We start from the raw sequence: 46,116 nt of genomic DNA, 5'->3' as shown, positions 1-46,116 counted from the left end.
CCCCACCTTTACCTCCCACTCGAACACGCACTGCGACTTCGTCAGCGTCTGAGTCTGCGTCTGGCTCTGGCTCTGGCTCTGGCTCTGGCTCTGGCTCTGGCTCTTCAGATGATAAGTCCGTCTCGCCACTGTCAACGCTTTCATCAGAAATTGTATCAATATCTTCACTTTGAGCTTGGCTTACATCAGATTCCAGCTCTGGTTCTATGGTCGATTCGTCAATCGAAAGTTCTTCATTTGAAGAATCTTCTGTATCTAGAGAAGATTCTTCTAACGACGGTTCTTCTGGCTCAATCTCTTCTTCAGAAGCATCTGAAACGTTATCTTCAGATGCACTTTCGTTCTGAGGGAGTTCGCCAATATCAGGTAAATCTGGTGCATCTTCGTCAGTACTGACTTCGCCTGAGAATGCTTCTTCTTGCCAATCTTCAACAGGTTCACCGTCTTCAGATATTGAATCGACATCTGATTTCAGTGCACTTTCATCGAGTTCACCAATATTTGCATCAGTGAAATCAGGCTCTTCACGTGTTTCACCCATTAAAACATCAAGGGGCTCGTCATCATGACCTTTCAATGAAAACGCTGTTTCTGCGTCTTGTATTGGCTGAGCAGGAAATTCTTCAGGAGTTGCTGATTCTGAGTTCGACTCCGTTTCGTCAACAGAAGTTGTGTCATTGGCTTCGACTTCTTGAACAACTGACTCTTGGTCATCAATATCAAGCTCGTTCTGTTCTAGAGCAGCCTTTGACTTGTCCTCTTCCGATACATCATCAATAGTATCCGCGGTCGCTATTTCATCAGAATCTGGGGTGGTGGCTGACGAATCTTCCAATTCATTGGCTTCGGTCAACTCATCTTTATTATTTAACTCACCGTCTTCCTCTAGCCCATCTGCACCAGCAATCGCGTCAGGTGCTTCCTCAGAGCTCGTATGTTCTGAGGATTCCTGTTCTAACGGTTCTTGTTCGAACGCATTTTCAAGTTCCTGCTCAAATGCATTCTCTGTTGGTGTTTCTGTTGCCGGCTCTTCGTCTTCAGCCTGCTCAGTATCGTCATCATCTAGATGACTTTCAGATTCGAAATCAAAATCAAAGTCGCCACCCTGAGTTTCAGATGTAGCAATTGTGTCATCTGGTGTATCAGAACCTAGGTCGAAATCATCCGCATCAAACTCGCTTTCTACGGATGAATCTTCTCCAACTAATTCGTCGAGTAGATCGGTACTTTCGGGATCAACGCTTGCTTTTGATTCCTCTAAAACATCGTCTAACAGGTCTGTACTGTCTTCATCCAACGACTCAGGAATATCGAGATCAAATTCTTCTTCATTTGATTCTTCAAGCACGCTATCAAGCAGATCTGTGCTATCCGCATCAATAGAGGTTTTAGAGTCGTCATCGATAAAATCATCTAGAAGGTCTGTACTATTTTCATCTAGCGATTCGGGGGTGTCACTTGAATCCGACTCGTCCAACAAACTGTCTAATAGATCTGTTGACTCAGGATCCAATTGCTCTGCGCCTTCTGACGGACCATCAATAACGTCATCTAATAAGTCAGTGCTGTCTGCGCTTAAATCGAACTCGGCAAGGATATCGTCAGCAGCATCATTGCCTATTTCATCTTGTTCTAGTACTTCATCGAGAAGTGCATCAGGCTCTAAATTCAGTTCAGAATCATCGGCATCTAAAACGTCATCTAGTAAATCTGTGCTACTTGAATCTAAGTCGGTCCCAGCTTCCAACATATCATCGAGAAGGTCAGAGCCTCCATCGCCTATATCGTCAGTTCCTTCACTCAATAATTCGTTAAATGCATCTTCACCCAACTCCGATTCAAGATCGATTCCATCGGCCGCTGCATCGCCTGAATCTTCGCTGCTTTCACTAGTAGATAGTAGAGTTCCAAAATCCAAATCATCGTCGGTTTCGGTGTCATCTATACCGGAAAATAAATCATCTAACGTGGACTGATCAAGCTCGTCAGCGCCTAAGTCCTCTTCTGGTCCATCGGAACTAAACAGCGCATCAATATCATCATTGGATAACTCGTCATCACCCGCTAAGTCGAACTCTTCAGTCTCATCCCCTGAGGTATCTTCTTCGATTTCAGGTTCGATCTCATCAAGAGCTCGTTCCATTTCCTCAAGGCCGAGTGCTTGTTCGTCAGCATCAACGCTGATTCCTGTAGCACTGGATTCAATATCCGTTAAGTCGGTATCGAGCTCACCATCTTCTCCGATACTCGCGAATGGATCGTCACCTTCATCATCAAGATTAAAATCAAGGTCTTCATCATTCAGGTCGCCAAAGACATCATCGGACTCTTTGGCTTTGTCGCCTTCTTCCAATGATTCGTCGGAGAACGCGACATCAGACTCATCCCCAAACAACTCATCGTCTAGCGACAGCTCTTCGTCTTCAATATCCCCAATGAGGTCATCATCTAGATTTATCTCATCAATTTCTTCGTCTTCATTAGCAGGAACTGGTGGTACTTCTGTCTGAGTTTGTTCTTGAGCTTCTTCCTCAGCTTCAGGTTCTTTGCGCCTGCTAAGTAGCATAACGACCAGCAAGCCGATTAACAGGCCTGGGACCAACGCCAGTGCGCCTAGCAATAATGGGTTACCGACAATTCTTTCCATCAACGTCGGTGCATTTTGCTGGCTTTCTAGCTGTTTCATTTTTTCAGCATCAAGCAGCTTTTGAACTTCATCTCTAATGCGATTTTCATCGCCCAGTTCATCTTTGAGCGTATCCACCTCATTTTGAACTTCAGAAAGCATTAAACGAAGCTGATGGTTTTTTTCTTCGAGTGACGAAAGTTCACTTTCGGACATGTCGAGCTGTTCTTTCAGCTCATTCATCTGACCGTTATCTTTCATCGCTGGTTTTGGATCGACCATCGGCTCAGATTTTGGCTTTTCCTTAACCATTTCAGGTTTAGGCTGAATCGATACGGTTTCTTTCGGCACTTCTATTTTCGGCTCAGCAGGTTTTGGCTGAACCAACGCTGGTCGAGGCCTTACAACAGGCTGTGCTGTTTGATTATTACTTGACCCATCAAGTCGAGCTTGGTGAGCAGACATAATTCTTACTGCATTGGCAGTACTTTCTGATTGGACTTGTTGTAACGAGGGTATACGAAGAGTACTACCTGGAATCAGGCTATGAATATTTTGGTCTTCAAACGCTTGGGGATTAAGGCGATAAATCGCAAGCAAAGTTTGTTGAACCGTAAGGCTATTTGCTGGTCTTAATGCCGTAGCAATACCCCACAGGGTTTCGTTCCCCCGTGTTGGACCATAAAACAAAGAGGGTTGCCCCTGAGCGGCAGGTTGTCGGATCTGCTCAGCGAAGCGTGGGGAGTCTGAAACCTCTCCGTTGGAACCAATAACTCTGATGGTATCAGCGGTAGCCACTGGAATTTGAGTCGAGACCATCAGAAGCAAGGGCGTTAACAAACGCTTGAAAAAATGATGCATATAAGGCTCAGCTTTCTTGCTTTCTTATCTTGAATAATAATGTGATCTGCTAAATATATCGGATAAATGTCGTAAAACTATAGCGGCCGCACGAAAAAATGTGTGTCCGAGTTGATATTCGTACCATTCTTACTCAATTTTGCATTTTTTGAACAAAATAAAAGCAAGAAAAAAGCCTCACAATGTGAGGCTTTTAAAATAGTTATACTTAGAAATAGTCCCGAATTAGCACTTCGGCGATTTGAACGGCGTTTGTAGCCGCACCTTTTCGTACATTGTCTGCCACAACCCAAAGGTTTACACCGCTGTGATGGCTAATGTCGTTACGAATCCGACCAACCATTACGTGGTCTTTACCACCAGCATCACGAACCTGTGTTGGGAATTCTTCACCATAAAATACTTCGATGCCATCTGTTTGCCCTAAAAGCTGAGCAACTTGATCTGCATCGATAGGTGTTCTGGTCTCGACGTGAACAGCTTCTGCATGACCATAAAACACAGGTACTCGAACGCAAGTTGGGTTCACCATGATAGAAGCATCGTTGAAGATTTTTTGAGTTTCCCAAACCATCTTCATTTCTTCTTTGGTATAACCGTTATCCATAAACTTGTCGATTTGTGGAATACAGTTAAAAGCAATCTGTTGACTGAATGCTTTCTCTTCCACAGGCTTCCCATTCAACAAATGCGCAGTTTGACCCGCCAATTCATCTACCCCCGACTTACCCGCGCCGGATACGGACTGGTAAGTTGATACGTTAATGCGCTCAATACCGGCTTGATCGTGGATTGGCTTAAGCGCAACAAGCATTTGAATTGTTGAGCAGTTTGGATTCGCGATGATATTGCGATTACGAAACTCTGCAATGGCTTCTGGGTTCACTTCTGGTATGACTAGAGGCACATCGTAGTCGTAGCGGAATTGGGACGTGTTATCGATAACAACAACACCTTCATCTGCCGCAATTGGTGCCCATTTTTCAGAAAGACTGCCACCTGCAGAAAATAACGCGATGTGTACTTGTGACCAGTCAAACTCTTCCACATTTTGTACACGAATGGTTTTCCCATTGAAGCGATACGTCTTACCTTCACTGCGTTCACTTGCCAATAAGTGTAACTCTCCAACTGGAAATTCACGCTCTTTTAGCACTTCAAGAATGGTTTCACCCACGGCACCTGTTGCACCTAATATTGCAACATTAAATTCTTGGCTCATTTGTTACCTCAATTTGAAAACCTAGTTTAGCGAGTGGTTCGAGATTGCACTCGTGATTCCCCACTAAAGTGACGGCACTGTATTCTCGTCTATCCCAATAATTTTTGCGCATTTCATCAAACGCACCTGCTCGGGCGATATTACGACGGAATATGGCGTCATCGTGACGGACATCATAAATCAATTGAGTAAGATTGTGCAGTGTTGCGTTGTCCCACGCTCTGTCCAGCTGAACACGCGGCACAGGTGCTATTGGCAGTAACTCAGATGCGTAAACCCGATTTTCCTTGCCGAGAAACTCGCAAAAAGAGTTAAAGATCATGGTAGTACCGCGAGCTTTACCCTCTAAACCATAGCCAGCCACATGAGGGGTAGCAAATGCGAGTAATGGAAGTAGCTCCATGTCGACTTCTGGTTCAAATTCAAAGACATCCAATGCAGCCGTGAAGCCGTCATTGCGTTGCAAACGCTTCTTCAGCGCTGAATTATCAACGACGGGACCACGCGCAGCATTAATGAGAATTTGATTCGATCTTAATGCTTCTAGACGCGTTTCATTGAGGATATGGTGAGTTGGGTGCTCTCCATCACGCGTGATTGGGGTGTGTAGAGTGATGATATCTGACTGTTCAAGCAATGTTTCAAGCGCGGTAAAAGTACGCTCATCCCCTTCAGCTTGTTTAATGGGGTCACTCAATAGAACCTTAATGCCCATTCCTTGAAGGCATTTAGCGAGATAAGAACCTACCTGACCTGCTCCAATAATACCGACGGTTTTATCGAATACGGAGAAACCTTGCTGCTGCCCTAGAATCATCATCACGCTAAACGCGTATTCAGCAACACCGACTTTGTTACAGCCAGGTGCAGCCGTAAAGAAAATGCCTTTCTCTTTTAACAGTGCTTGATCAACATGATCCATTCCTGCCGTTGCTGTCCCAACAAACTTTAGTTTGTTGGCTTTGGAAATCAGTTCTTTATTCACTTTTGTTACTGAGCGAATCATCAAGCCATCCACATCGACCAAATCTTCGGCAGTCATTGTACGTCCTGGTTTCAAAACCACTTCACCTAGCTGGCTAAAAAGCGTTTCAGCATAAGGCATATTTTCATCAATAAGGATTTTCATTTCAATTGAGCAAGGTTACGTTAGAAAAGATGCACCGATTTTGCCCCAATCAGCGCTGAGTTAAAAGTTTGTTTTGATTTTAAATTCCGCAGAGAAGTTCGGCTAAATTATATTTAACTGAAGATAGGAGTTATTTACCTATAAAGCATCAAATTCCTGCCCACCGTTCAGGTGCTTTGGATATCACGTTTCTTAATATAGGTGAAATGGTCATGGAAGATCTCAAGCTTCTCGACCAGAGCTTACCCCCACAAAGATGCAAACGCGCCGAACGCGAAACCGTTTCAAGAATGCGTTCTAAACCCGTGACGACAAATTAATTAGGCACATTCGTGACTGGTCTTGATGAGACCAGTCAATCTATCGGACACTTAACAACTCATTTTGCTGACGTAGGCTACAATCTTGCGCCTGGTGGAATAAATGTTCAGCTTTTTTGTAACTCGGGTAGTACTTAAGCAATCCACCTAATGTTTGAACAGCTTTCGCGCAGTCTTTGTTGTAGACAAGTAACATGCCGTAGAAATGACGACCGTATATATGATTGGGGTTGAGAGAAAGAAAACTCTCCGAAGCAGCTATAGCTGAATCCAAATCCTTCGGTCCGTAAAAGTACGCCATAGACAACTCAAGCCATGCTGCTTCATTTCCCGGATAAATGGAAACTGACTTCACCAGTTTTTCTATGTTTTGGTTTGAGGCCCCTTGGTAGTGGTAAAAATGAGAAACTGTGGTCATGAAGCTCAATGCGGGAACAATCAGTGCAAATATTGCCACAGAGGATAAAACGGTCTTGTTACTCGGTTTGGCTATAGTTACTTCTTTCTTGTCTCTGATAAGTGCAGCAAACAGCAATATCGCAAATATGTAGCTCATCGGAGACAAAAACACTTGGCTCAAAAGTGAATGGGTTAAAAAGGCGAACAATGCAATAAATATCCACCAACGGTTGGGTTCTGCTATCACTAATTGGAAAGCTTTAACGATAAGCCATAGGTAGAGTAGCAAGAATAAGATTCCACCGATCCAGCCGAGTTCGGTAAATACCTTGGCTAGAAAGTTATGTGGTGTTTTTAATATTTGTTTCTCACTGACAAATTCGGAGGCCTGATGAGTGCCAACTTTCGCGAACTCTGGATGCTGGAACTCAAAGTTGTTTGCCCCGACTCCAAATGGATTTTCCTTTAGCATATCCCAACTATTGAGAACCATATTTAGCCTAGGGCGATAGCTATCTAAGGGCTCTTCAATAGCGCTAAATGAAGCAGAAAGTGTATGAGGAAGAGCAAATGATAATTGTGAAGTGGAATATCCTACTAAAGAAGCTATTCCAATAATCACCAACGGGATTCTAAGAGATAGTTTTCCCCGCTTTAACAAGCGTCTCGACTGCAAGAATAGAAAAACAAGCCCCCCCAAAGCCAGAGCAATAACGGTAGTTCTGATATGAGAGATATTCAGGACGTGCAGCACGCTTAATAAGACGAAAGAAACTCCCAGTAAGCATAAAAACCTAAATCTGTTACACCATGCGATATAGCATAGAGCCGGAATCCAGATGTTGAAAATATGTCCTGCATTGTTAGTAAATCCAATTGGTGTGAACGCACCATTATTCACAGGAATATTCATCCAGCGTTCGATAAAAAAAGTAATAGAGAAAAGAGTGGCAGAAAGCACCGAAGAACTGAGCAGTAAATTTTTTCGCTGTTCTCTGTTATAAATCGTTACCAGTAGTGAAAAGGAAAGACCAAACAGTGCAAAGCGAAATAGAAACTCAATACCAGCGTAAACATGACTAGACCATACAAAGCTGGTCACCATCCAATACGCCGTAGCGCCAAATAAGAAGCTTATATAGGAGAACTTACAAGCCAATTTTCGTAGATTTAAAAAAACGAACACCGACAAAAGTACATCAATGAATAGCCATTTAGGTACATCGTGGCTATAGAAAAAGCCGCTCCAATGAACACAAGTTGTAATGGAGATAACGATAGGTAGTAACACTAACCAAACATCGTCAATTCGATGGGTAATTTGTTTAATGAATAGAGACATAATCATAGAAGAAGGGAGCATAGTGCTCCCTTGTAGTTAGGTTGAGTTTAGTAACCGAATTCAATAACCAGTTTTAAATCTTGGAACCTGAAATACTGATACCCAGTTTCATCAGCAATGGATGCTGAAATTTTCAAGATTTCTCCGCTGTTTATAGCATCGCGAATTTCTTCAATACCACGTTCACCGAAGTTCAATTTCACTGGCGAGTTACCAGTTGCTAACTGACCGAGAGGGCAGTCTTCAGGTGCAATACCTACATCACATCTAAATTCGAAGTCCTTTTTTGCAGATTCGTTGTTCGGGTATTCTGATTGTGTACCTTCATACAAATTAACTGCATTGCCTACATTTCGATTGTTCTCCAATCTCGCACTCAAGATTCTCGCATTTGTTGGAATAGCAGTTAAATCAAATGCAAATAGCGCACGGTACTCATACGGACCGTAAGAGCTTGAACCCCTCTGAGCAGTGGAAGAGTAGCTGGAACTATACCCATAGAACGATTGAATCGTCTTCGGCTCGGCATAAGGGTCGGCTGGTGCATATGGATTTGATGGTGCGTATGGGTTTGTAGGGGCATAAGGGTTAGACGGTGCGTACGGATTGCTAGGAGCATACGGATCTAACATTGTGCTATAACCTACACGGCCACTAAATGTCGACATGGTAGAAAGCGTTTTGTTTTCAATGACAATGGCTCTGTGACCTGGAATTGGAGTAGGCACAGCAACTAAAGGAATAAGAGCATTCCCTGTTGGGTCATCACTTACAATCTCCAATGTCGCTCGAGCTAGATCCCAATCGGTACCTTGATACTTAACATTGAAAATATGTGTATTTTCTGGATCCAGTTTTGGAGGCAAGTTGCTAATACTCAGCGACCAGTCGGAAGGTAAACTCTTTCCATCTGTGGTTCGGAAGTTGAAACCAGAAATAGTAAGCTCAGACTTACCTGAGTTTTTAATTTCTATACCCGTTTCAGAGCTAGTCGCAGACCCAGTTGGCTGAATGACTTTGATTGGCGCGCTATCATTCTCGATAGCTCTCCATACATCTTGGTTCTCAATATCACGGTACTTTGACTTTACGGTTAGGTAAGGGGCATCTTCTCCTAAAACGATTTTTTTGGTGTAACGCTTATTTCGACCTGCAGCATGATCTAGGTAAAACTCCATTGAAGTCGGTTTACTGCTCAGAAGTGTTCCATTCACATTCGGTCGACTTTGTTGTGCAGAAATGGAGTATGAAATTGATTCCCATTTATCCTCAATCGCTTGCGGTGAAAACATTAGGCTTGCATACGCTTTGCCTAAACTATTTGTGGTCACCGTTTTCTGAGATGCAAAAGTACCCGATCCAGACACTTTAACCTTTGCATATGGAACAGGGTTTCCGTGAACGTCAACTACATCAAAGCTTACACTTATATAGGGACAACGTAATGCACCTTCGGGACCACATGAGTAATCAAAGTTCCACCAACTGAAGTGTTCAACTGTGCCCACATAGTAATCGCCATCGAGGTTTGCGACGCCCTTTTGTGTCCATTTACCAGTAGTTTCACTTAAGTGCCACAATGGTAGTGATGTAGGTGCGGTTGCAGGGTTTGCTACTTTAATCTTAATTGTTGCAGGTGATGCTAATGTCACTTCATTCCCTGAAGTGTCTCTTATATCTGCACCGATAACACCAAACGAGATTATTTCAGCTTCCCCAGTTGGAACACCATTGGCGTCTGTTTCAATACCGGTAAAACCGCCAGGAAAAGCTTCTAGGAAAGCAGAATCTGAAGGGTTAACTGAACGATGAGAAACCGTCACATTACCGCTTGTTACACCCGTGAAGGCGTTCGCAGGAAACGAGATAGATGCACCATTACCGAGTGAGATACTTGATTCTGCTGTTGCCGATACAGAAGAGGTAGACCCTGGTAATAACTGAATAACATCCAGATCCGTTAATACCCCAGGTTCAATCTTAACTGGTGCATGATAAGGAAGGTAAGATGCTCCCAATTTTATCTCTAACGCATAATCGCCAGCCGGAATGTCTTGACCGCCAAATTTTCCGTTAGAGTCCAAGAGTTCAATTGCACCTTGAATAGCTACACCCGTGTCATTTTTAAGGTTCACTTCAAGATTGCTGACAGAGCTTGAATGTGGTTTAGAACTGGCAAGGTTTAGGAAGACTTGACCAACAATTGCTCCTTTCTGACCAATGGAAATTTGATCTCCCGTTACAGAAAATTCATAGCTCGCCGAGCCACTTCTCTCACCAGTTGGCGTAACACCTATCACATCTAAACGATAGTGACCTTTAAGGTAATGACCAAAGTAGTTGTTCACCAGAGGAGTATTGGCAGGATCGATCGTAAATGTTGGTCCTATCCCTACCAACTGACCGTTTAGGTACCAAGTTTTTACAATGTTGCCATGGCTAGAATCTGAGCTAGGCACATCGGCTTCAACGGTGTAACTCGTCAGTGTATCAAACGCAAATGAACTTGGTAACACATTAGCATTCGCAATTTCAATAGGAAGCGAGTTGTTTACCTTAAGCTCAATATTCAGGTCAATTTCGCCAACACCTTTCACTCCTTTCAACGTTTGTTTTACCGACGTTGACTGCCCTTTAATAATACGAACCGTCTCAGCAAAACCTGTAGCTAAATGCGCTTTAGCATTGGTAGAGTTACCGTCGTAAATAGTAAACACCAACGCATAATAACCTGAATCTACCTGATTGCTTAATGAAGCACTTACCACCCAATTATTTGCGTCTTTCGAAGTTACATTCGTATCCAGTACAGAAACCACGTTACCACTAGTTGAACGCAGCTCTGCTGTAACTTTAGGCGTCAATGCAATGTTTTTTGGCCACTCAATCTCAAAGTCAAAACTGCCTTTACCTTGAGCCATAACTACCTCGATAAATGAAGGTGTTACTTCCGATGGTCGTACTGTCACAGCTTGGCTACCACGCGCGAACTCTAAGCCACTGACATCTTGAGCAATAACTGTGATAGTCCAGTTCCCAGCAGCCAGTCCTTCAATTTGACGAGCACCACGACCTCTGACAACAGTATTAAATGATTCACCAGCAGGTCCTTCTCCTGAAATTCTGAATGTATCCAGGTTTAGGTCGAGGGCTGGTTCATTTGTCGTCACCGAGCCTGGAGACAAAGAACCATTTTCTTCGCCTGCTACAGACGAAAATGCTTTCGCATCTGATGATTGGGATTTAAAGCTAAGAGCACGAGATGCCCCTTGAATGTTCTCAACTGATACGGTTTCAAATTGACTGGAATTCGTCTCGTCTTTTAGCACCAGCTGTAAGCTACCTTTTCTTGAAGTGTCACTGACAGATTGATTGCTACTGTCACCTCCACCTCCTCCACATGCAGTGACGACGATAGAAATCATCAATGCATAAATAAATTGCAATATTCCTTTGCGCTTCATGTTAATTTTCTCAATTATGTTAAAAGATAAGTCAAATATATGAATGACTTTATTAAAAACAGCAAAGGGAAATATATACGCATAAACAATGAAAGTTATTTTCTATTTACAATGTGTTACTGACACCATTTACAATATGTTACTTAGAACTATTTACTTTCATGAAAAAAACACAACAAATTGGAATGTAATTAGATATCGCTCAGTTTTTTAGCATTATCCTTACATGTTACATTCGGTTACTTTAGAACATGCAAAAAATTACCGTAGGATAAGAAAAACACCTAAAAATATTAGTAATGATTGCTAAAACCACTTTGGGGACAAATACATGAATAAAAGCACAAATACGGTACAATATAATGTGGCTTATATCACCGACAGACACGTTTATAAGGAACCCATTTCACGTTTCTTTAAAGATATAAAGGTCAATATATTCTTTTATTCAGACAGCTGTGGCCTCTCACATAATAATTCATACTTATCATTGGATAAAAATATTAACTTTAGTGCTATTGTCATAGACAGGAATATAACGTCTGACACGGATTTTTATAGAACAAGGAATTTCATAAGAAATTCAGAGTTAAGTTCAATTATTATTTGTAGAGATAAAAATCGTGCTTTCTCAATTATTAATTCAGGTGCCGATGATTTTCTAGTACCTCCATATACCGCAGAAGAGCTGACTCTCCGAATTATTAACGTATCCCAACGAAAGCACATGCCTCACTTTCATTCAGAAAGCCATGTCAGCTTCGGAAAATACTCCCTTCACTTGGAAACACGTGAGCTCAAAACTCAAGACATCAATAAAAGCCTAACCGACGGAGAGCATATGCTGCTTCTTCATTTAATCGGTAATAAGGGTAAATATTCTTCTAGAGAAGAGCTTTCTTTGGCATTAGGAAAGAAGCGCCACCCAATGTCTAGCCGGTCTGTAGACATGTTAATTGGGCGATTGAGAAGAAAGATTGATGACAACCCCAAGATGCCTCAATACATCGTTACGTCAAGAGGGAAAGGTTACATGCTGGTCAGAGAACCAGAATAAAAAAACCGGTCTCAAACGAGACCGGTAAACCCAGAACAAAAGGACTGAACCCCGCTCTCCTTGGGGAACTTTCCGCGTCTGTGTGATCAGCTAGGCTGATCAGCTCTGGAAACTTTCAATAATATTGCCGCTGCTTAGCCTTGGTATTTTTTCATTACCAAAGTCGCGTTGGTACCGCCGAAGCCGAAGCTGTTAGACATCACTGTTGTCAGCTCTTGCTCACGTGTCTCAGTCACAATGTCTAGACCTTCTGCAGCTTCATCTAAGTTGTCAACGTTAATGCTAGGTGCAACAAAGTTGTGGTGAAGCATTAGCGTAGAGTAGATCGCTTCGTGTACACCTGCTGCACCCAAAGCGTGACCAGTCATCGCTTTAGTCGCTGAAATCGCTGGGCTGTTGCCACCAAATACTTCTTGGATAGCACCTAGCTCTTTCACGTCGCCTACTGGCGTTGAAGTACCGTGTGTGTTGATGTAATCAACGCCATCGACATCTTGCATTGCCATCTTCATACAGCGGATTGCGCCTTCACCAGACGGAGCGACCATGTCGAAGCCGTCTGACGTTGCACCGTAACCGACAACTTCACCGTAGATTGTTGCGCCACGAGCAAGTGCATGTTCTAGCTCTTCGATAACCAACATACCGCCACCACCTGAGATGATGAAACCATCACGGTCCGCATCGTAAGTACGTGATGCTTTTTCAGGTGTGTCGTTGTATTTTGTTGAAAGTGCGCCCATCGCATCGAACATCATGGTCAGAGTCCAATCAAGCTCTTCACCACCGCCTGCGAATACGACGTCTTGTTTGCCAAGTTGAATCAACTCAACAGCGTGCCCAATACAGTGTGCAGAAGTTGCACAAGCTGAGCTCATAGAGTAGTTCACACCGCGAATCTTGAATGGCGTAGCCAAACAAGCAGACACAGTTGAAGACATAGTACGAGGTACCATGTAAGGGCCAATACGCTTCACGCCTTTTTCACGTAGCGTATCCACTGCCACAGCTTGGTTCAGAGAGGAAGCACCACCTGAACCTGCAACGATACCTGTGCGATCGTTAGAAACCTGCTCTTCAGTTAAACCTGCATCAGCAATAGCCTGTTCCATCGAAAGGTATGCGTAAGCAGCAGCATCACCCATAAAACGCATTTTTTTGCGGTCGATGTGCTCAGCAGGGTTAATTTTCAGATCACCCCACACCTGTGAACGCAGCCCTTTTTCTTTGAACTGCTCAGATGCGTTGATGCCTGATTTACCCGCCTTCAATGACGCTAATACTTCTTCGACGTTGTTACCGATACTGGAAACAATACCCATACCGGTGATTACGGCTCGTTTCATGAGACATTCCTATAATTCAAAAATCCGTAGAATAATAACCAAGTTGCCACACAAAAGTGGTCAGCTTTCCCAGAAATACGTACAATCCGCGATAGTCTCGCACATTTACCCAAGATCATACCACTATGACGACCATTAAGAACGCAGTTCTAGGCTGGAATGAAGCCGGAACCCCTGTGTCTGATCAATTTGATGATGTTTATTTTTCTAATGTAAACGGGCTGGAAGAAACTCGTTATGTCTTCTTGTCACAAAATCGATTGCCTGAACGTTGGAACGAATACTCCGATAGACGATTTGTTGTCGCTGAAACGGGCTTTGGCACTGGCTTAAACTTTTTGGCTCTGTGGCAATGGTTTGATGCTTTCAGAAAAACCAATCCGAATGCGCCACTAAAAGAGCTGCATTTTGTCAGCTTCGAAAAGTTTCCAGTGACGAAAGACGACCTCAAAAAAGCGCATCAATCTTGGCCAGAACTTGCTGAATACGCCGAGCAGCTTCAAAGGCACTACCCAATAGCCGTACCAGACTGCCACAGAATTGTGCTTGCAGATGGTGCTGTAACGCTGGATTTGTGGTTTGGCGATATTAAAGACTGCATGCCTAGTGTACCCACACCTAAAACAGGCTTGGTCGATGCATGGTTTCTTGATGGATTTGCACCCAGTAAAAACCCCGAGATGTGGAATCAAGACCTGTTTAACGGCATGGCCAAGCTAGCGAAACAAGATTGTACCTGTGCCACCTTCACGGCTGCAGGGTTTGTGCGTCGTGGGCTGATTGAGGCCGGATTTTCTATGAAGAAGGTCAAAGGCTTTGGAACCAAGCGTGACATGATTGTGGGCACCATTGAGCAAAAGGTGCCAACAACCAACATTAAGCCATGGTTTCATCGTTCGGGGACCTGCAATGTGCAAGACGTCGCCATTATTGGCGGTGGTATTGCCAGCGCTACTTTGGCAAAAAGCTTGGCGCGCCGTGGTATCAAAACCACACTGTATTGCAAAGATTCGTCACCTGCACAGCAAGCGTCTGGAAACCGCCAAGGAGCGGTCTACCCGTTGCTCAATGGCACACACTCAGGCGTTTCCCGTGTTTTTGCTCCTGCCTTTTTGTACGCCAGGCAATTTGTGGAGCAAATGAGTGCAACGCTTCAGTTTGATCATGAATGGTGCGGCGTTACCCAACTGGCATGGAACGAAAAAGCAGAAGCTAAACTCAGCAAAATGCTGCAGGGTGATTTTGCAGAGCAGTTGGTTCAAAAATTAGATCAAAACCAGACATGCGAAAAAACGGGGCTGACTTTTGATACGGGAAGTGTTCACTACCCGTTAGGCGGTTGGTTATGCCCTCAACAGCTGACAAATGAAATCCTTAGAGAACTGGAAGAAAGCGGTCACCTAACCTGTATGTATGACACAGAAATCCAAAGTGTCGAGGAAGTCGAGGGGGGTTGGAGCCTACTATCCGAGCAAGGGACATTCACTCATCAAGTTACCGTTATTGCAAATGGGCACTTATTCAGCCAGTTCGAGCAATCAAAAACAATCCCAGCCTCACCTGTAAAAGGGCAAGTTAGCCACATACCGACAACGGAAAACCTTCAGAAGCTCAAAACGGTTCTTTGCTACGACGGATATATGACACCGCATAACCCAAACAATATGCAGCACTGCATTGGTGCGAGTTATGACCGAGACAACATAGACAAGGAATTTGATCAAGTTGCACAGAATGAGAATGCGGAAAAGCTGCGCAACTGCGTACCGAATCAAGCTTGGACTCAAGATGTCGACGTCTCCAAGGGTGATTCACGCCAAGGCATTCGCTGCGTTTCACGAGACCACTTACCCTTTGTCGGTCCCGTTGGTCGCTACGATAGAATCGTGACCGAATATGCAAACCTGCGCGATCAAACCGAAGCAGATGTCATTGACCTCCCCGTGTATTCCGACCTCTATTGTATGGTTGGTTTAGGCTCCAGAGGGTTAAGCTCCGCCCCGTTATTAGGTGAACTATTGGCTTCTCAAATTTGCCAAGATCCCATGCCATTCGCTGTGGATACGTTAAATGAACTGCATCCCTCTCGAATGTGGGTTAGAAGGCTGCGTAAGGGTAAAACCATTACGGGATTGTAATCCTCCAATCATCAAAAATAAGGCGCTTAAAGCGCCTTATTTTATTGCCCATCAATATCACACATAAGTTAACATTTCTTTTACAATTAACCACCTACCCCCTATATTAGACGTCAAACAGGCGAAATTTTAGAGTTTACCCATGCTAAGTCAGCAACAAGTTTTGCAGTATCACGAGCAGGGCTATTTGGTTCTTGATCAAATGATTCCCGTAGAAACGTTGAACGAATTGAAGCAGCGAGCGGCGAAGATTGTTGACGAATGGAAACCAGATATCACCACTTCTATATTCACTACCAATGACAATGATCGAACGGGGGACAGCTATTTTCTCGATTCGGCGGAAAAAGTTCGTTGCTTCTTTGAAGAGGAAGCATTCGATAAGAACGGTCAACTGATTGAGCAAAAAGCTTTGTGCATCAATAAAATCGGTCATGCCTTACATGAACTCGACCCTGTATTTCGTGAGTTCAGCCATCTACCAGTTCTTGGAGACATAGCCAATGATATCGGTGTAGATGAACCTGAAATACGTCAATCCATGTACATTTTCAAGCAACCCAAAATTGGTGGTGTCGTGAATTGGCACCAAGACGCGACGTTTTTCTTCACCACACCGCAAAGCGTTGTTACCTATTGGTTTGCCATAGAGGATTCCACCTTGGAAAACGGCTGTTTGTGGGTAGAGCCAATAGGTCATACAGGACCTCTTCGAGAGCGGTTTAATCGAGATGGGGATAACATCGAAATGGTTAAGCTTGACGAAACGCCATGGCCAACTGAAAAAAGCGGTATTCCTGTGGAAGTCAAAGCGGGTAGCCTAGTTATTTTTCAAGGGCTGCTTCCTCATTACAGTGCGCCCAACCGCTCTGCAAAATCGAGGCAGGCGTTTACTTTACACGTCACTGATGGGAGTACGCGCTACGCCAAAGAGAACTGGCTGCAAACCATCCTGCTACCTCTGCGCGGATTCGACTAATATTTTGTGGAAACAGTAAAGCTTCACTCAGATAAGGAAAAATCATTGCTCACGATACGAGAAGCAAAAGCGAATGATGTTGATGCCATCATGCCACTTTCTAAATATCTACAATACAAAGATTCCAGCCAAAGCGAAGCACGTTTACGGCTTAACAAACTCATTGAAAGCAGTGACCATTGGCTATACTCAAACCACCTCAAGGTGCAGGATTCAGAGCTCTATCTTCTGTTTCAGTTCAAGGAGAAGAACGCAGTGGAATGACGAGTCCTTTCCTAGTTCTTTGACGATGAAATGGGACAGAAGATAAGCTCCCAAGGGCGAGTTTGCTTGGTTTTCATGCCGCGTTACCGATTCTTGATTTAGAACCACTAGATCTTCAAATCGGTGCCTTGCCTGAAAACCAAGCAATTCTCGCTGAACCTAACACCTTGAGGTGGTTTGAGTATATACATAGCAGAATCAGTAAACTCAGAGCAAGAGAAGGGCATCGTTTGGTTGGCTTCATTGTTTTCATGCTTTGAGGCTGGCGTCCGAGAGCTTTTATGAAATCGGAGGAATGGTAGTATGTCCGTCAGCGAGGCGATTAGGCATTGGAAAGTTACTCGTTGATCATGCGATGTCTAGCCATTCTGGAAAGTGGCGAGTAAGGTGCAGTGAAACGAGAAAGGAAACGCACCAGTTTTACGAAAATGTCGGATTTACGATCTGTAAAACTCAATGCGTTTTTGAAAAATATTCTGAATAACGCGAGGTCTAATTCAGCAGTAACTTATGTAGCTGATGCCAAAGCTCACTGACAATAATGCGATCTGCAGGAGTCAGTTCAGATTTTGCTCCCTCTAAGCTTTCTTCGATTCGGACTTTAAGATCCGTAATTTCCGTTTCCCCTGCAGCTTCACATGCTGCTGCAGACAATGAAATATGACCTCTTAAGTAGCCACCAGCAAATAGCTCATCGTCTGATGCGGTTTCTACTTTGGAATCAATCAATTCCAGCATTTTTTCTTCGTACTCTAGGATCATTCTGGTCTCTTATTTCACTGTTACTTCACTTGAAACTGGTCAGGGTGAAGAGAATCGGTTTTATAGAAGTGGCGCAGTGCTTCAGATAGGCTTCTCATTCGGGGTGATAGCCCACTTTCGAGGATCTCTAAAACCTCTTTATGCACTGTGCTCATAAAGCTCAGTCTATCTGGCTCAAAATCGCCGTGTAGATTGTCACAACTGACCGTAAAAGGAAAGCCTGCGCTTTTCGACAAAATCCACTCATACGCTTGAGGGCGAAGCTCGACTCGTTCAAACTCTGCTTGTACTGCTTCAGTTCGACCATCGGGCTCATACCAATAGCCAAAATCTTCTTTAAGACGACGTTCCGGTCCCGCCACCATCCAATGAGAGATTTCATGCATTGCGGAGGCGTAAAAGCCACGTGCAAATACAATTCGGTGGTAGTCTTTTTCTTGATCCGCAGGCAGGTAAATAGGTTCATCTCCTCCTAATTCCAACTTGGTATTAAAGTCTTCATAGAAGGTGCGATTAAATATATCGATAAGATCTGTGTATTGATGAGACATAGGGCTTTGATGTTGTCACTTTCTAGCGCATATTTTCCTTGGATTTTCTCATTTGTAAACCCAATTTACGTCCTACCCTCATATCATGCCTCCAACATTAGGTTTTCTAATCCAAATAACCACATGCCATACTAATTTTTACTCGCCAGCTCCGTCATTTCGCACTAGAATTGCCGCTCTTTTTTTCCCCTACTTGCTGGATCTGGAACCATGCTTTTAAGCACGCTCTATGTTTTAGGTATCACAGCGGAAGCGATGACTGGCGCACTCAGTGCTGGTCGAAAGAACATGGATTGGTTCGGTGTTATGTTTGTTGCGAGTGCAACCGCTATTGGCGGTGGGACTGTGCGCGATATTTTGCTTGGACATTACCCCCTTACTTGGGTTGAAAACCCTCAGTTCCTGGTGATTACATGCGTTGCTGGTGTTGTTACAACAGGCATTGCAAAGTGGGTAATCAAACTAAAAGGGCTGTTCATAAGATTAGATGCTCTTGGCTTGATCGTTTTCAGTATCATCGGGACAAAAGTTGCGCTGAATATGGGATTGCACCCCATTATTTGTATCGTATCTGCGGTAGTGACAGGGGTATTTGGTGGCTTACTTCGGGATTTGATCTGCCGCCAATCTCCTCTCGTTTTGCATGAGGAACTTTACGCATCTGTCGCCCTGCTTGCCTCAGTGCTCTATTTAACTCTGATGTATTTTGGTATCAACGAAGTCACAAGCACCATTGCAACATTAATCGCGGGTTATTTGTTAAGAATGGCTGCCGTAAGGTTCAAATGGAAACTGCCCTCCTTCCAATTGGAAACTGAAGAGCCCCTGCACTAAAGCATTGTGATATCAATCAATTATCTCTGGCGTATGGCACGCCAGAGAAATCACGTTATAGTGCATGCCCCGCATCCACATCCAAACTCCCACCTCGCATGCCTTCAGATACGGGAGAGAGCAAATACTCAATGGCAGGAACAATGTCACTGGTTTCAAGAATACGCCCAAGAGGCGTTGTATTCATAAGCGATTTAAGCCCTTCGAATGCTTCATCATTCATACCCGCTTTTCCTTGAATCTCTGTTGCGGTTACACCCGGTCTAACACTGTTAATACGAATCCCCTTCTCCGCGAGATCCACATTCAAACACCCAACAACGCCTTCTAACGCGGCTTTGCTCGCCGAATACAAAGACGAACTGGGAAATGCCTTTTTCACCACAAGGCTCGACACCATTACAACACTTGTGGGGTTATTTAAAACAGGCAACAATGCCTGAAGAGTAAAGTATGGTGCTTTGAAATTAACATCCATAGTTAGCTCAAAGGCTTCTAGCGTTGTTGTCTCCAATTCATTTGGGAAATACACCCCAGCATTTAGCACCACACCATCTAAGCGTATGTTATCCATCCTTAGCTTCTCCCCTAGAGTGTGAATATCCGACATACTCTCGCTGTCACATAAAACTGGAATTACTTCTCCTTGTAAGCATTTCACTATTGCTTCCAGTTTTTCTGAATTTCTCCCTGTCACGACCAAGCGATGACCCTGTTCACTTAACGATTTTGCCGTTGCTAAACCGATGCCAGCCGTTGCACCTGTAATCAAAATTGTGTTTGAGCTCATGATTTTCTTTCCTTGCGGTTGAACACAAACTCAGACTACCTCATGGTAATCAGCATGATTAGATACCAATTACTCATCATTTTGTTTCCATTTGGATACCAATAAATGAATACACACAAACTGCTTCCCTATCTTCCCATTTTTCGCTTGGTCGCCAAAAAAGGCAGCTTTCAAGGTGCCGCCAATGATCTTAATCTGCCGAGATCGTCAGTCAGTAAAAAGATCTCGCAGCTAGAGTCGTTAGTTGAACAACGGTTAATTCAAAGAACCACCCGCAAACTCGTGCTGACCGAAAGTGGAAACAAACTACTGAAGTTGTCTGAAGGGTTACCAAATATTCTCAATGACATAGAAGAGTTTGTGTCTGATTTTCAAGAAGCGCCTGTCGGGAAAGTAAAAGTAAGTTGCTCAACCTTAATTGGTCATCAATACCTGCTTCCGCACATAAAATTGCTCAGAGAGAAATACCCCAAAATAACGCTTGAGCTGAGCTTTAACGACAGCTATGTCGATTTGGTTGAGGAACGAGTAGACATTGCAATTCGTGTTGGCAACCTGCCAGACTCTCCTATGCTGGCAAGGAAAATAGGTGATAAGAGTTTGGTTTGCGTAGCCAGTCCAGACTATTTACTTGCTCATGGAACACCTTCTTCCCCTGAAGATCTGGATGTGCACCAATGCTTAGTGTTTAAGAGCAAAAGTAGCAACCAAAGCTACTGGCACTTTCAGAATTCGGAGGGAAGTACACACCCTATTCCGATTCGCGAAACTCTGATTTGTGATGACGCCCGAGCGCTGATTGATATGGTGAAATCGGGATTAGGTATCACGATGGTTGACCCCAATCTAATTCGAAATGAAATGAGTACGGGAGAACTGATCCAAATTCTAGAGCCATTCAACGTTACCTGCACTCAACCCGTTCAATTATTGTGTTTGGGCAGAGCCACTCGTTCTAAAGCCGCCAAAGTTATCTGGGAAGAACTGGCGAATATACTGCCGTCGTATTTTCAGTAAAATTCAGACAATAAAAAAGCGCTCATCAGAGCGCTTTAACTAATCAAATATCAACCTATATAGACTAGGTCACTACTAGGGTCTGTTGACCTTTCGCGGTTAAATCTGAGGCGTTTCCGTTGTCACCCCGTGGTTTTGTCCACGATGACGAAGCAAATGATCCAGCAAAACGATGGCTAGCATAGCTTCTGCAATAGGTACGGCACGGATACCAACACAAGGGTCATGACGTCCCTTAGTAATCAGTTGAGTAGGCTCACCTTTCCGAGTAATGGTTTCGCCCGGAACGGTAATGCTTGATGTCGGCTTAAGTGCAATATTCGCAACCACATCTTGCCCTGTCGAAATCCCACCTAAAATGCCACCAGCATGATTACTGGAGAACCCTTCCGGTGTGAGTGGATCACGGTGTTCGCTGCCTTTCTGGTTTACTACATCGAACCCATCACCAATTTCAACACCCTTCACGGCGTTAATGCTCATCAATGCATGAGCGATATCGGCGTCTAAGCGGTCAAATATTGGCTCACCTAACCCAACAGGCACTTGCGTTGCAACCACTTGGATCTTAGCACCAATTGAGTCGCCCTCTTTCTTAAGGTCACGGATCAATTGATCAAATTCTTCAATCTTATCGATGTCAGGGCAGAAGAAAGGATTGTTTTCAATTTCGTTCCAATCAACCTTATCGATCTTCACATCACCCATTTGAGAAAGGTACGCACGGACTTCAACACCAAACTCTTTCTTAAGGTACTTTTTAGCCACAGCACCCGCCGCAACGCGCATTGCAGTTTCACGAGCGGAGGAACGACCTCCGCCTCTGTAATCGCGAACACCGTACTTTTGGTGGTAAGTATAGTCGGCGTGGCCCGGACGGAACTTGTCTTTGATTTCGGAGTAATCTTTTGAGCGCTGGTCAGTATTTTCAATCAACAAGCCAATGGATGTGCCCGTTGTTTGACCTTCAAATACGCCCGACAAAATTTTCACTTCATCCGGTTCACGTCTTTGCGTGGTATAGCGAGACGTACCAGGACGGCGACGATCTAAATCCACCTGCAGGTCGGCTTCACTTAGCTCTAGACCCGGAGGGCATCCGTCAATGACACAACCCAGTGCCAAACCATGGCTTTCACCGAATGTCGTTACACGAAAATGTTGTCCAATGCTGTTTCCTGCCATTTACTTCCTCTGTTTTGAAAGACATTTCACCTCTTTTTAAAGGCTTCATCCCTGTCTTTCGTTCAAACCTGTCATTTTTCGTGATTTCATAGTCGCTTTATAGGCAGGCGTTGTAAACCCCTTGTTAGAAAAAATAAAAAAAACGCCAGTATCAAACTGGCGTTTTTCACATTAAGTCAATATGTTAACCGCTGCGACTAATCTTTATAGATAGCGAACTCTTGTGCATGCTCTAGCATTTGCGCTCGGGTGATCATAAATACGCCATGACCACCATTTTCAAAATCAATCCATGTGAATGGCATATCTGGGTACTGGTTTATCATGTGAATCATGGAATTACCAACTTCACAAATCAGAATGCCGTCGTCGGTTAGGTAATCTGGTGCATTCGCTAGAATCCGGCGAACCAACTTCAACCCATCCGTTCCTGCTGCCAAGCCAAGCTCCGGTTCGTGGGTAAACTCTTCAGGCAAGCTATTCATGTCTTCTTCATCCACATAAGGAGGATTCGAAACAATGAGGTTGTATTTGTCTTTTGGCAGGTCACGGAACAAGTCAGAGCGGATTGGGAAAACCTGCTGCTCCATTCCATGGTCTTGAACATTTTGCTCTGCGACTTCTAACGCATCAGAAGAGATATCAATCGCATCCACTTCCGCATCAGGGAATGCATGAGCACAAGCAATCGCAATGCACCCGCTACCCGTGCACAAATCCATAATGCGTGTTGGCTCTTCCACCAACCATGGTTGGAACTGAGCTTCAACCAACTCACCAATAGGAGAACGAGGCACCAATACACGCTCATCAACAAAGAACTCCAACCCGCAGAACCAAGCTTTATTGGTTAAATAAGCAGTTGGTGTTCGATCATTAATGCGTTTTACCACTCGCTCAACAATACGCAATCGTTCGCTGCTGGTTAAACGGGAATTCAGTACATGAGAAGGCACATCGATTGGTAAGTAGAGTGTCGGTAATATCAGTTGAACCGCTTCATCCCAAGCGTTATCAGTGCCGTGACCATAAAAAAGACCGGCGGCGTTAAAGCGACTGACTGTCCAACGAATCATATCTTGAAGCGAATGAAGTTCAGAAACCGCTTCATCTACAAAAATCTTATCCAAATTTGCCTCCGAAAAGCGCTACAATACTGCATATTTCAAATTTTTAAGAATCTCATGAGCCAGAACGACAACGATAAGGATGACGGCTTTGACCTGTTTCGAGACGCAGTAAAGGGCGTAAAAAAGTTGCAACAGGATACCATAGTCCAGCAGCCAAACAGAAACTCAAAACAGAAAGAAGCCGTAAGAATAAAGCGAGAAGCATCCGACAATGAATTTTTCTTCTCGGATGAGTTTATCCCTCACCTAGACGAAGACGGACCGACTCGTTACGCACGTTCTGATGTATCAAAATTTGAGGTAAAGAGATTGCGACGCGGTGTCTATGTACCTGATGTGTATTTGGATATGCATGGTATGACGCAACAAGAAGCCAAACGCGAATTGGGGGCGATGATTTCTCATTGCATAAAAGAAAGCGTACATTGTGCTTGCGTGATGCACGGAATCGGTAAGCATATATTGAAACAAAAAGTGCCTGTCTGGCTGGCACAACACCCAGACGTTATGGCCTACCACCAAGCTCCATTAGAGTTTGGCGGCGACGGCGCACTGTTAGTCTTACTCAGTATTCCGGATAAATAATCGCTTATCCCGAGCTCAAGTTAAATCGCTTCAACAAAATGATTTTAAGGGTGAATATGCCAAAGCATTTCACCCTTTCTCTTTTCTAGATCAAAATCGATGCACACCAAACCTGATGTTGGGAACATAGGTGGTGCCAAGTCAGACACAAACTCCGACGTCAGGTAACCCACGAGCGGTAAATGTGACACTAACAAAACGGATTCAAGATTTTGCACTTGTGCGGCAGCGCAAATGTACTCGAAGACGTCATCTGACTTGCCATAAGGCGTAATGTCGTCGCTCGTTTCTTGATCGGATGTGGTTAGATATTGTTTGATGGCGCTCCATGTTTGCTGAGCACGCAAATAAGGGCTAACCAAGACTTTACTAAATTCTGCTTCACCCTGCTCGGCACAAGCCTTGGCGACCAAAACAGATTGATTGACTCCACGAGAAGTCAGGGCTCTTTCAGCATCACTGTTGGCAAACGTTTCTGCCTCTCCGTGACGCATAATAAATATTTTCATTCGGTTGTACCCGTTTGTATGCCGAACCACTTTTATCGGCTTCTTTGTTTTTGTTTCGATCTACGGGGCAGCACGCATCAATGAATTGAACCGGACTGCTCTTTAATTATATCAAGTCAATGCCCAAAGACTCTGACTTCGTTAACAATCTATTAAAAAATGACAGCTTTTGGTTTGCAGCACGCATTTAGGCAGTCATAATTAAATCAATAGCTATAACGGAGACACACTTGTGTACCTGAGCCCCAACGACAGTAACCAATATCGTTATATTAAATTAAACAACGGCTTAAGAGTTCTCATTGTCCGCGATGAACATGCTCAAAAATCGGCAGCTGCTCTAGCTGTCAATATAGGGCATTTCGACGATCCTTCAGACAGAGAAGGTCTGGCTCATTATCTTGAGCATATGCTGTTTTTGGGCACAGAAAAATACCCGAAGACAGGCGAATTTCAAGCTTTTATTAGCCAGCATGGCGGAAATAATAACGCATGGACGGGAACTGAACACACTTGTTACTTTTTCGATGTGTCACCGAATGCATTTGAGCGCAGTTTAAAACGATTCAGCCAGTTCTTCATTGCTCCTCTATTTAACCCTGATGCGCTAGAAAAAGAGCGTCAGGCAGTGGAGTCTGAATATCGTTTAAAGCTAAAAGACGATATGCGTCGGCTATTTCAAGTACACAAAGAAGTGATCAACCCGGAACATCCTTTTTCCAAATTTTCGGTAGGTAATGTTGAAACCTTGTCAGATAGAGAAGGAAGCTCTATTCGCGAAGAAATCATCGCATTTTATGGCACGCACTACTCTGCCGATTTGATGACGCTTGCCATAGTCGGTCCGCAAGAGCTAGATGAATTAGAACATTGGGTCGAGGACTTGTTCTCCCCTATTCAAAACCGCCATTTATTTGGCAAGAAGGTGGCGGTTCCTCTTACGAATCCTGAATTACCTTCGTGTTATGTCCAAGTCGAGCCTGAAAAGGATTCTCGTAAGTTAGTGCTCGCTTTCACTTTACCTTGTATGGACGAGCATTACGCATCTAAGCCTCTTTCCTATTTTGCCCACCTGTTGGGTTATGAAGGAGAAGGCAGCTTAATGCTCTATCTCAAAGAGCTTGACTGGGTCAATGGATTGGCTGCGGGCGGCGGAATGAGCGGCAGCAATTTCCGCGAGTTCTCCGTAAGTTGTACGTTAACTCAAGAAGGCTTAGATCACGTCGATGATATTGTTGAAGCCACATTTGCCTACATAAAGTTAATCACTGATTCTGGTTTTGATGAATGGCGTTATAAAGAAAAACAAGCCGTATTAGAATCGGCATTTCAGTTTCAAGAAGCGGCTAGACCACTCGATTTAGTCAGTCATCTGGTCATGAACCTTCACCACTACCCAGAAGAGGATGTGGTTTATGGTGATTACAAGATGGCACACTTTGATGCGCCATTGCTTGGCAAGGTCGCTGAATATTTCACCGTTGATAATATGCGATTAACATTAATCGCCAAAGGCGTGGAATGTGATCAAGTCGCAAAATGGTACGACACGCCTTATTCTGTGAAGCGCTTTACAGACGAGCAAGTTAGTCGCTGGAAAGAGGTGGCTCTTAACCCTGAACTAACGCTGCCTGAAGTCAACCCATACATTTGCTATGACCTGACGCCACAAGCTTTGGAAGGTAATGAAACCAAACCCAAGTTGATACAAGATCTCCCCGGTTTTCGTTTGTGGCACCTTCAAGAGAAAGATTTTAGAGTTCCTAAAGGGGTGCTCTATCTTGCCATTGATAGCCCTCATGCCGTTTCTACCCCAAGAAAAATTGTTCAAACGCGGCTATGTGTGGAGCTGTTTCTCGACGCTTTAGTAAAGGAAACGTACCAAGCTGAAATAGCAGGCATGGGATACAATATGTACGCACATCAAGGCGGCGTAACATTAACGCTCAGTGGCTTTAGCCAGAAGCAGCCTCAATTACTCAATGTTATTTTAACCCGTTTCGCAAACCGAGATTTCCGCTCTAGCCGTTTCGATACCATCAAACAACAAATGCTACGCAATTGGAAAAACACCACAAAAGATCGCCCAGTTTCTCAGTTGTTTAATGCGATGACGGGGCTTCTTCAACCGAATAACCCTCCTTATCCGGAGCTAATTGAAGCGTTAGAATCCATTGAAATGGACGAGTTGCCAGAATTTGTCGACACCATTTTGAACGAATTACATGTGGAGTTGTTTGTCTATGGCGACTGGAATCAATCTCAGTCGATTGAACTTGCCGAGACCATCAAGAATGCACTGCGAGTAAAAGACCAACGCTACGAAGAGTCACTACGCCCCCTTGTCATGCTAGGAAGCAATGGCACATTTCAACGTGAAATACAGTGTAATCAAGCGGATTCTGCGATCGTTATTTACTACCAATCACCAGAAATTGATCCAAGAAGTATTGCATTGTATTCCTTAGCCAACCATTTGATGTCGGCGACTTTCTTTCATGAAATTCGGACGAAGCAACAGCTTGGTTATATGGTGGGAACTGGGAATTTACCTCTAAACCGTCATCCCGGTTTAGTGCTGTACGTACAATCGCCCAATGCTGCACCGATTGATTTGCTTTCTGCAATAGATGAATTCTTAAATGCGTTTTACATGGTGCTGCTCGAGCTCAACGAATACCAATGGCAAAGCAGCAAGAAAGGGCTTTGGAGCCAAATCGCGACACCTGATAACAATTTAAGAGGTCGGGCACAGCGTTTATGGGTGGCGATTGGTAACAAAGATCACCAATTCAATCAAAGAGACAAAGTACTCGAAGAGCTAAAAACCCTGACTCGCAGCGAAATGATTCGCTTCGTCGTCAGTGTATTGAAACCTCGTACCGCAAATCGTTTGATCATGCATAGTAAAGGTAATGAACACCAAGACGATCCTTGCTTGGATGAAGGATTAGAAATTGGCTCTGTGGAAGAATTCCAGTTAAGACCAAAAGATGTGGAGCTCGGTTAGCTCGCACAACAAAAACTAGTTCGCACAATAAAGTAAGTTAGTTCGCATAACAAAAAGGGGACCGCGCCCTTGCGGTCCCAAAATCGTCTAATTACCAAAATTCACCTACCAAGCGTGTAAATCAGACGAGTACTCCGGTTGTATTACTCCTATCTTTACTGCGCATGACGGAATTTCGCATCGGCCCAATCCGCCCAATCATAACCAATACCATCACCTCCCGAACCGGAAACTAAACGGATAACAGTGTTTTCTGGGCTGATAGGGATATCGACGTTCTCAGGTGTACTTACTCCAGTAAGAAGTGCACTTTGGTAACGTAACTCATCATCGACAAACACTTGGAAAATGACAGAACCTCCCGAGCCTGTACCATCATCCACGCCAACGACCGCACTGAACCTATCAAAGTTTGCACCCGTCAGACTGTAAACCACTTCCGATTCTGCATGTAAGCCAAGCCCTTTGGGGTATTGTTTCCCTCCGACGGATATTGGCTGACCATCACCTTGTTCTTTCTGACCCACATTCATGTCTTTTTCAATAGGTCCCCAACCATTAGTAGAAGACACTTCAGCTAGGTCACTTGCGTAGCTGTAAGTCCGGTCGCTCAATTGGAACTTAGCATTACCCCAGTCCGCCCAATCGTAGCTAATCCCATCACCACCATCTTCCACGACAAGCGTTATGTTTATATCTGAATCACTAAGTGGAACAAATACCTCTTGGCTTTCATCGCTCCCTCTTATTAGCCCACTTTCAAACCTTACATTTCCGTCAACAAGCACCTTAAACACAACACTCCCAGCATTACCCGTACCATCGTCAACACCGACTGTTGCTGAAAATGCGCTAAAAGGCTGACTGGTTAGATCGTACGTTATTCGAGAGGTTGCATGTGCTCCCAACCCTTTGGCAAAGTACTCACCGTCTAAGTACATTGGTTGGCCATCACCTTGCGCTTGCTGGCCAATATTCATGTCTTTCTCTACTGGTCCCCAACCGTTTGTTGACTCCGTCTCTTGAAGGTCACTGGCATAAACATGCCTTACCTGTCGAACTCGAAACTTCGCATCCGCCCAGTTAGCGTGATCATAACTGTAGCCATCACCGGCATCAGTTGCTTCAAGGCGTACTTCATTATGAGCGTTATCGAGTGGTACACTGATTCGAATACCATCATCATCCCCTCTAACCACGCCGCTTTCATAGCTCAATACGCCATCAACGAACACTTTATAGACGACGCTGCCTCGATTACCAGCCTTATCATCGATACCAATGACAGCGTTGAACTGGTCAAAATCGTACTCTGAAATATCATAAACAATTGATGAGTTCGCATGTGCTCCGAGCCCTCTGGCATAGCGAGTTCCGCCAACCGACAAAACATCACCATCTCCTAGCTCTGTCCAACCGACACTCATGTCTTTCTCTAGGGGACCCCACCCATTTGTGGCACTTTCCTCATTTAAATCGGACGCGAAAACATACGAAGGGGTATTCAAACGCAGTTTCACATCAGCCCAATTAGTATGGTCAAACCCTATGCCATCACCGGCATCCGTTGTGATCAGCTTTATTTCTTCTGCTGTAACAGAAAGAGGAACCACGACAAACTCAATAGGATCACCGCCTCTTAAGACAGTACTTCTATACTTAAGATCACCATCAACCCAGACTTCAAATATCGCAGAACCTGACGAACCTGCGCCGCCGTCTATACCGATGAAGCTACTAAACTGATCATAAGGTTTACCGGATATATCTAAGACAATTTCCGAGTTAGCGTGAGTACCAAACCCTTTATCAAATGACACGCCACCAATACTTAACGTGCCTCCGTCATTACTTGCCCGATCGCCTACACTTTGATCAATTTCAATTGGTCCCCATCCATTACTCGAAGACTTAATGGGCAAATCACTGCCGTATTCAAAATCTTCACTGCTTGAAGGAACAACGGTTAACCCTTCGTATTCGAGTTCTAACAAATACGAGACAAGATGGTTTCGTTCCGTTTGGTTCCCAATGTAATGCACACCAGTACTTTGTAATACATCACCTAAACTTTCCGCTTTACCGTTATGGAAATATGGCGCTGAATTCACCAACCCAAGAAGTGTTGGTGTATCAAACCCAACGCCGTTTAGTGATGATCCTATTCCTGTGCCTGAAGAAGCATCAATGGTGCCTACATCATGGCGTTTGTTATCCGTAAAGTTACTTCCCGAATGACAACTATCACAACCTTTGCTTGTAAACAGAGAGCGACCATTCACAGCACTAGCGGTGAGAGAGCCATCGGCATTTCGATAAGGACTTTTATTAAATGTCGTTAAGCTTGAAACATAAATTGCTAAGTTGTCTAAGTCAGTACTGATACCAGATTTGGCAAGACCTAGAGGGTTCTTAACGTCCTCAAATAGCGCATCAGGAATAAACCCACGCCCTTCAAATGCAAAGCGAATATCGTTCTCAAAATCCTGAATCTCATCAAAGTTAGCTGTCCAATGAACATTGCCATGGTTCATCCCTCCCCGTCCTGTCAACGGAATAGTATTACGAACGCCTTCCCCACGATCAGTAAAGTCCCAGTTTCGCGCATCCGACCCACCATCTGCATGACAACTGGCACATGATAGATATCCGTCCTTATTCATACGTGGGTTAGCTGCATCGTGAAATACGCGTTTTCCCGCTAAAACCCTAGACGGAAGTTTTTCCGTCGAAACGACATCAATTTCAGCGATATGTATTGCATCTCCTTGAACCGTTTCTAACGCTTTTACGTTCCAGACAGAAATAGAGCGTGATAAAAAGTTATGAACAAAAAGGTGGTCACCCACCCTTATTAAACCGTTTGGTGCAAGACCATGTCCACCAAGTTGAGATACCGCATCTCCGGTGTACGCATCTAAAACTTCAATGTTACTTCGACCTTCCATCGCCACATAAGAATAGTCCCCCAATGGGCTAAAGGTCGCTGTTTTTGGTTGTGCGTTATTATCGATATCCAGCTGTCTATCTCGTACTTCGTTTAGTGATGCCATGTCAATTTGGGATATTATCGCTCGTACTGTCGTTTCGAACGTTAACCCTTTACTGGTATCGGATTCCTTAAATGTCCCTCTGTCTATATTCGCTTTATTAGAAGGGAGCCAAGCGTATTTTCCGTCTGGCGATATTGTTACGCTGTTAAGGTAGTTAGCAATTCCGCGGCTGCGGTCGGGTCCATCAATCGTTACGGTATCTTTATTTAACGAGATGTTCTGAACCAAAGTCATCGAATTGACATCAATTTCGGCGACGTCTGCCTTTTCTTGAAAAGAGATGAATCGAGTAACCAGAGCCTTATTTGAATCAGACGTTATCGCAATGCCACGAGCCGAGTGACCGATATCAACTCGACCAATAACATTTCGAGTATTTGGTTCAATTTTTATTAGCTCACCCGAGCCATAAAGAGAAACTAAGGCACTCGTACCATCCGGTGTAAACGCTATTCCATTAGGGCGGGCACCGTGGGTCAATCGAATAATGTCTATGACGGATCCATTAGAAGCGGACAAAACATGGATCGTATCGCTCTTTTCACTCACGACCCAAATATTGCCATTTGGCGCAGTTGCGAGCGATTTGGGTCCTTGCATTACCGCTCTTTCCCAGAGTTTTTGAAAGGGCGCAACAGCCGAAACCGCGGATACTGTGTCGTTATCAGGATTTACTACGAAAACACGATTTGCCGAGCTCGCGATGGTAGAGGAGCGACTAGGTAAATCCTCATTTACAGGGTAGTGAGCCGTTATGCTCTCATTTTGACTGGAGGTAAAGCCACTCTCTCGAACTGTGACAATAGGCGACCAATGTCCAGCCGTATCATATCGGTGAGAGATCGAGTTAACAGTACTAAACGAGGTTGGTGGCGTTCCATCACCGAAGTCCCATGAATATTCGAGTACACCTCCAAAGATTGAGGTGGCGTTTGCAACCGCATTTATGTAATTGCCGACTTCAACGGTATTGGGAATAGACACATTCACATTATGCGATGCGACATCACCTGTGGAGAAGCTATAGCGAATTTCGGGCATTGGGTTACCGGTTAAATCTTCTATATCCTTTACGATCACTTGATAGATTTGGTCATCCTCAAGTGGCGAGCTAGGCGAGAAGTGGACAAAGCCCAAATTGACGCTGTATGTTCCATCGATAGGAGTTTCTGAGCCCGCGGGAATAACTTTAAAAGTTAAATTTGTCACAGAGTCCATCAACACACTGTCTGAAAGAGCCAACCCTATACGGGTCGTCGGAGATACATTGATATCATCGTGTTGAGGTATTTTTCTGATTACTTGAGGAGGTGTGGTATCACTTCCTTCACTATGAGCCATGAATGCATTCCCACTTCCGTGGTCATTACCTACATAAATCAAATTACCAAACGGAAATACTTGACCATGGTCTGTGTCACTTCCAATCGCATCTAAGGCCCCTTTACCTAATTCGATGTAGTTATCATTATTCGAGACATCCAAGAATGCGACATCATTTTGATTCCCGACAAATAACTTATTCTCTTGCTTATTACAATACAGGTTAACGTAACCACTATGTTGGTCGTTAACCAAAGTCATTGGAGTGGTAGTGGTATCGTATGTCACTAAGTTATTTGCCGAAGAACGAGCCCCAAAATTCGCGAACTTTCCATCCCAACAACTGGTGTAAAAACGATAGGGAAGGTTATTCACTACCTTGGTTAGCGCAGGATTCACCGGATCTTCAATATTTAAGATTGAAAAACCACCATGACTATTCCGACCTGCCAAATGCAACTCATCGCCCAAAGCCCATACAGAGCCAACTACAAAGCCTCCTAATTCAGAACGTGGAATCGTTTTTACCAAAATGGGATTATCGACATCCGTTGTATCAACAATGGATAGACCTGAAGTTCCCCGAGCGACATAAAGGTAAGGAGCTTGCCAGAAAACATTCCAAGGTATATTACTGTATCCACCCAAGATGATATCTGGGAACGTTAGTTTCGAGCGTCGTACAGGGTTATTCACGTCCGACCAATCCCAAATCTCGATGCTACGGGAATTGTGAGTAACAATCAGATTACCTTCGGACAAACCTAAAGAGTGAATTTCTGTAAAATCTTCAGTTCGCAGCCCATCACCCGTACGATAAATACTGGTACTATCCGGTTCATATATTTGATTAACCTTAACCGGACTCCTCGGATCAGATACATCAATAGCCACCCAACCACCAGGGCTTTGACCATGATCGGGGGCAAACACCCCAATGGCATACCCATTGATCATGGTTAGCATATTGAGTCCATAATGAGCCCTACCGGGATAGTCAGGAGGAATAAACCCTGTAGTATCATCAATTAAAGAAGAAACTTGCTTAAATACTTCATTTGTTGCGATGTGAGGATTTCCTAAACCCGGTCCCTGAGCGTGGACTGTATTTAAGAAAAAAGAGGATAACAGAGCTCCGACTGCGCCTTTTTGAAAGTGCTTTGTCACTATACGTAAACGCTTTAAATGTCCCTGAGTTTTCATGACTGCGTCCTTTTGTCTAAAACTAAAATACACATACATCTAACTAAACGCTCTAACCAAGCGTTTCAAATCTATGTGCGACGTTTACCTTACCAAGACGTTTATAAGTTCTAGGGACATTCATTCCAACAATAGCTTTTTGCCACTTTTTTGATTCAACGGCTTAAAATGTCCCTTCTAAATCTCAATTCAATGCATTGAGTTGTGACAGCATAGTATTCGCATCTTCCTTATCGATATTTAACGCCCCAGCCTTCGCATTTTGCTCGGCATGCACGACAGATCGTGCGCCACACAATACAAAGTCAATTCCCGGTATCTGACCAGTGGCAGCAATAACAAGTTGTGCCATGGTACAATCGTATTTATCTAACAATGGTTTCCATGCTTCCATTTGCTGTAACACTTGCGCGCGTTTTTCTTTGACGAACCAAGGGTTCCAAGCATCCACATTACGGATATCATTTGAGTCGAACTGAGTATCCATCGTTACTTTCCCAGAAAGTAGCCCTTGCTCCATCGCCTGATACCCCATTGTGGACATCCCTAAACTTTGATTTTGGTTAACCGTGTCTCTTGCCTCTTTTTCCCAAAGCATGCTGTAGCGAATCTGATTAGTATCAATATGGTTGCCTTTGCAATACGCCGCGGTTTCTTCTTCAGATAGATTACTCACTCCAATCGCCCGTATTTTTCCTTCTTTCTTTAGCTCGATTAAGCATTCGAGCGTCTGGTCGATTGGCGTGTGATGAGGTGATAGAGACGGCCAATGTACTTGATAAAGATCTAAGTAATCTGTGTTCAAACGCTTCAAGCTTTCTTCTACTTCGAGGCGAATACTCTGAGGCGATAAATTCCGCCTTAGCGTTCTCCCGTCGGTAGAAAAGTGTTCGGTCCCTTCCCTTGTCCAAACGAGACCGCACTTTGTTGCGACAACGACTTCATTTCGACGATTTCTGATTGCTTTCCCAATCAATTTTTCTGATTCACCAAAGCCATACCCTGGTGCAGTATCAATAAAGTTGATTCCTGAAGACAACGCAGCATGAATCGTGTTTATCAGTTGCTTTTCGTTCGTCTCTGGTCCCCAGATGGATCCGCCACCAATACCCCAAGTCCCAAGTACTACGGTTGAAGCTGTTATATCTGAATGTCCTATTTTTCTATACTGCACTTTTGGCTCCTTATTTTTTGGATTGGATTACGTGATCAATTGCAATAGCTGACAATAGAATCAACCCTCTAATAAGCTCTTGCCAGTACACTGGAACATTGAGCAAAATGAGAGACGAAGACACAATAGAAAGAAGAGCAATACCTAAAATAGCACCGAAAATAGTGCCCGCACCACCGTTTAAACTTGCCCCACCAATAACAGCAGCAGCGATAACGTTTAACTCAAGCCCGACACCGAATGTTGGGGTTGCTCCACCAAACTTAGACATAAAGATAATGCCCGCTAGCCCAGCCATAGATGAGCACAAAACAGTTGTCCAAAACTTAATTCGGTCGGTTCGGATCCCTGAATACAACGCTGCTTTTTCATTGCTTCCGGTGTAATAAACTCTTCGAAACATCAATAGATTTCGAAGCATATAATCGGATATGAATATAACGGCGATAAAAATGATCACCGAAAATGGCAAACCGAATACATTACCTTGACCTATAAATTTAAACTCAGGCGGAAGGCTGTACAGAGACAAAGGCGACCCTTCGGTAATAACAAAACACAACCCCCTAGCTATCCCCAAAAAGGCGAGAGTCGTCATAAAGTGGCTTAGCCCAACCTTAGTCACACAAACGCCCATGATGCTCCCGATGCCTGCGCATGCAGCGATCGCTATTAGGCTTGCAACCCATGGGTCCATGCCTAAAAGAAAGAGTTTCCCTGCGATCACCATGGATAAGCACATCACTGCACCGACAGACAAGTCGAACCCTCCAACAATAAGCAGTATGGTCATTCCGACAACAACCAACCCTTCCGTTGAAAAAGAAAGAAGCATTGCTCGCATATTCGCCCATGTGAGGAAGTAAGGAGAAGCAAAACTCATCACAACAAATAGAATCACGATAATTGAAACCAGAGTCGCTTCTCGCGCTCCAGCAAACCTTGAGATTAGTGCAAATAATCCTTTATTCTCAATCTTATCGTTCATCCCTGAGTTATTTATTAATTCCGTTTTCATATTGTTACCTTGATTTAATCCTTGCGCTTAAAGCCATCAATTAAAAATAACGTCAGACGACTGATTTCTCGTTTTCAACATTTAACCCAGATGCTAATCGAATGATATTTTCTTCGGTGATTTCGTTATTATTTAACTCACCAGATATAGTATTTTCACACATCACAACAACTCTATCACTTACTCCTATCACCTCTGGCAATTCCGAAGATATAATAATCACACCTACACCTTCACTTGCCAACTTACGGAGTAACGCATGTATTTCATGCTTGGCACCAACATCTATCCCCCGAGTTGGCTCATCCATTATTATAACTTTAGGTTTTATTGCTAACATTCGAGCAATGGCTATTTTCTGTTGGTTACCGCCACTGAGTTCTCTCGTTAACTGTTCAATATCTCTGTATTTAACGGTGAGAACTTTTGATAAAGATTCTGCTTGATTTATTTCTTTTTGTTTATCTATTCTACCGAAGCTCTTTCTCAAATTATTGAGCCCTAAAACAGAGATATTTTCTCGAATCGACATATCAAGATAAACGCCTTCTTGTTTACGGTCTTCTGACAGATAAACAACCTTATGATTTAAGCTATCATCATAGTTATGAAACGTAATATCTTGGCCTTCTAATCTCACTCTTCCGGATTTCTTTGGCTTCAAGCCGCAAAGAGTCTGAATGAGCTCACTACGTCCTGAGCCAATAAGTCCAGCAATTCCTAAGATTTCACCCTGATAAAGTTGAAAGCAAATATTGTTGAAACGCCCCTTGTCACAAAGGTTTTCTACCGACATGATAGGTATATCATTCCATTTTACATTGGTATTTTTGGGTGGATATAGATCGTCAATTTTCCTACCCACCATATTATTTACGACATCTTCTGGTGATGTATTTTTTATCACTTTAGTACAAATATACTCTCCATCTCTTAATACCGTTACTCGATCACAAAAATCAAATACTTCGGCCATTCTATGGCTGATATATATAATGCTAACACCGCGACTTTTTAAATCTCTAATAATAATAGACAGTGCTTCCGTCTCTTTTTCAGTAAGCGCGGCTGTTGGTTCATCCAGAATTAAAACATCACACTCTTCTGTTAGCGCTTTTGCTATTTCAATTATTTGCTGTGTGGATATCCCTAACTTTCCAACTTTAACATCAGGTTTAATTGGCATCAATTTAGCTAGAATACCCAGTGTTTTCTCATTTATTTCCGAATAATTAATCCGCCATTTTTCACCTTTTTCCGAACCACACATAAATATGTTTTCAGCGACAGTAACATCAGGGCAAAGTGCTATTTCTTGATGAACAAAATTCACTCCTAACGCTTTGGCTTTTCGCGGACTGTCAATATGAACGTTTTTGTTTTTTACTATAATAGTTCCGCTATCCGGTTGATAGATGCCATTTATTACTTTCATCAACGTAGACTTTCCGGCACCGTTTTCACCACACAATGCGTGCACTTCTCCTTTGGCTAACGAAAAGTTAACACCAGATAATGCAACGGTTGGTCCAAACGTCTTAGTGATATTCTTCAGTTCTAGGACTTCATTTCCATCCACAACAACTCTCCTACAGCAAATCGAAAGATCTTCGTCTTCATTATTTTCGTAAGCCAAAGATTGGAATAAGGGGTCAGTCACGCGTTCCTTCCCCTTATGCCAAACAAAACTAGTCTCTTACGCCTTTCGACTCTCTTCGCTTCATGTAAGTGTCCCAATAAAAGTGTTCTGCATTTTCTTTCGTCACGATGGAAAAACCGTTGTCTACATAAGGTACCTGCATAGGGTTAATGCCTTTTGCTACATGGTCGTTCATTGGATCAATCAACTCAGAGTGTTTAGCCAAGAAAAGTAATGTCATTCCCATAAACCCTTGTACTCCCTGATTCGGATTAAGAGCACCAAAGATTTCATCGTTTTTGATCATGTCTAAAACTTTTGCGTTAATATCACAATTGAAGACTCGAATGCCTCGACCGAGCTCCTTTGCCGCTTGAGCTGCACCCATTGCCGAACTCGCTTCTGGCATAAATACAGCGCCAAGATTTGGGTGTGCTTGTGACATCGTTAACAAGGCGTTGTAAGCTTTGGTTGGATCTTGATTACTGGCGGCGCGCGTAACGAGTTTCATATCAGGCCATTTTTCTTCCATTCGACCGATAAATGCGGCGACACGTTTGTCATGGTTATCTTGCCCAGGATTTTCTAGAACGGCATACTCACCTTTACCTCCCATATCTTCGGCAATCGCATCCGCTGCATAGATCCCTTCACGTTCATTATCTGAAGTAACATAAGCGGTACGTTCGCTATTTGGGGAGTCGGCGCCAAAAGTAACAACCGGAATGCCCATTTCTCGGGCTCGCTTAATAGGCTCAACGAAAGGATCTGGGTTAATCGGTGCGAGCAAGATTCCAGCAGGTTTGCGCGCTAGGATTTGTTCAAAAGAAGCGAGCTGCTTGTTTACGTCATATTCTGGCGTACCAGTATAAACGGTTTTTACGCCCAGCTTTTTCCCTGCTTGTTTCATCATTTCATAAACGGGGAACCAGTATTCAACGCCCGATACGAAAACATTCATGTAGTAAGTTTCTTCGGGCTCACCGACAAAACCATTCGTCTCTTTCTCTGCTGCTACCGTTGAGAATGCCATACACGCAGTAAGAACAGATACCGCAGCCTTCTTAACTCCTCGCTTAAGTAGACTTTCTTTTTTACTTGTAAAACTCATTTTACTTCTCCTTGAACAACCTCTTCCTTGATTCAGCTGTATGGAGGCACAACAATGAAACACCAAACCACACAACCCAACATCTAGACACCACAATAAATAGCATAATGTCGCTTTACAAGGTCAAACCACACAAGAAAAGAAAAAAGAATCACAAAACCAATATTCATACATTAATAAGATTAATACACCAGATAATAGCCATATTAACAAGACATACACCCATGAATACTTAAATATGTGAAATTAAAATCCACAACAAGTTCATTTAACTCTTATCCAAACAATCATAAAAATTCAATAAAACCAAAATAACTTGAACACAAAACTACATAATGCTAAAAAACAAAACAGGAACTCTGTATGGAGTTAGAGGTGCGGGTATACAAACCCCATATATGGATATAAATGAAGTGGAGTAAGAAAGTATGGAGAAGACAATTGAAGAGGTTCTAAGTGCTTTAGAAACAAATCAAATCGAAAAGATTGATTATGACATTCTAAACACGAAGGATTTAGATCCAGAGGAACATTGGCCTAGATACTTTAAACAAAAACAACAAAGTTCGAACATTTTGATTCTCAAACCAGATAATTCCAATGATGTTTCTACTATTCTTAAACTCGCAAACAAACTTGAGATCCAAGTGTCTATTTTAGGAGGGCACTCTAACGTAGTAGGCAGTTTTGAAGGCGGTCCAAAAGTATACCTATCAACGGAAAACCTTAATACCATTGAACCTGTAGAGCGTTTAACTAACCAAATAACGGTTGGTGCGGGTGTTTATGGAGGTGACCTTCTGAAAACAATGGAACAATGGGGCTTTGAACTTGGTCAGTACCCTCAATCACTTTTTATATCTACGGTGGGTGGCTGGATTAATACTCGAGCGACTGGTTCCTCTTCTACATACTACGGCGGTATTGAGCATGCTGTTATCGGTCTCGAAGCCGTCCTTGCATCTGGCGAAGTCGTTACTGCTGCGCCCAGCGCTAGAACACCAGGTGGGCTCGATTTAATTAAGCTCCTTATTGGTTCTGAAGGCAGTTTTGCCGTTATTACATCAGTAACTCTCGAAGTTCACAGAAAACTACCAACTTCGTTTACATCAGTAGCGTTTGACGATTACGAAGACGCTATCGAAGCACAGCGCCAACTGGTGCAGGGTGGATTCCCTGTTGGCTTGCTTCGCGCATACAATATTGCTGAAACAAGCCATATAACAGAAACTATTTCTAACTGCGTTCCAAAGGACGATTTTGCTTTGTTAACTTTCTCAGTTATCGCGCCAGAGGAATCTCTATCAGCACTCACGATCGAAGCAAGAAAGAAAGTAACCAATGTAGGGGGAACGATACTGTCCGACGATGTTTCAGACACTTGGTTTATTAATCGTTATCAGTGCGAAACGATGATGAGAGATCGCAATGTTGCCAACGGGAAGATGTTTGATACTGTCGAAGTGACGCTACCTTGGAATAATGCGTCAGATTGCGCATTAGCTTTAGAAGAAGCGTTTAATGATAAAGTAGAGCGGTTTTATACACACTTCTCCCATGCCTATCAAACAGGTGCATGCATGTACGCGCTTTTCTTTATCGAGGAAAGTAGCGATGTAAAAGCGATGGATACTTGGCGCTATTGCCAAGATAAAATGGCAACGATTGTAAAAGAGCATAAAGGTACATTAGCTCATCACCACGGTGTGGGCTCCGAACGTTCAGATCATTACATGCAAACGGATGTTGGTTTTATCCATAAACAAATTAAAGAAAAATTGGACCCTAACAATGTTCTGTTTTGCCGAATGCTTCTTGGTTAAGAAGCTCTAGCCAAAAAGCAAAAATCACATTGAATCCACCTTTGATAGGGTGGATTTTTTGTTTGTGAGTATTACGGTTGTTATCACCGGAACCACCTTCAGGTCTCCAACTTTCTCACCTTTGCTTTAAGTACAAGAAAAGACGTTTACGTTATAGGTATAGGTACAGAAACGGGTGCTGAAATCCCAATAGCTCCTACGGTACTAGTAAAGCCAATGTTTTTATGAATCATGGGAACGAAGAGATGTTCTGAAAGACGGAATTACACGGTACTAGACACTGCACCAGAAGAAGTTATAACACGATCAAAAAAGGCGTCACAAGACGCCAAAACCCTCATAAATGAGGAAGCAAAGTGCCCTACAAATTATACTCTTTAGCCGCGTCCTGAGCCGCTTTCCCCTTACAAATAACATCCGTAATAGCTCGTATCGCGTCGGCTGGACGCTCGTGTAAATAGAGGTTTCGTCCTACCGCCACTCCAGAGCACCCTGCCGTCATCGCACTTTCCAAACTGACAAGAAAGTCTAAGAAACTACTGCGAGTTGCACCGCCCATCATCACCGTAGGAACAGGTGTTGAATCGACGACTGTCTTAAATGTTTCAGGGTCCCCTGTATATTCGACTTTGACGATATCAGCACCCGCTTCGGCAGCCATTCTGGCGGCGAGAGCAACAAACTCTGGTTTATTTTGCTCGCCCTCCGCAACGTTTGTTCCGCGAGCCAAAGGTTCACATAAAACAGGAAGCCCAAGGCGCTCCGATTCCCGAACAAGCATACCTAGACGTTTCATTTCAGCGACATCATCGGCAGGGTTACTCGACCCAAGAAAGACATAATCGTGCACAGCATCAGCTCCATAGGCAGCGGCTTGCTCAGCCGTTGCAATAAAGTCATGCTGCCCTTTAAAACCATCGTGTCCCAATAAATCGGCATTGCGCCACTTATCCGTCCAGCCAACCGACATAATAACGGCGGGGGAGTGTCGATGTCCCAATAAGCTAGAGTACTGCTTTATGTATCCTGGTGATAGCATTGCCCCCGTTAAGCCGTTTGTCGATAGTTCCAGTAGAATTCTCCTGAACTCGTTATCCGATGTAATGCCTGGTTGTGGCCCCAAATACATACTATTGACTAACGCAGCAAAGACTGCCTTCTTGTTCTCAAACATTCTGTTGAGACGTATTGTTTTCCCTTCCATAAAACTTCCCTATGTTTTTTCAATCTCTCACATCAAGCACTATGTGGCTTTATGTAGCAATATGTCAACCACGACACTACATAAAAGCGAAAAAAGAAATAAATATAGCGCACGAGCACATAAGCACAGTGTTTAGCTTGAGAACAGCACGATGTTATGATATTTCACAACTTACAGCTCACTGAACTCAAAGGAACATTTATGAGTAGAGGAGACATTTCAGAAGAAACCATGCTGCCTGAACAACGTCAAAGTCGGATTCTGCAAATAATTCGAAAAAATGGAGTAGCAAAAAACGCGCAATTGGCTAAACAATTTGGGGTCAATATTGCGACCATTCGTCGCGACTTTACGACTTTTGAAAAGCAAGGATTAGTCACTGTTGTCTATGGGGGAGCCAAACTTAAAAGCGAGCACATCGCGCCTTCTTCCTATGAGAGTGAAATTGCGTTGGAAGAAAAACAAAGTATTCATTTAACGACAAAACAAACCATAGCTCAAAAAGCGGCGTCGCTCATTAAGTCCAACGAAAGCATAGGTCTAAATGCAGGTAGTACTGTCCCTATGATTCTAGATTACTTATCTGATGACGTTCAGCACTTGTCCGTGACGACATTAGCCCTAAACATTGCAGAAAAAGCCGTCCGCCTACCTATTGTAGACTTGTTTGTCCCAGGCGGGCACTACCGAAACACTTCCCACGCGTTGTCTGGTACGGTAACGGAACAAGCGTTAGCTTCGATCAATTTAGACAGAGGTTTCTTTGGTGCATCTGCTATCGATCTCAATGCAGGTTGGACACATCCAGCGCACGCTGAGGTCCCGTCAAACCAAATGATGCTCCGTCAAGCAAGGAAGAAATACCTTGTATGTGACTCTTCAAAACTAGGAAGAATTAACTTCAGCAAAGTTTCAGATTTAGCGGCATTCGATGCTTTTATTGTTGATGATAATTTCCCTTTGGAATATCGACAGTGGGCTGAAGAGAATGGCATTGAAGTGATTTAATCTATAAACCTGTACATCCATAAATCTACAATGTAGAACCGAATCTATAATGATTCGGTTTTTTACGTCTTAAAAAAACAAAAAACAACATCAAACTTTACACAAAAACACCATAATGCTATAAAAGACTACATACAGTTGTACTAATCTGTCATTTTCCAAGGAGAGGAAATGGAATTACATAGCAATGACGCATCTAAAGCCTATGATGTTTTGATAATTGGTGGAGGCATTTCTGGAGTATCTCTTGCTCGTGAAGCAGTATTGAGAGGGTACTCTGTCTTACTGCTAGAAAAAAATGACTTTTCTTCTGGAACAAGCAGCCGATCAGGGAAACTCATACATGGGGGAGTACGCTATTTGGAAACGCTTGACCTCAAGGTTGTTCGTGAATCTTGTAGGGAAAGAGAGACTCAGCTAAACATAGCGCCGCACTTAGCCAAAACCCAACCCATTCTGTTTGTATCAAACTCACAAGGTAAATACAGCCCTTGGCAGCTCAAGATAGCGCTTTCTTTTTATGACTTTGTATCAGGTAACCCTAAAAACAGAAAAAGCCGAATATTCAATAAAAAGACGTTAAGAGACAAAGAACCTAATTTGAATTCAAATGGGCTCAAAGGAGCTGGGTTGTTTCATGATTTAGCGACTAACGATGCCAGATTAACAATAGATACCCTTAAAAGCGCTGTTTCTCTTGGGGCAGTTGCTATGAACTATACTCAAGTAACGGATTTACTTTATAAAGAAGGCAAAGTTTGTGGCGTTAAAGCAACAAATCAGATATCCAACGAAAGCTTTGAAATATCGGCGTCCTACGTGATCAACGCATGTGGTCCTGGTGCCGATTCCATTCGCTTAATCGATGATCCCACCGCCCAACGTTTAATGTCTCCCTCCAAGGGTGTTCACCTTGCGTTTAGCAACAAGAGACTCAAAGTTAACCATGGTGTGTTCATGCACGTAGAAAGCGACAATGGTCGCATGAATTGGGTATTACCTAAAAATGATGAAGGGTATGTCTTTGCGGGTGCGACCGATTCCTACTACGAGGGTGATATTGATAACCCGACGGTAACTGATTCTGATGTTACGCATGTCCTTGGCGCGACCAATGAAATGTTTCCAAACGCTAAATTAACAAAGCAAGACATCATTTCTGCGTGGTCAGGATTAAGACCCTTAGTTAAAACAGAGTCAATATCGAATGCCAGTAACGTCTCTAGGCGCCACTTAATCACTCAAAGCTCCTCGGGTTTATACACCTTGGCTGGTGGGAAACTGAGTACATGTCGACTCATGGCAGAAGAAACCATTGATTTTGTAGAGAACCAAGAAAAACTAATCAAAACAAAAAGTTTAAGCCACATCACACCAATTTCGGGCGGCAAGCGTATTTCACCTCTAAATCTGCCCGATGGCGATATTTTATCGGATCAAGATATCGCGAGAATACAACGCAATTTTGGTAGCAACGCACATCAAGTGTTTGAGCTGGCTTCGTATCAAGAAGACAGAAAAGAAATGTTCGGGTTTAACTTTCCTCTAACTCCGGCAGAAATTCGCTATATAGCGCGCAACGAGCACGTCGTTCATCTAACCGACATTTTGATAAGACGAACAAATATCTTTTTTCAGTTGAAAGATGCCGGGTTATCTCAATTGCTTGCAATTGGACAACTCTCCGCCAGTGAGCTTAATTGGTCTCCAGAAAGGCTAAATAACGAAATCATTGCGTACCAAGAAGAAGTGGCCAGTAATCGCGAGTTTGGTTCCTCTGTACCTCAATACCAATCAATGAATCAATCCAATTTAAAACAAGGTGGTAGTTATGACTAAGAAACTGATATTGACCATTGATTTGGGCTCTAGTGGAATGCTTTTATCTGTTTTCAGCAATAAAGGAAAACTGCTAAACGAACAAAAACAAACCTATACACCTGAAACAGACACCAGCGGCAAAGCAACTTACGATATAAACCGGATGTATGATTCCGTGTTGTCGTCAATAAATCAGCTCTTTGCAACTGGCTCTTTTTCTGCCGAGGACGTCTGCGTCATTGGTGTATCTGGAATGATGGGAGGAGTATTGGGGGTCGATAAATACGGCTCCCCAACGTTTCCCTATACCACGTCGCTAGACACGCGTTTTCTTACCCATTATGAAAACATAACTGGTGAGCACGGCACCGAGATTCGTGAGGTTACCGGTACTTGGTATCCCATACTCGCGCCCAAAATGAAATGGATGGAAAGCCAATCAAAAGAAAACTTTGCAAAAACAGTCAAAGTTGTGCCAGTCACTAGCTATATCGTTGGGCACCTTGCGGGGCTTCCACCAGAAAAGTGGGCGATTGATAAATCTCTTCTCTGGATGACAGGGCTTTCAAATAAGCATAGTCAGCAGTGGGATCAAAACATCGCTTCTAAACTCGATATTGATCTGAATCTGCTGCCCTACATTGCTGAGTCTACCGATATTGTTGGGCATACAACAAGTCGGCTGTCTACACATACCTCAATACCTATCGGTACTCCCATACTTGCAGGTCTTGGCGATACGCCAGCCAGTATTGTTGGGGCTGGAGGGTTCTCAAACAACATCGCTGTCGATATTGCAGGCACCTATCCCATTATCTCCATGTCGACCCCTTTAACTTCTTATGAACGCATTGAAAAAATTGGAGAAATCTTTGGCTCACCTTTACCAAACATATGCCACCCATCGGTGTTCATTAATGGTGGCGGACTGACCCAGAAATGGCTCGTGGATATCATGTTTGGTGATGATGGTGAACAAATTAGCCACTATGAAGCCCTGTCAAAAGAGGCCGAGTCTATCCCTCCAGGTTCAGATGGTTTGCTCTGCAATCCTCACTTTGGAGGTCGTGCCTGCCCACCTGATGCCAATGTAAGCGCCGGTGCGTTCGTCGGATTAAAATGGGGGCACAAAAGAGCACATCTGTATCGCTCCTTCTTGGAAGCATTGGTGTATGACTTGTCCCTTACATTCAACCAACTTGCAAATGATCTTGGTGAACAAGTTACCGAGATCAGAGGCGTGAGTGGAATGGCTAACAATTCACTTTGGAATCAAATGAAAGCCGACATTCTAAACCTACCTTATGTGGAGATGGATAATAAGGAGGCAACGGCACTAGGCACAGCAATAACCGCTGGTGTTTCGATTGGACTATTTGAAAACTTTGAACAGGCAACTTCCGAAATTTGTATACCTAAAAGAGTATACAAACCTAGAAACGACGTACATGAGGCTTATCTACCTTATATAACCGCTTACAAAAAACTCATTGAAGGCACCGCCTAGTCATAAGAAGACAATACCTTCAATAATTAAGGCAATAATGAAGTTTTCGGTGAGGTTCTCCGATCACTTCATTTTACCTCAGTCACTCGAAATCAATTAAAACAGTTAAGCTAAGAAATTAACGAATCCAATCACACCAAATCGATAACTGAATCAATTAAGTCGCTGGCACTGGTATCGGTTACGATCAAGTAATCGCCACTCTCCGTATAAAATTCAGCAATAGTGTATTGCGCAGTGTAATCCACGCCAAAATCACTCAGTCGTTGAGTCATTGCGTCGGTCAAATCTTCGGCGGTGTATGTTGAAAAATAGCTTGCGTACTCAACCAACCCAGCGTCTATCGTTAGGTTCACATCGGTAAAGAGCATAACATTGGCACTTCCATCAGGGTTATCTTCCCATGTGCCCACTACGTTGTTATCCAAAAGTTCTTGGGTAATGTGTAAGTCAGAAGCGCCATCACCAATAACAACTTCAAAGCCTGTAAATTCCAGTGCATTGTTACCACTTAAGTTGAGAGCATCAATGCCTTCTCCTCCGTGAGCACTTCGATGAGTATTGCAATCGGCTTCCGACAACCCAGCAACATTAACGACATCATTACCTTTGCCTGCTGATATATTAAACTCCGTGTAATCGCCACCTGCTATTTCAAAGAAACTGATCGTATCATTGCCTTCTCCGGTATCGACATCGAAGTGGTTACTCC

Annotated in this window: 32 protein-coding genes (1 of these 32 cut by a window edge); 13 read left to right on the top strand and 19 right to left on the bottom strand. The window is 43.5% G+C overall.

Annotated elements, in window-relative coordinates; genetic code table 11:
• From Q8W40_RS23800 to Q8W40_RS23780, 5 genes are all read right to left on the bottom strand, one after another.
• Positions 1 to 3,487: FimV/HubP family polar landmark protein (locus tag Q8W40_RS23800; RefSeq protein WP_305400804.1), on the bottom strand; the 3,487-nt coding region annotated here is incomplete at its 3' end.
• 208 nt (positions 3,488 to 3,695) lie between these two features.
• The gene (locus tag Q8W40_RS23795) at positions 3,696 to 4,709 is read right to left on the bottom strand and encodes an aspartate-semialdehyde dehydrogenase (protein WP_305400803.1); all 1,014 of its coding nucleotides are present in this window, start codon (positions 4,707 to 4,709) and stop codon (positions 3,696 to 3,698) included.
• Complete coding sequence (locus Q8W40_RS23790) at positions 4,693 to 5,838, bottom strand: 4-phosphoerythronate dehydrogenase (protein ID WP_305400802.1); 1,146 nt, start codon at positions 5,836 to 5,838, stop codon at positions 4,693 to 4,695. The genes Q8W40_RS23795 and Q8W40_RS23790 overlap by 17 nt, the downstream gene beginning before the upstream one ends.
• Before the next feature lie 360 nt (positions 5,839 to 6,198).
• Entirely contained in the window at positions 6,199 to 7,662 is a 1,464-nt protein-coding gene (locus Q8W40_RS23785) for an O-antigen ligase family protein (protein ID WP_305400801.1), read from the bottom strand.
• A 284-nt stretch (positions 7,663 to 7,946) separates the two neighbouring features.
• Positions 7,947 to 11,363 (bottom strand): Ig-like domain-containing protein, encoded by a 3,417-nt coding sequence (locus tag Q8W40_RS23780; protein WP_305400800.1) that lies wholly within the window; start codon positions 11,361 to 11,363, stop codon positions 7,947 to 7,949.
• Positions 11,364 to 12,090: 727 nt separating this feature from the next.
• Here Q8W40_RS23780 and Q8W40_RS23775 point away from each other — a divergent pair.
• Positions 12,091 to 12,420: a winged helix-turn-helix domain-containing protein gene (locus Q8W40_RS23775; RefSeq protein ID WP_305400798.1), complete on the top strand. Its 330-nt coding sequence runs from the start codon at positions 12,091 to 12,093 to the stop codon at positions 12,418 to 12,420.
• A 134-nt stretch (positions 12,421 to 12,554) separates the two neighbouring features.
• On the opposite strand, the gene fabB is transcribed toward Q8W40_RS23775, so the two are convergent.
• Positions 12,555 to 13,766 (bottom strand): beta-ketoacyl-ACP synthase I, encoded by a 1,212-nt coding sequence (gene fabB / locus Q8W40_RS23770; protein ID WP_101112683.1) that lies wholly within the window; start codon positions 13,764 to 13,766, stop codon positions 12,555 to 12,557.
• 125 nt (positions 13,767 to 13,891) lie between these two features.
• Here fabB and mnmC point away from each other — a divergent pair, with 125 nt between their 5' ends.
• From mnmC to Q8W40_RS23750, 4 genes are all read left to right on the top strand, one after another.
• Positions 13,892 to 15,904: a bifunctional tRNA (5-methylaminomethyl-2-thiouridine)(34)-methyltransferase MnmD/FAD-dependent 5-carboxymethylaminomethyl-2-thiouridine(34) oxidoreductase MnmC gene (mnmC, locus tag Q8W40_RS23765; RefSeq protein ID WP_305400796.1), complete on the top strand. Its 2,013-nt coding sequence runs from the start codon at positions 13,892 to 13,894 to the stop codon at positions 15,902 to 15,904.
• Positions 15,905 to 16,046: 142 nt separating this feature from the next.
• Positions 16,047 to 16,883, top strand: coding sequence for a phytanoyl-CoA dioxygenase family protein (locus Q8W40_RS23760; protein WP_305400795.1), 837 nt, complete (start codon positions 16,047 to 16,049; stop codon positions 16,881 to 16,883).
• A gap of 45 nt (positions 16,884 to 16,928) precedes the next feature.
• Positions 16,929 to 17,147, top strand: coding sequence for a hypothetical protein (locus Q8W40_RS23755; RefSeq protein ID WP_305400794.1), 219 nt, complete (start codon positions 16,929 to 16,931; stop codon positions 17,145 to 17,147).
• A gap of 256 nt (positions 17,148 to 17,403) precedes the next feature.
• Positions 17,404 to 17,631, top strand: a complete 228-nt coding sequence (locus tag Q8W40_RS23750; RefSeq protein WP_305400793.1) for a GNAT family N-acetyltransferase — start codon at positions 17,404 to 17,406, stop codon at positions 17,629 to 17,631.
• An 8-nt stretch (positions 17,632 to 17,639) separates the two neighbouring features.
• On the opposite strand, the gene Q8W40_RS23745 is transcribed toward Q8W40_RS23750, so the two are convergent.
• Together Q8W40_RS23745 and Q8W40_RS23740 are read right to left on the bottom strand one after the other, a co-directional pair.
• Entirely contained in the window at positions 17,640 to 17,909 is a 270-nt protein-coding gene (locus Q8W40_RS23745) for a YfcL family protein (RefSeq protein ID WP_101112687.1), read from the bottom strand.
• A gap of 20 nt (positions 17,910 to 17,929) precedes the next feature.
• On the bottom strand, positions 17,930 to 18,460 hold the full coding sequence (locus tag Q8W40_RS23740) for an elongation factor P hydroxylase (protein WP_305400792.1): 531 nt from the start codon (positions 18,458 to 18,460) through the stop codon (positions 17,930 to 17,932).
• 210 nt (positions 18,461 to 18,670) lie between these two features.
• On the opposite strand from Q8W40_RS23740, the gene Q8W40_RS23735 reads away from it, so the two are divergent.
• Entirely contained in the window at positions 18,671 to 19,294 is a 624-nt protein-coding gene (locus Q8W40_RS23735; RefSeq protein WP_101112691.1) for a trimeric intracellular cation channel family protein, read from the top strand.
• A gap of 55 nt (positions 19,295 to 19,349) precedes the next feature.
• Here Q8W40_RS23735 and Q8W40_RS23730 read toward each other — a convergent pair whose 3' ends face one another.
• On the bottom strand, positions 19,350 to 20,084 hold the full coding sequence (locus tag Q8W40_RS23730) for an SDR family oxidoreductase (protein WP_305400790.1): 735 nt from the start codon (positions 20,082 to 20,084) through the stop codon (positions 19,350 to 19,352).
• A 105-nt stretch (positions 20,085 to 20,189) separates the two neighbouring features.
• On the opposite strand from Q8W40_RS23730, the gene Q8W40_RS23725 reads away from it, so the two are divergent.
• Positions 20,190 to 21,101, top strand: coding sequence for a LysR family transcriptional regulator (locus Q8W40_RS23725; protein ID WP_305400788.1), 912 nt, complete (start codon positions 20,190 to 20,192; stop codon positions 21,099 to 21,101).
• Positions 21,102 to 21,200: 99 nt separating this feature from the next.
• On the opposite strand, the gene aroC is transcribed toward Q8W40_RS23725, so the two are convergent.
• Together aroC and prmB are read right to left on the bottom strand one after the other, a co-directional pair.
• On the bottom strand, positions 21,201 to 22,286 hold the full coding sequence (aroC, locus tag Q8W40_RS23720; protein WP_305400786.1) for a chorismate synthase: 1,086 nt from the start codon (positions 22,284 to 22,286) through the stop codon (positions 21,201 to 21,203).
• 197 nt (positions 22,287 to 22,483) lie between these two features.
• Positions 22,484 to 23,416: a 50S ribosomal protein L3 N(5)-glutamine methyltransferase gene (gene prmB, locus Q8W40_RS23715; protein WP_305400784.1), complete on the bottom strand. Its 933-nt coding sequence runs from the start codon at positions 23,414 to 23,416 to the stop codon at positions 22,484 to 22,486.
• A gap of 54 nt (positions 23,417 to 23,470) precedes the next feature.
• On the opposite strand from prmB, the gene smrB reads away from it, so the two are divergent.
• A complete protein-coding gene (gene smrB / locus Q8W40_RS23710) occupies positions 23,471 to 24,001 on the top strand; it encodes an endonuclease SmrB (protein ID WP_104402303.1) in 531 nt (176 codons plus the stop codon).
• A 44-nt stretch (positions 24,002 to 24,045) separates the two neighbouring features.
• On the opposite strand, the gene sixA is transcribed toward smrB, so the two are convergent.
• Positions 24,046 to 24,510: a phosphohistidine phosphatase SixA gene (gene sixA, locus Q8W40_RS23705; RefSeq protein WP_305400782.1), complete on the bottom strand. Its 465-nt coding sequence runs from the start codon at positions 24,508 to 24,510 to the stop codon at positions 24,046 to 24,048.
• A 232-nt stretch (positions 24,511 to 24,742) separates the two neighbouring features.
• Between sixA and Q8W40_RS23700 the strand changes: the two genes are divergently transcribed.
• Positions 24,743 to 27,520, top strand: a complete 2,778-nt coding sequence (locus tag Q8W40_RS23700) for an insulinase family protein (RefSeq protein WP_305400781.1) — start codon at positions 24,743 to 24,745, stop codon at positions 27,518 to 27,520.
• Between the two features lie 155 nt (positions 27,521 to 27,675).
• On the opposite strand, the gene Q8W40_RS23695 is transcribed toward Q8W40_RS23700, so the two are convergent.
• The 5 genes from Q8W40_RS23695 to Q8W40_RS23675 form a co-directional block, all read right to left on the bottom strand.
• The gene (locus Q8W40_RS23695) at positions 27,676 to 33,099 is read right to left on the bottom strand and encodes an NPCBM/NEW2 domain-containing protein (RefSeq protein WP_305400780.1); all 5,424 of its coding nucleotides are present in this window, start codon (positions 33,097 to 33,099) and stop codon (positions 27,676 to 27,678) included.
• A 184-nt stretch (positions 33,100 to 33,283) separates the two neighbouring features.
• Entirely contained in the window at positions 33,284 to 34,273 is a 990-nt protein-coding gene (locus tag Q8W40_RS23690; RefSeq protein ID WP_305400778.1) for an aldo/keto reductase, read from the bottom strand.
• Positions 34,274 to 34,283: 10 nt separating this feature from the next.
• Positions 34,284 to 35,291, bottom strand: a complete 1,008-nt coding sequence (locus tag Q8W40_RS23685; protein ID WP_305400776.1) for an ABC transporter permease — start codon at positions 35,289 to 35,291, stop codon at positions 34,284 to 34,286.
• A 52-nt stretch (positions 35,292 to 35,343) separates the two neighbouring features.
• Entirely contained in the window at positions 35,344 to 36,951 is a 1,608-nt protein-coding gene (locus Q8W40_RS23680) for a sugar ABC transporter ATP-binding protein (RefSeq protein ID WP_305400774.1), read from the bottom strand.
• Positions 36,952 to 36,979: 28 nt separating this feature from the next.
• Positions 36,980 to 38,041, bottom strand: a complete 1,062-nt coding sequence (locus Q8W40_RS23675) for a substrate-binding domain-containing protein (protein ID WP_305400772.1) — start codon at positions 38,039 to 38,041, stop codon at positions 36,980 to 36,982.
• A gap of 428 nt (positions 38,042 to 38,469) precedes the next feature.
• Here Q8W40_RS23675 and Q8W40_RS23670 point away from each other — a divergent pair, with 428 nt between their 5' ends.
• Positions 38,470 to 39,864, top strand: a complete 1,395-nt coding sequence (locus tag Q8W40_RS23670) for an FAD-binding oxidoreductase (RefSeq protein WP_305400770.1) — start codon at positions 38,470 to 38,472, stop codon at positions 39,862 to 39,864.
• Between the two features lie 361 nt (positions 39,865 to 40,225).
• Here Q8W40_RS23670 and Q8W40_RS23665 read toward each other — a convergent pair whose 3' ends face one another.
• Positions 40,226 to 41,068 carry a class I fructose-bisphosphate aldolase gene (locus Q8W40_RS23665; protein WP_305400769.1) on the bottom strand — a complete coding sequence of 281 codons (843 nt, stop codon included), beginning with the start codon at positions 41,066 to 41,068 and terminating at the stop codon, positions 40,226 to 40,228.
• A 201-nt stretch (positions 41,069 to 41,269) separates the two neighbouring features.
• Here Q8W40_RS23665 and Q8W40_RS23660 point away from each other — a divergent pair, with 201 nt between their 5' ends.
• From Q8W40_RS23660 to Q8W40_RS23650, 3 genes are all read left to right on the top strand, one after another.
• Positions 41,270 to 42,076, top strand: coding sequence for a DeoR/GlpR family DNA-binding transcription regulator (locus tag Q8W40_RS23660; protein ID WP_305400767.1), 807 nt, complete (start codon positions 41,270 to 41,272; stop codon positions 42,074 to 42,076).
• Positions 42,077 to 42,247: 171 nt separating this feature from the next.
• Positions 42,248 to 43,915 carry a glycerol-3-phosphate dehydrogenase/oxidase gene (locus tag Q8W40_RS23655; protein ID WP_305400765.1) on the top strand — a complete coding sequence of 556 codons (1,668 nt, stop codon included), beginning with the start codon at positions 42,248 to 42,250 and terminating at the stop codon, positions 43,913 to 43,915.
• The gene (locus Q8W40_RS23650; protein ID WP_305400763.1) at positions 43,908 to 45,404 is read left to right on the top strand and encodes an FGGY-family carbohydrate kinase; all 1,497 of its coding nucleotides are present in this window, start codon (positions 43,908 to 43,910) and stop codon (positions 45,402 to 45,404) included. The genes Q8W40_RS23655 and Q8W40_RS23650 overlap by 8 nt, the downstream gene beginning before the upstream one ends.
• 131 nt (positions 45,405 to 45,535) lie before the next feature.
• Here the strand turns inward: Q8W40_RS23650 and Q8W40_RS23645 are convergent, their stop codons facing one another.
• A protein-coding gene (locus tag Q8W40_RS23645) for a hypothetical protein (RefSeq protein ID WP_305400761.1) crosses the window boundary here: on the bottom strand, positions 45,536 to 46,116 show its 3' portion. The gene runs 463 nt beyond the window's last position; the window shows 581 of its 1,044 coding nt (coding positions 464–1,044); its start codon lies off the right edge, out of view; its stop codon occupies positions 45,536 to 45,538.

Source organism: Vibrio penaeicida, from assembly GCF_030689305.1.
Taxonomy (GTDB): domain Bacteria; phylum Pseudomonadota; class Gammaproteobacteria; order Enterobacterales; family Vibrionaceae; genus Vibrio; species Vibrio penaeicida_B.
Note: the sequence above shows the minus strand (reverse complement) of the source record. Positions and strands in the feature narration are given on the sequence as shown.

Excerpts from the sequence above, each read along its gene's own strand:
- Q8W40_RS23775 (WP_305400798.1), top strand. The coding sequence starts at position 12,091 with ATGCCTCACTTTCATTCAGAAAGCCATGTCAGCTTCGGAAAATACTCC.
- Q8W40_RS23695 (WP_305400780.1), bottom strand. The coding sequence starts at position 33,099 with ATGAAAACTCAGGGACATTTAAAGCGTTTACGTATAGTGACAAAGCAC.
- Q8W40_RS23725 (WP_305400788.1), top strand. The coding sequence starts at position 20,190 with ATGAATACACACAAACTGCTTCCCTATCTTCCCATTTTTCGCTTGGTC.
- Q8W40_RS23655 (WP_305400765.1), top strand. The coding sequence starts at position 42,248 with ATGGAATTACATAGCAATGACGCATCTAAAGCCTATGATGTTTTGATA.
- Q8W40_RS23740 (WP_305400792.1), bottom strand. The coding sequence starts at position 18,460 with ATGTCTCATCAATACACAGATCTTATCGATATATTTAATCGCACCTTC.
- Q8W40_RS23665 (WP_305400769.1), bottom strand. The coding sequence starts at position 41,068 with ATGGAAGGGAAAACAATACGTCTCAACAGAATGTTTGAGAACAAGAAG.
- sixA (WP_305400782.1), bottom strand. The coding sequence starts at position 24,510 with ATGAAAATATTTATTATGCGTCACGGAGAGGCAGAAACGTTTGCCAAC.
- Q8W40_RS23735 (WP_101112691.1), top strand. The coding sequence starts at position 18,671 with ATGCTTTTAAGCACGCTCTATGTTTTAGGTATCACAGCGGAAGCGATG.
- Q8W40_RS23780 (WP_305400800.1), bottom strand. The coding sequence starts at position 11,363 with ATGAAGCGCAAAGGAATATTGCAATTTATTTATGCATTGATGATTTCT.
- smrB (WP_104402303.1), top strand. The coding sequence starts at position 23,471 with ATGAGCCAGAACGACAACGATAAGGATGACGGCTTTGACCTGTTTCGA.
- mnmC (WP_305400796.1), top strand. The coding sequence starts at position 13,892 with ATGACGACCATTAAGAACGCAGTTCTAGGCTGGAATGAAGCCGGAACC.
- Q8W40_RS23685 (WP_305400776.1), bottom strand. The coding sequence starts at position 35,291 with ATGAAAACGGAATTAATAAATAACTCAGGGATGAACGATAAGATTGAG.
- fabB (WP_101112683.1), bottom strand. The coding sequence starts at position 13,766 with ATGAAACGAGCCGTAATCACCGGTATGGGTATTGTTTCCAGTATCGGT.
- Q8W40_RS23660 (WP_305400767.1), top strand. The coding sequence starts at position 41,270 with ATGAGTAGAGGAGACATTTCAGAAGAAACCATGCTGCCTGAACAACGT.
- Q8W40_RS23760 (WP_305400795.1), top strand. The coding sequence starts at position 16,047 with ATGCTAAGTCAGCAACAAGTTTTGCAGTATCACGAGCAGGGCTATTTG.
- Q8W40_RS23790 (WP_305400802.1), bottom strand. The coding sequence starts at position 5,838 with ATGAAAATCCTTATTGATGAAAATATGCCTTATGCTGAAACGCTTTTT.
- Q8W40_RS23650 (WP_305400763.1), top strand. The coding sequence starts at position 43,908 with ATGACTAAGAAACTGATATTGACCATTGATTTGGGCTCTAGTGGAATG.
- Q8W40_RS23785 (WP_305400801.1), bottom strand. The coding sequence starts at position 7,662 with ATGGTGACCAGCTTTGTATGGTCTAGTCATGTTTACGCTGGTATTGAG.
- Q8W40_RS23745 (WP_101112687.1), bottom strand. The coding sequence starts at position 17,909 with ATGATCCTAGAGTACGAAGAAAAAATGCTGGAATTGATTGATTCCAAA.
- Q8W40_RS23670 (WP_305400770.1), top strand. The coding sequence starts at position 38,470 with ATGGAGAAGACAATTGAAGAGGTTCTAAGTGCTTTAGAAACAAATCAA.
- Q8W40_RS23675 (WP_305400772.1), bottom strand. The coding sequence starts at position 38,041 with ATGAGTTTTACAAGTAAAAAAGAAAGTCTACTTAAGCGAGGAGTTAAG.
- Q8W40_RS23795 (WP_305400803.1), bottom strand. The coding sequence starts at position 4,709 with ATGAGCCAAGAATTTAATGTTGCAATATTAGGTGCAACAGGTGCCGTG.
- Q8W40_RS23730 (WP_305400790.1), bottom strand. The coding sequence starts at position 20,084 with ATGAGCTCAAACACAATTTTGATTACAGGTGCAACGGCTGGCATCGGT.
- aroC (WP_305400786.1), bottom strand. The coding sequence starts at position 22,286 with ATGGCAGGAAACAGCATTGGACAACATTTTCGTGTAACGACATTCGGT.